The sequence below is a fragment of the Shimia sp. R10_1 genome, assembly GCF_017744095.1.
GTDB lineage: Bacteria > Pseudomonadota > Alphaproteobacteria > Rhodobacterales > Rhodobacteraceae > Shimia.
On record NZ_JAGHQX010000002.1, the window covers coordinates 456,530 to 513,059 of the forward strand.

Annotated in this window: 55 protein-coding genes (2 of these 55 cut by a window edge); 30 read left to right on the forward strand and 25 right to left on the reverse strand. The window is 57.8% G+C overall.

The window, feature by feature from the left end; genetic code table 11:
* A protein-coding gene (gene hemH / locus J7413_RS06600) for a ferrochelatase (RefSeq protein ID WP_209097262.1) crosses the window boundary here: on the forward strand, positions 1-736 show its 3' portion. Its footprint begins 317 nt before the window's first position; 736 of the gene's 1,053 nt are visible here — the last part of the coding sequence; the start codon falls outside the window, past its left edge; it ends in the stop codon at positions 734-736.
* A 135-nt stretch (positions 737-871) separates the two neighbouring features.
* Here the strand turns inward: hemH and J7413_RS06605 are convergent, their stop codons facing one another.
* Positions 872-1,057 (reverse strand): hypothetical protein, encoded by a 186-nt coding sequence (locus J7413_RS06605; RefSeq protein ID WP_209097263.1) that lies wholly within the window; start codon positions 1,055-1,057, stop codon positions 872-874.
* A gap of 146 nt (positions 1,058-1,203) precedes the next feature.
* A complete protein-coding gene (locus J7413_RS06610; protein ID WP_209097264.1) occupies positions 1,204-1,800 on the reverse strand; it encodes a L,D-transpeptidase in 597 nt (198 codons plus the stop codon).
* Between the two features lie 169 nt (positions 1,801-1,969).
* Here J7413_RS06610 and J7413_RS06615 point away from each other — a divergent pair, with 169 nt between their 5' ends.
* Positions 1,970-2,536 (forward strand): CAP domain-containing protein, encoded by a 567-nt coding sequence (locus J7413_RS06615; RefSeq protein ID WP_209097265.1) that lies wholly within the window; start codon positions 1,970-1,972, stop codon positions 2,534-2,536.
* Here the strand turns inward: J7413_RS06615 and J7413_RS06620 are convergent.
* From J7413_RS06620 to J7413_RS06630, 3 genes are all read right to left on the reverse strand, one after another.
* Complete coding sequence (locus J7413_RS06620; protein ID WP_209097266.1) at positions 2,522-3,016, reverse strand: L,D-transpeptidase family protein; 495 nt, start codon at positions 3,014-3,016, stop codon at positions 2,522-2,524. The two genes, J7413_RS06615 and J7413_RS06620, sit on opposite strands and share 15 nt — an antisense overlap.
* Before the next feature lie 91 nt (positions 3,017-3,107).
* Entirely contained in the window at positions 3,108-4,322 is a 1,215-nt protein-coding gene (locus J7413_RS06625) for a class I SAM-dependent RNA methyltransferase (RefSeq protein ID WP_209097267.1), read from the reverse strand.
* Between the two features lie 39 nt (positions 4,323-4,361).
* Positions 4,362-6,203: an ABC transporter ATP-binding protein gene (locus J7413_RS06630; RefSeq protein ID WP_209097268.1), complete on the reverse strand. Its 1,842-nt coding sequence runs from the start codon at positions 6,201-6,203 to the stop codon at positions 4,362-4,364.
* 50 nt (positions 6,204-6,253) lie between these two features.
* Here J7413_RS06630 and J7413_RS20645 point away from each other — a divergent pair, with 50 nt between their 5' ends.
* Positions 6,254-6,385 (forward strand): hypothetical protein, encoded by a 132-nt coding sequence (locus tag J7413_RS20645; protein WP_280636516.1) that lies wholly within the window; start codon positions 6,254-6,256, stop codon positions 6,383-6,385.
* A 107-nt stretch (positions 6,386-6,492) separates the two neighbouring features.
* Here J7413_RS20645 and J7413_RS06635 read toward each other — a convergent pair whose 3' ends face one another.
* From J7413_RS06635 to J7413_RS06645, 3 genes are read right to left on the reverse strand one after another with little or no spacing between them, the layout of a single operon-like run.
* The gene (locus tag J7413_RS06635; RefSeq protein ID WP_247743357.1) at positions 6,493-7,596 is read right to left on the reverse strand and encodes a CCA tRNA nucleotidyltransferase; all 1,104 of its coding nucleotides are present in this window, start codon (positions 7,594-7,596) and stop codon (positions 6,493-6,495) included.
* 50 nt (positions 7,597-7,646) lie between these two features.
* Complete coding sequence (locus tag J7413_RS06640) at positions 7,647-8,255, reverse strand: CoA pyrophosphatase (RefSeq protein ID WP_209097270.1); 609 nt, start codon at positions 8,253-8,255, stop codon at positions 7,647-7,649.
* Positions 8,239-9,243 (reverse strand): Hsp33 family molecular chaperone HslO, encoded by a 1,005-nt coding sequence (locus J7413_RS06645; protein WP_209097271.1) that lies wholly within the window; start codon positions 9,241-9,243, stop codon positions 8,239-8,241. Before J7413_RS06645 ends, J7413_RS06640 begins: the two co-directional genes overlap by 17 nt.
* Before the next feature lie 78 nt (positions 9,244-9,321).
* Here J7413_RS06645 and J7413_RS06650 point away from each other — a divergent pair, with 78 nt between their 5' ends.
* Positions 9,322-9,759, forward strand: coding sequence for an NUDIX hydrolase (locus J7413_RS06650; protein WP_209097272.1), 438 nt, complete (start codon positions 9,322-9,324; stop codon positions 9,757-9,759).
* Between the two features lie 15 nt (positions 9,760-9,774).
* Here J7413_RS06650 and J7413_RS06655 read toward each other — a convergent pair whose 3' ends face one another.
* Positions 9,775-11,043, reverse strand: a complete 1,269-nt coding sequence (locus J7413_RS06655; protein WP_247743358.1) for a SpoIIE family protein phosphatase — start codon at positions 11,041-11,043, stop codon at positions 9,775-9,777.
* A gap of 167 nt (positions 11,044-11,210) precedes the next feature.
* On the opposite strand from J7413_RS06655, the gene J7413_RS06660 reads away from it, so the two are divergent.
* On the forward strand, positions 11,211-11,534 hold the full coding sequence (locus tag J7413_RS06660) for an Hpt domain-containing protein (RefSeq protein ID WP_209097273.1): 324 nt from the start codon (positions 11,211-11,213) through the stop codon (positions 11,532-11,534).
* 125 nt (positions 11,535-11,659) lie between these two features.
* On the opposite strand, the gene ilvA is transcribed toward J7413_RS06660, so the two are convergent.
* The 5 genes from ilvA to J7413_RS06685 form a co-directional block, all read right to left on the reverse strand.
* Positions 11,660-12,898: a threonine ammonia-lyase IlvA gene (gene ilvA, locus J7413_RS06665; RefSeq protein WP_209097274.1), complete on the reverse strand. Its 1,239-nt coding sequence runs from the start codon at positions 12,896-12,898 to the stop codon at positions 11,660-11,662.
* Positions 12,899-12,964: 66 nt separating this feature from the next.
* Positions 12,965-13,714, reverse strand: a complete 750-nt coding sequence (locus J7413_RS06670; protein ID WP_209097275.1) for a hypothetical protein — start codon at positions 13,712-13,714, stop codon at positions 12,965-12,967.
* Between the two features lie 141 nt (positions 13,715-13,855).
* Positions 13,856-14,476 carry a hypothetical protein gene (locus J7413_RS06675; protein ID WP_209097276.1) on the reverse strand — a complete coding sequence of 207 codons (621 nt, stop codon included), beginning with the start codon at positions 14,474-14,476 and terminating at the stop codon, positions 13,856-13,858.
* Positions 14,477-14,609: 133 nt separating this feature from the next.
* Positions 14,610-16,439, reverse strand: a complete 1,830-nt coding sequence (locus J7413_RS06680) for a beta-N-acetylhexosaminidase (RefSeq protein ID WP_247743359.1) — start codon at positions 16,437-16,439, stop codon at positions 14,610-14,612.
* On the reverse strand, positions 16,408-17,163 hold the full coding sequence (locus tag J7413_RS06685; protein ID WP_209097277.1) for a GntR family transcriptional regulator: 756 nt from the start codon (positions 17,161-17,163) through the stop codon (positions 16,408-16,410). The genes J7413_RS06680 and J7413_RS06685 overlap by 32 nt, the downstream gene beginning before the upstream one ends.
* A 218-nt stretch (positions 17,164-17,381) precedes the next feature.
* Between J7413_RS06685 and J7413_RS06690 the strand changes: the two genes are divergently transcribed.
* The 11 genes from J7413_RS06690 to J7413_RS06740 all read left to right on the forward strand — a co-directional run bounded on the left by J7413_RS06690 (position 17,382) and on the right by J7413_RS06740 (position 28,747).
* On the forward strand, positions 17,382-18,314 hold the full coding sequence (locus J7413_RS06690) for a sugar ABC transporter permease (RefSeq protein WP_209097278.1): 933 nt from the start codon (positions 17,382-17,384) through the stop codon (positions 18,312-18,314).
* A gap of 1 nt (position 18,315) precedes the next feature.
* On the forward strand, positions 18,316-19,158 hold the full coding sequence (locus J7413_RS06695; RefSeq protein WP_209097279.1) for a carbohydrate ABC transporter permease: 843 nt from the start codon (positions 18,316-18,318) through the stop codon (positions 19,156-19,158).
* 20 nt (positions 19,159-19,178) lie between these two features.
* A complete protein-coding gene (locus tag J7413_RS06700) occupies positions 19,179-20,384 on the forward strand; it encodes a sugar ABC transporter substrate-binding protein (protein WP_209097280.1) in 1,206 nt (401 codons plus the stop codon).
* Between the two features lie 91 nt (positions 20,385-20,475).
* Entirely contained in the window at positions 20,476-21,573 is a 1,098-nt protein-coding gene (gene ugpC, locus J7413_RS06705) for a sn-glycerol-3-phosphate ABC transporter ATP-binding protein UgpC (protein WP_209097281.1), read from the forward strand.
* A gap of 9 nt (positions 21,574-21,582) precedes the next feature.
* Complete coding sequence (locus tag J7413_RS06710) at positions 21,583-22,719, forward strand: Gfo/Idh/MocA family oxidoreductase (protein ID WP_209097282.1); 1,137 nt, start codon at positions 21,583-21,585, stop codon at positions 22,717-22,719.
* The gene (locus tag J7413_RS06715) at positions 22,716-23,714 is read left to right on the forward strand and encodes an SIS domain-containing protein (RefSeq protein WP_247743360.1); all 999 of its coding nucleotides are present in this window, start codon (positions 22,716-22,718) and stop codon (positions 23,712-23,714) included. The genes J7413_RS06710 and J7413_RS06715 overlap by 4 nt, the downstream gene beginning before the upstream one ends.
* Positions 23,711-24,772: an SIS domain-containing protein gene (locus tag J7413_RS06720; protein ID WP_209097283.1), complete on the forward strand. Its 1,062-nt coding sequence runs from the start codon at positions 23,711-23,713 to the stop codon at positions 24,770-24,772. Before J7413_RS06715 ends, J7413_RS06720 begins: the two co-directional genes overlap by 4 nt.
* On the forward strand, positions 24,769-25,677 hold the full coding sequence (locus J7413_RS06725) for an ROK family protein (protein ID WP_209097284.1): 909 nt from the start codon (positions 24,769-24,771) through the stop codon (positions 25,675-25,677). Before J7413_RS06720 ends, J7413_RS06725 begins: the two co-directional genes overlap by 4 nt.
* Positions 25,667-26,896, forward strand: coding sequence for a class II D-tagatose-bisphosphate aldolase, non-catalytic subunit (locus tag J7413_RS06730; protein WP_209097285.1), 1,230 nt, complete (start codon positions 25,667-25,669; stop codon positions 26,894-26,896). Before J7413_RS06725 ends, J7413_RS06730 begins: the two co-directional genes overlap by 11 nt.
* A complete protein-coding gene (locus J7413_RS06735) occupies positions 26,893-28,032 on the forward strand; it encodes an N-acetylglucosamine-6-phosphate deacetylase (RefSeq protein WP_209097286.1) in 1,140 nt (379 codons plus the stop codon). Before J7413_RS06730 ends, J7413_RS06735 begins: the two co-directional genes overlap by 4 nt.
* Positions 28,019-28,747, forward strand: coding sequence for a copper homeostasis protein CutC (locus J7413_RS06740; protein WP_209097287.1), 729 nt, complete (start codon positions 28,019-28,021; stop codon positions 28,745-28,747). The genes J7413_RS06735 and J7413_RS06740 overlap by 14 nt, the downstream gene beginning before the upstream one ends.
* Here J7413_RS06740 and J7413_RS06745 read toward each other — a convergent pair.
* Positions 28,744-30,069, reverse strand: coding sequence for a GH1 family beta-glucosidase (locus tag J7413_RS06745; RefSeq protein WP_209097288.1), 1,326 nt, complete (start codon positions 30,067-30,069; stop codon positions 28,744-28,746). The genes J7413_RS06740 and J7413_RS06745 overlap by 4 nt on opposite strands.
* A 1-nt stretch (position 30,070) precedes the next feature.
* Positions 30,071-31,123: a substrate-binding domain-containing protein gene (locus J7413_RS06750; RefSeq protein ID WP_209097289.1), complete on the reverse strand. Its 1,053-nt coding sequence runs from the start codon at positions 31,121-31,123 to the stop codon at positions 30,071-30,073.
* A 203-nt stretch (positions 31,124-31,326) separates the two neighbouring features.
* Between J7413_RS06750 and J7413_RS06755 the strand changes: the two genes are divergently transcribed.
* From J7413_RS06755 to J7413_RS06790, 8 genes are all read left to right on the forward strand, one after another.
* Positions 31,327-32,685, forward strand: coding sequence for an ABC transporter substrate-binding protein (locus tag J7413_RS06755; RefSeq protein WP_209097290.1), 1,359 nt, complete (start codon positions 31,327-31,329; stop codon positions 32,683-32,685).
* A 68-nt stretch (positions 32,686-32,753) separates the two neighbouring features.
* Positions 32,754-33,980, forward strand: coding sequence for a sugar ABC transporter permease (locus J7413_RS06760; RefSeq protein WP_209097291.1), 1,227 nt, complete (start codon positions 32,754-32,756; stop codon positions 33,978-33,980).
* An 11-nt stretch (positions 33,981-33,991) separates the two neighbouring features.
* Positions 33,992-35,155 carry a carbohydrate ABC transporter permease gene (locus J7413_RS06765; protein ID WP_209097292.1) on the forward strand — a complete coding sequence of 388 codons (1,164 nt, stop codon included), beginning with the start codon at positions 33,992-33,994 and terminating at the stop codon, positions 35,153-35,155.
* 71 nt (positions 35,156-35,226) lie between these two features.
* Positions 35,227-36,903, forward strand: a complete 1,677-nt coding sequence (locus J7413_RS06770) for an alpha-glucosidase family protein (protein WP_209097293.1) — start codon at positions 35,227-35,229, stop codon at positions 36,901-36,903.
* Positions 36,896-38,017 (forward strand): sn-glycerol-3-phosphate ABC transporter ATP-binding protein UgpC, encoded by a 1,122-nt coding sequence (gene ugpC / locus J7413_RS06775; protein WP_209097294.1) that lies wholly within the window; start codon positions 36,896-36,898, stop codon positions 38,015-38,017. Before J7413_RS06770 ends, ugpC (J7413_RS06775) begins: the two co-directional genes overlap by 8 nt.
* Positions 38,018-38,287: 270 nt before the next feature.
* Complete coding sequence (locus J7413_RS06780; protein ID WP_209097295.1) at positions 38,288-39,193, forward strand: phosphate/phosphite/phosphonate ABC transporter substrate-binding protein; 906 nt, start codon at positions 38,288-38,290, stop codon at positions 39,191-39,193.
* Between the two features lies 1 nt (position 39,194).
* Positions 39,195-41,633 carry a response regulator gene (locus J7413_RS06785; protein ID WP_209097296.1) on the forward strand — a complete coding sequence of 813 codons (2,439 nt, stop codon included), beginning with the start codon at positions 39,195-39,197 and terminating at the stop codon, positions 41,631-41,633.
* 70 nt (positions 41,634-41,703) lie between these two features.
* Positions 41,704-42,951 (forward strand): FAD-binding oxidoreductase, encoded by a 1,248-nt coding sequence (locus J7413_RS06790; RefSeq protein ID WP_209097297.1) that lies wholly within the window; start codon positions 41,704-41,706, stop codon positions 42,949-42,951.
* Between the two features lie 41 nt (positions 42,952-42,992).
* Here the strand turns inward: J7413_RS06790 and J7413_RS06795 are convergent, their stop codons facing one another.
* From J7413_RS06795 to J7413_RS06805, 3 genes are all read right to left on the reverse strand, one after another.
* On the reverse strand, positions 42,993-44,483 hold the full coding sequence (locus J7413_RS06795; RefSeq protein ID WP_209097298.1) for a heme biosynthesis HemY N-terminal domain-containing protein: 1,491 nt from the start codon (positions 44,481-44,483) through the stop codon (positions 42,993-42,995).
* 10 nt (positions 44,484-44,493) lie between these two features.
* Positions 44,494-45,807, reverse strand: coding sequence for a mitofilin family membrane protein (locus J7413_RS06800; RefSeq protein WP_209097299.1), 1,314 nt, complete (start codon positions 45,805-45,807; stop codon positions 44,494-44,496).
* Positions 45,808-45,880: 73 nt separating this feature from the next.
* Positions 45,881-46,588: a uroporphyrinogen-III synthase gene (locus J7413_RS06805; RefSeq protein ID WP_209097300.1), complete on the reverse strand. Its 708-nt coding sequence runs from the start codon at positions 46,586-46,588 to the stop codon at positions 45,881-45,883.
* A gap of 81 nt (positions 46,589-46,669) precedes the next feature.
* On the opposite strand from J7413_RS06805, the gene tsaD reads away from it, so the two are divergent.
* From tsaD to J7413_RS06830, 5 genes are read left to right on the forward strand one after another with little or no spacing between them, the layout of a single operon-like run.
* Positions 46,670-47,767 (forward strand): tRNA (adenosine(37)-N6)-threonylcarbamoyltransferase complex transferase subunit TsaD, encoded by a 1,098-nt coding sequence (tsaD, locus tag J7413_RS06810; RefSeq protein WP_209097301.1) that lies wholly within the window; start codon positions 46,670-46,672, stop codon positions 47,765-47,767.
* Positions 47,764-48,717: an NAD(P)H-dependent glycerol-3-phosphate dehydrogenase gene (locus J7413_RS06815; RefSeq protein WP_209097302.1), complete on the forward strand. Its 954-nt coding sequence runs from the start codon at positions 47,764-47,766 to the stop codon at positions 48,715-48,717. The genes tsaD and J7413_RS06815 overlap by 4 nt, the downstream gene beginning before the upstream one ends.
* Before the next feature lie 2 nt (positions 48,718-48,719).
* Complete coding sequence (locus J7413_RS06820) at positions 48,720-48,995, forward strand: YciI family protein (RefSeq protein ID WP_209097303.1); 276 nt, start codon at positions 48,720-48,722, stop codon at positions 48,993-48,995.
* Complete coding sequence (locus J7413_RS06825; RefSeq protein WP_209097304.1) at positions 48,995-49,414, forward strand: EVE domain-containing protein; 420 nt, start codon at positions 48,995-48,997, stop codon at positions 49,412-49,414. The genes J7413_RS06820 and J7413_RS06825 overlap by 1 nt, the downstream gene beginning before the upstream one ends.
* A gap of 49 nt (positions 49,415-49,463) precedes the next feature.
* The gene (locus J7413_RS06830) at positions 49,464-49,859 is read left to right on the forward strand and encodes a DUF1761 domain-containing protein (RefSeq protein WP_209097305.1); all 396 of its coding nucleotides are present in this window, start codon (positions 49,464-49,466) and stop codon (positions 49,857-49,859) included.
* A gap of 312 nt (positions 49,860-50,171) precedes the next feature.
* Here the strand turns inward: J7413_RS06830 and J7413_RS06835 are convergent, their stop codons facing one another.
* From J7413_RS06835 to J7413_RS06860, 6 genes are all read right to left on the reverse strand, one after another.
* On the reverse strand, positions 50,172-50,513 hold the full coding sequence (locus J7413_RS06835) for a DUF2853 family protein (protein WP_209097306.1): 342 nt from the start codon (positions 50,511-50,513) through the stop codon (positions 50,172-50,174).
* A gap of 206 nt (positions 50,514-50,719) precedes the next feature.
* Positions 50,720-51,598: a glucose-1-phosphate thymidylyltransferase RfbA gene (gene rfbA / locus J7413_RS06840; protein WP_209097307.1), complete on the reverse strand. Its 879-nt coding sequence runs from the start codon at positions 51,596-51,598 to the stop codon at positions 50,720-50,722.
* A gap of 1 nt (position 51,599) precedes the next feature.
* Complete coding sequence (gene rfbD / locus J7413_RS06845) at positions 51,600-52,463, reverse strand: dTDP-4-dehydrorhamnose reductase (protein WP_209097308.1); 864 nt, start codon at positions 52,461-52,463, stop codon at positions 51,600-51,602.
* A complete protein-coding gene (gene rfbB, locus J7413_RS06850) occupies positions 52,460-53,542 on the reverse strand; it encodes a dTDP-glucose 4,6-dehydratase (protein WP_209097309.1) in 1,083 nt (360 codons plus the stop codon). Before rfbB ends, rfbD begins: the two co-directional genes overlap by 4 nt.
* 3 nt (positions 53,543-53,545) lie before the next feature.
* Positions 53,546-54,100 (reverse strand): dTDP-4-dehydrorhamnose 3,5-epimerase, encoded by a 555-nt coding sequence (gene rfbC, locus J7413_RS06855; protein ID WP_209097310.1) that lies wholly within the window; start codon positions 54,098-54,100, stop codon positions 53,546-53,548.
* 156 nt (positions 54,101-54,256) lie between these two features.
* Positions 54,257-55,423, reverse strand: coding sequence for a nucleotide sugar dehydrogenase (locus J7413_RS06860; RefSeq protein WP_209097311.1), 1,167 nt, complete (start codon positions 55,421-55,423; stop codon positions 54,257-54,259).
* Positions 55,424-55,702: 279 nt separating this feature from the next.
* Here J7413_RS06860 and J7413_RS06865 point away from each other — a divergent pair, with 279 nt between their 5' ends.
* A protein-coding gene (locus J7413_RS06865) for a GSCFA domain-containing protein (protein WP_209097312.1) crosses the window boundary here: on the forward strand, positions 55,703-56,530 show its 5' portion. The gene runs 246 nt beyond the window's last position; 828 of the gene's 1,074 nt are visible here — the first part of the coding sequence; it begins with the start codon at positions 55,703-55,705; its stop codon lies off the right edge, out of view.

Consider the following 56,530-nt stretch of genomic DNA (forward strand, 5'->3'; position numbering starts at 1 on the left):
GGAGACTATGAAAGACCGCCATGGCGAGGACGTGATGGTGGATTTCTGTATGCGCTACGGCAATCCCTCAACGATTTCAAAAGTACGCGAGATGGTGGCCGCAGGCTGCGAGCGCATTCTGTTCTTCCCACTCTATCCCCAATACGCGGGCGCAACGACTGCCACGGCAAACGATCAGTTCTTCCGCGCGCTGATGAAAGAAAAATGGCAGCCCGCGGCGCGCACGGTCTCCGCCTATTTTGAACACCCAGCCTATATTGAAGCCTTGGCACAATCGGTCGAAAAAGCCTACGCGGCTCAAGACAAACGACCAGAGTTGCTGGTTGTGTCATATCACGGCATGCCAAAGCGCTACTTGCAGGAGGGGGATCCCTACCATTGCCAATGCCAAAAAACCACGCGTCTGCTGAAAGAGCGTCTTGGCTGGCAGGACACTGATTTGCGGACCACTTTCCAATCACAGTTTGGCCCAGAGGATTGGTTGCGCCCCTACACGGTCGAAGAAGTTGCGCGTATCGCCAAGGAAGAAGGCAAGAAAAGCATCGCCGTGATTGCGCCAGCTTTCTCTGCTGACTGCATCGAAACGCTGGAAGAGATCAATGAAGAGATCAAAGAAAGCTTCGAGCACGCAGGGGGCGAAGAGTTTCTCTATATTCCGTGCCTGAACTCGGATGCCGGCCACATCAACGCGCTGTGCGAGATCATCGACGAAAACCTAGGTGGTTGGGTGCGATAGCACCCAATTGCGGACTAACCGATCTGCGCCAGATTCAGCCCCTGATCCAAATTTTGCGGATCAGGGACCTCAAATTCCAAAGAAAAAGGCGGGGCCAAAACCCCGCCTTTTTCAATTTCGACAAGCTTAAAAAGCTTAGCTGCCAGCAGCTACAGCTGCAGCAACAACTGCGAGCAGAAGCAGTGGAACCCAAACGCCAGTGCCGGAACCGTTTGCGACTTCTTCAATCACAACAGGCTCAACAACTGGGTCGGCCAGGCCGCCAGCCATTGCGGTGGTTGCAGCAGCAGTCAGAGCAGCAGCGATAACGAGTTTTTTCATAGTATCCTCCAGAATTCGCGTGTCACCAATAGGAATGGGCGATGACAAGCACCCAAGACTTACCTCGTAAGTCACCTCTAAACAGTAATTTTTCCGAATTGCAAACCGAAGATTACCTTAGACGCGACTCCTTCGAGCAAATGTCGTCAAATTAGCAACACCTGCGTTCCCACTTTCGTCAATGAAAACAGCTCCGCGATGTGCTCGTTGTAAAGACCGATACAACCATTGGACGATCTACGCCCAATTTTACGAGTGTCGTGGGTTCCGTGAATGCGATAATAGGTCCAACTCAAATAAAGCGCATGAGTCCCCAAGGGGTTATCTGGGCCAGGGCCCACAAAATCGGGCCATTCAGGATTGCGTTTTTTCATCGAGGGCGTCGGACGCCAGCTCGGTCCCTCGACTTTGCGCACAACTTTGGTACGCCCAAGGCGCGTCAACTCTTCGCTCAGAGGAACGGACGTGGGGTATAGCTTGTAGGTCGATTCGTCTTCTGACCAATAATGCAGCGCACGGGAGGTCACATCGACCAGCACTGCCCCATTGTTCAAATTGTCAAAGTAAGGCCGCCAATCCAAAGAGCGGAAGCTCGAGATATTGCGGACCACACGTTCATCGAGGTCGCGCTCTACCTCGGTTGTACTATCTTCGGTTTGCGCAAGTGCCGGGGTACTCAGAAACGCGGCGCTGCCTGCCAAAAACGTTCGCCGACCAAATTTATTCGACCGCTCTACAGTCATTATTTTTCTCCAGAAACCAATCTCACGGGCCTGTGAGATCATATGGCTGTAATGCCGCAGTCGCAAATCAATCAATCGTCAGGGTAGCAATGTCACGCCTATGTGGGTTTTCATGGACACGCTGTGCGGTTAGGAGTGCCGCAATTAACTAGGTGGGACAGAGATTAAGATGCGCGTTATTGCTCTTTTGCTGGCAGCAGCGGTGGGATTGGCCGCTTGCGGAACAAGTGGCGGCGGAAGCGCCAAACAGTACAGAATCGATTCGGGCAACACGTCTCGTGTGCAATTCAGGGTCCTGGACTCAGTGAATGCGCTACGTCAGGCCTCCGGTGCGCCAGCAGTTACACTTAACGCCCAGCTGAATGCAGCCGCGGCAACCCATGCGCGCGATATGTCCCGACAAAACCGGCCATGGCACTTTGGCTCTGATGGCTCTTCCCCTCTCGATCGCGTCGCACGCGTCGGCTACCCGGGCACGCTAAGCGGTGAAACCATCAGCGAGAGCTATGAATCCGAAGTGGAGACCCTCGCAGCATGGATGGAGCAGGACGATACACGTTCGGTCATCTTGGACCGTGCGGCTCGCGATATGGGATTTGCCTGGTTTCAGGAAGACAACGGAAAAATCTGGTGGACGCTTGTGATGGGTGAACCCACCACAGCTCAGTTTACCACGGTCGCTGACACGCAGACCTCCGAAGCAAGCGACACGAACCCCTTCTCATCGATAAATTGAGACCGGAGTTCCGGTTCTCACCATCGCGTAGACATCACGCATTTCAGCATCGGTCACCGCAACGCATCCAGCGGTCCAGTCTTCGACACCGTTCTGGAAGGCTTTCGGGCGGCCATGAATGAAAATATCACCGCCCGGCGATTTGCCGATGGACGCGGCATATGCACGGTCGGCTGCGTTGGGGTATGAGATGCCAAGCGAAAGATAGAAGCGGCTGTTGGGGTTGCGACGGTCAATGTAATAGTCGCCTTCAGGCGTCCGCCCGTCACCTTCGATCTGCTTGTGTCCGGTCGGTGAGAACCCGAGCCCAACCTCATAAGCCTGTAGCACCTGATCATGATGCATCAGATACATCCGGCGGCTTTCTTTATAAATCAAAACCCGCGTCACTTCTGGACCCGTATAGGTTTTGAATTTCTCGGCGCAGCCTGCCAGTCCGAATGCCAAAACAGCAATCATCAATGCGGAGATCCAACGCATTAACCAGTTCCTCTTTATATGTCTTCACTGCCTCTGAGCGTTTCTTAGCAGACCGGCTAGCCTTATGCCGCTCACGCCTGCGTGATACGCTTTATTTCCGAACAAATCTTGAAGCCAATTCCACGTGGGAAGACCAGCGAAATTGATCAACTGTTTGCACCCACTCAAGCGTATATCCCGCGTGCACCAGCACCGCGGCATCACGTGCAAATGTCACCGGGTTGCAGGAAACATAAGCGATTTCAGAGATTTGTGACTTGGCGAGTTCCGCCACCTGCGCCTCAGCTCCGGCGCGTGGAGGGTCAATGACTGCAAAGTCATAGCGCAAATCCTCAGCGATCACCGGATTGCGGAACAGATCGCGGGTCTCTGCTGTCACTTTTTTCAGCCCTTTGGCCATGCGCCATCCGACGTCCATGGCTTTGACCATGGATTTCTCACCTTCGATGCCATGCATCCTGTAGCTTTCTGCCAGCGGCAGGGTGAAGGTGCCACTGCCTGCAAACAGATCAATCCCAGTATCCCCCTGCGTGATGGCTGCGCGTACAGCGGACAGCAAAGCCTCCTCGCCCTCTTTGGTGGCTTGCAAGAATGCACCGGGAGGCGGAATAACCTGCGCCGTTCCAAAGGTTTGGTAAGGTGCAAACCGGGTCGCGATGACTTCGCCATCCCAGCTCAGACGGGCCAGTTTATGGCGCTCAGCCTCTTGGGCCATACGCGCGAGCAGTTGGCCATCCAGCGGCTTGCCGCCTTTCACAGACAGATCAAGCCCCGCGTCTGACAGGGTAACCGTAGCACTGAGTTCGCCTTTGCGCGATCCAGCGATTTGGGACAAAGCGCCCACAATGTCCAAGGCGGGCATCAGATCTGGGTGCAGAAGCTGGCAGTCGCTGATGTCGGCGATCACATCCGAGGCGCGGGCATGAAAGCCAACAAGCGCGCCTTTTTTGGTGCGGCGAGCTGAGATCACCGCGCGGCGGCGCGATCTGGCGGGGGAGGTCACGATCGGGCGTAAGTCAGTTTCCAAACCCTGCGCAGCCAACGCCTGACGCACCACATCGACTTTCCAATCGGCGACAAATTCATCCGCTGCGTGCTGCAACTGGCAGCCACCACAGGTCTTGAAATGCCGACACGGTGCCTTCACCCGCTGATCTGACGGAGTCAAAACACGCATATTTTTCAGTCGGTTGCCCTCAATCTCCCCTTCGACGGTTTCACCGGGCAGGGTAAGCGGGGCAAAGATTGGACCCTCGGCAATTCCATCGCCGTGCAGGCCCAGTCGCTGGATGTCGATCTGGCTCATGCCTGTCCCCCTAACGAGGGACAGGCGCGAGGTCAAATGTTACTCAGCCGCCTCATCGGCATTGAGAAAGCCGCCGGACTGACGCGCCCAGAAACCGGCATAAAGACCATTCTGCGCGAGAAGCTCTGCATGGCTGCCCTGCTCTACGATACGGCCTTGATCCATAACCAAAATTCGATCCATCTCGGCAATCGTGGACAGGCGGTGCGCGATGGCGATCACGGTTTTGCCCGCCATCATACCGTACAACGTGCGTTGAATGGCGGCCTCGACCTCACTGTCCAGAGCGCTGGTCGCTTCGTCCAAGAGCAGAATCGGCGCGTCCTTCAGGATCACCCGAGCCAGCGTGATCCGCTGACGCTGACCGCCGGAGAGTTTCACGCCACGCTCGCCCACATGAGCATCATAGCCTTTACGCCCCTCCGGATCCTCCAAATCCAGAATAAAATCATGGGCTTCGGCTTTTTTGGCGGCGGCGATCATCTCCGCCTCAGAGGCATTAGGACGACCGTATAACAGGTTGTCCCGAACAGACCGGTGCAGCAGCGAACTGTCCTGTTGCACCATACCGATGGCATCGCGCAGGCTGTTTTGCGTGACCTTGGAGATGTCCTGACCGTCGATCAAGATCCGACCGCTTTCCGCATCATAGAACCGTAGAAGAAGCTTCACCAAAGTCGATTTGCCCGCACCCGAACGGCCAATCAGGCCAACCTTTTCGCCCGGCGCAATGGACAGGGCGATCTGATCCAGCCCACCAGAGCCGCGACCGTAGTGGTGCGAAAGATGATCAATCTCGATCTGCCCTTGGCCAAAATCAAGCGAAGGTGCTGACTTTTCATCTACCAAATCAATGGGTTGGGCAATTGTCTCCATACCTTCAGCCACCACACCAAGTTGGCGGAAAAACGAGGTGAGCGCCCACATGATCCAGCCGGTCATCGCATTCAGGCGCAGGCTGAGCGCGGTGGCGGCGGCAACCGCCCCAACCGAAGCTTGTCCCAAAGACCAGAGCCAGATCGCCCAGCCGACAACGCTGACGATCAGCACACCATTGAGCACCACCAGCGCCACGTCCATGATGGTGAAAATCCGCATCTCCGCCTGAAAGGTTTCCCGTGAATATTCAATGGCTTCCTTGGCATATTCCAGCTCGCGCTGATTGTGGGCAAAAAGCTTGACCGAGTGGATGTTAGTATAAGCATCCACCACGCGGCCAGTGACTTTGGAGCGCGCATCAGAGGCGGCCTGAGAGGCCGGACCGACCCGTTTGACTGTCCATTTCACAAGGAAGCCATAGAGCACCAGCCAGCCGAGCATGGGCAGCACCAGACGGGGGTCTGCCTCGGCCAAAAGGATAGCAGCACCAATGACATAGGCGATGGAGAAGGTGATGGCATCAAAGACCTGAAACACCGCCTCGCCGGCGGCGGGTGGGGTCTGCATAATGCGGTTCGCGATGCGGCCGGCGAAGTCATTTTCAAACCAGCCAACCGATTGACGCAAAACATGTTTATGGGCCCGCCAGCGGATCAGTGTGCCAAAATTGGGCAGCACCGTGTTGTTCAACAACAGCACATCCAGCGCCTGAAGCGCGGGGCGCAGGAACAAAACGAAGAGCACCACGATGATAAACTCGGTGCCATGTTCAGCCCAAACGGTGGACGGATCGCCGGTCAGAAGGTCCACGACACGGCCCATATAGGCGATCAGACCGACCTCCACCGCCGCCACAATGATGGACATTATCGTCGCAAAAACAAAGACTTGGCGGAATGGTTGCGCATAGTCGCGCAGGAAGGGCCAAAGCTTGGTCGGCGGCGCGTCTACTTCATCGTAGTCGCAATAGGGGTCAACGAGAGTCTCGAAAAACTTGAACATGAGAAAGCCTGAAAAACAGATAGGAAAAATAAGTGCATAGATGAAATGACATGCCAAACCTGGCCGTCATTGCGGTCAGATTGGCTTATGAAAACCAGATCCCACGATACATCCTGCACTCCTTCTCATGGTTGAGTGCGGCGATGCTGCGCGAGCGTTGCGCCAAAGTCAACCGGCATTAACCAAGTTTTTGCAACGTCGGTATTGCGTCGGTATCCCAACGGTATCGCGGAGGTGGATTTTTTGTGGCGGCGCCAAAGGTAAGCACAAGGTGCGCTGGTGTTGCGGATCAGTCCAAACTGCCAAGCAAATCCGCCTTGGTGAGCGTGAACTGCGAATCGATCCAGCGCGTCTCGAGCTGTTTGAGCGTCTGGCCGAGTGCGGCGCCCTGAAATCGGCCGATCAGATCGGAAGGGCGGATCGGGCACTCTGCCTCTGCCCCGGCCACAACAGCGTCGAGCGCATCTGGCATGAGTGGCATTTCCAGCAGAGCGGCGCGTAAAAGCACGATCGAACGGCCCAAATCAGCACCATGGTGATAGCCCAGCGCATTGGGGCTTTCTGTGCTTTCCACGCCGTTGCGCAAGGTTTCGAGCTGACGCGCGCTTTTCTTGGAGAGGCGCAACGCGTCCACGACCTGTTGCCCACCCAAGGCCGCGAGGCGGCGCATGGGATCGGGGGACAGGCCCGCCAGAGCTTCCAGATGAACAAGCGGCGCAAGGGCACGATCATCGGAACCTTCGATCACAGCGGTGAGCGCACCAGTGCTGCGCATCGCCGCCACCGCGGGGGCCGGATCTGGCGCGCCCATAAGTTTCACCATCTCTGTGCCGATGCGCTCTTTGGACAGGCTGGCAATGCCCTCGATATTGGCAGCGATGGCGGCGAGCGCTTCTGGGTCCATGCCCTCGTCCGGGTCGCCGTAGTAAGCGTGAAAGCGGAAGTAGCGCAGGATGCGCAGGTAATCTTCGCGGATGCGCTCTTCGGCCACGTCGATAAACCGCAGACGGCGGGCCTCAAGATCCGCAAGACCGCCAAGTGGATCAACCACGGTGCCATCGGAGCGGGCATAAAGCGCATTCATGGTGAAGTCGCGGCGGTGGGCGTCATCCTCCACGTGATCGGAGAAGGCCACCACAGCGCGGCGGCCGTCGGTTTCCACATCGCGCCGGAAGGTGGTGATTTCATGGGGGATGCCACCCGACACCACGGTGATGGTGCCATGTTCGATCCCTGTGGGGATCGCCTTGAGCCCGGCGGCCTTGGCCAGCGCAATGACCTGCTCTGGTCGGGCGTCGGTGGAGATGTCGATGTCGTTCACCGGCGCGCCCAAAAGCGCGTTTCGTACACAGCCGCCCACAAAGAGCGCCTGATGATTATCAGTCTCTAACATAGCGCAAACCGCCTGTGTGGCGAGTGCTGTGAGCCAATCCCCCGTGACTTTCATAGGCGCTCCACCCGGTCTGCCAAGCCACGCAGAATGCGCGCGGTTGCGCCCCAGATGTAATAGGGACCAAAAGGAACAGTAAAGTAGTGGCGGCGCTTGCCCTGCCAGCGGCGGGACTGCACCGAAAACCGCGCCGGATCGGTGACATGGGCCAGCGGCACAGAGAAGACTTCCTCTACTTCGCCGGGCTCTGGGATCACCTCAAAAGCGTCTCTAACATGGCCCAAAACCGGTGTGACTGAGAAGCTTGTCACAGTTTCATGGGTGGGCAGCGTGCCGAGCACCTCGACGTTTTCAGGTGGCAGACCGATCTCTTCGCGCGCCTCTCGCAATGCAGCGGCAATCACATCCGCGTCGGATTCATCCTGTTTGCCGCCGGGAAAGGCGATCTGGCCCGGATGATGTTTGAGATGGCTCGCGCGTTTGGTGAGGATGACATGAGGAATGCCGGATTTGATCTCGATCGGGACCAGCACGCCGGCGGGGCGCAGCTTACGGCCCTTGGGCAAGATCACATCAGGATTGAGATCAAAATCAGAAGAGGCCGCGCTGTCCAGCGACAGCGCGGCCCGAACGTGTTCGAGTGGATCAGGCGCCAGCAGCATCAGCGCTGCGGTCCTTGGGTGGCATGCCCACGCTGGCCGGATCCATGTCGTAATGCGCGCCGCAGAACTGGCAATCGGCGGTCACGCGGCCTTCCGGCGTGGTCATCTTTTCGATGTCACGCGCGGAGTAGATCGACAGGGACTGGCGCACACGTTCCTCTGAGCAGGTGCAGCCAAATTTCACCGACTGCGCATCATAGACGCGCGGCTCTTCCTCGTGGAACAGACGCACCAACAGATCGGTTGGCGGCACGGAGGGCCCGATCATTTCCAGATCTTCCACCGTGTCGAGCAAGATGTTGGCGCGGTTCCAGTTCTCTGCGTCGTCTTCGTTGACCACATCTTTGGCCAGAAGATAGCCGCTTTCACCGCTGCCGCCTTCACCGGAGATCTCTGGGCTCGCCTTTGGCATATGCTGCAGCATGATGCCGCCCGCGCGCCAATGCTCGCCCACGCCCGGCTCGATGGATTTGCCAAACTTCAGGGAGAAGCGCGTTGCCAGCTGTTCTGACTGGGCAAAATAGGCCTCAGCAGAGGCCTGAAGCGACCCGCCAACAAGGCCGGAAATGCCCTGATAGGGCTTCATGCCATCCCCTTGATCGATCAGCACCGCGAAATAGCCATTGCCGAGCTGTTCAAACGGCGTGCCATCGGTCAGGCGCTCTTCGTCAAAGCTTGCGTAAGCGCGGATGCGGGCAATCTCACCCTCATTTTGGGGCGCGTAGTAATCGGTGGCGATCATGCGCACGGGGCCGTTGGTCTGCACCTGCAGCGACAGCTTCCAGCGCAGGCTGATGGTTTGCCCGATCAGCGCGGTTAGCAGGGCCATTTCGGCCACCAGCGCCTCGACCGTTTCCGGGTAGGCATGTTGTTTCAGCACGCCCGAGAGCACGCCGTCCAGGCGCGCAACACGCCCGCGAATATCAGATTTGTCCAACTGGAACGGCAGCACTGTGTCGTCCCAGGCAATTTTACTTGCAGCTTTCATGGGGTTTCCTTATCGGCCTTCCCTTGCCATACCGCGACTATATAGGGCCAGCAAGGGCAGGAAAAAGGGGTTTCACCGATGATACCACGATTTGGCACACCGCCACGCGCGGATATCTCCTATCGGTTGCGACCCGGGGCCTATGCGGTGCTGCTGCGGGGAGACCAGATGCTGGTGACGCATCAGAGCCGTCCGATCCCCGAGTTTCAGCTGCCCGGAGGCGGGATTGATCCCGGAGAAAGCCCACTGGTCGCGCTGAGCCGGGAGGTGTTTGAAGAGACCGGATACCGGATTGCCAAGCCCCGCAGGCTGGGGGCGTTTCGCCGCTTCACCTTTATGCCGGATTATGACCTTTGGGCGGAGAAACTCTGCACGGTGTATGTCGCCACACCCACGTTGCGGATCGGGCCACCGAGTGAACCGGGGCATGAGGCAGTGTGGATGCACGCCGCTGATGCAATCGCAAAGCTGGGCAATGACGGTGACCGCCACTTCGCCTCACTGCTGTTGGGCTGACGCGGGACGGCGGGGTTAACTGCCCTGATACTCCAGAAGAATACCGGACACATCATCGGGGAACCCCTTGCCACCGGAGAATTCATCCAGCTTCCAGACCAGCGCTTGCAGGGTGTTCTCCAGATCGTGATCCTTAAGATCGGCCATCATGGCCTCAAGCCCTTCTTCGCCCAGCATACCGGAACTGGTGTCAGGGCATTCAGTCACGCCATCTGACAACAGGAACAACCGGTCGCCCGGAGCCAGTTGAATGTCGAACTGCGAAAATTCCGCGCCGGGAATCAGGCCAACGGGCAGACCGCCAGGGCCTTCCTGTTCAATGGCACCATCCGCACGCTGCACCAAAGGATGCGGGTGACCGGCCTGCGCCATGATGACCTTGCCGGTTTTGAGATCCACATCCGCCAGCAGCATGGTGAAATAATGCTCTGTCTCCATCTCATCGAGAATGATCTCGTTCAAACGGGCAACAACCTCTGCCGGGGGCAGTGGCTGATGGGATCCGTCCGGCAACACCTGCATGGCGACATTATGCTCTGGTGAAGTGGCGGAAAGATGCCCAGCAAGACGCGCGGTGATCAGGGCAGAGCTGATTCCATGCCCAGAAACATCAATCGCATAAAGACCGATTCGCGTTTCGCTGATCTTGTAGTGCCCCACGAGATCACCGCCCACATGGCCAGACGACTGCAACAGCAAAGACACCGCCGCCCCGTCAAAGGTGCGGAACCGTTCCGGCACCAAGGACTGCTGAAGCTTTTTGGCGGCCAGCAAGTCATTGTCCAGACTGTCATAAAGACGACGCAACTCATCCAGCGTATCGGTGATGACCCGGTTTTTGTCTTTGAGCTCGCGCTGCATGCGCAGAATACGCTCCGCCGCGGAGATCCGTGCACGCAGCTCATAGCCGTTCACAGGTTTGGTCAGAAAATCATCCGCCCCTGCATCAAACCCTTGTGCCACCTCAGTTTTTTCGCTCTTGGAGGTCAGGAGAATGAAGTATCCATAGGTCTCTGTCTGCAGCTCACGAAAGGCCACACAAAACTCAAGGCCAGTCATTCCCGGCATCATCCAGTCAGACAGAATCAGATCCGGCGGATCGTTGCGGCAGATTTCCAGCGCTTCGGAGCCTGAAGCCGCTTCAATCACATCATAGCCATCCCGCTTGAGCGAGAGGCTGAGGATACGGCGCTGCACACGGCTGTCGTCCACCAACAGAACACGTTTGATGACCCCGACACCCGGGGCATTTTTCTCAGCAGATTGAACAGAGGTCGTCGACAAAACGCTGGGGCCTTTGCACAAATTATAAAGTTCGTTAGACAGACATCTATGCTTGCGCTGCTTAACATGCCGTCAAAACTAAAAATGAGATAGTTCAAAATTTACCGGTTAGGAATTGTTAATACTTTTTTGTCACTCTTACGGAAGGAATTGATGAGGAAATGCCCATGATTGACTGGGAACGTGTAGATGAGCTGCGCCAAGAGATTGGAGCAGAAGACTTCGATGAAGTTGTGGATCTCTTTCTCGATGAAGTCGAGGAAGTGATTGGTCGTCTGCAAGATGGACCTGACATGGCCAATCTTGAGGCGGATCTCCATTTCCTGAAAGGCGGCGCGCTGAACCTTGGGTTTCAGACATTTTCGCAACTGTGCCAAGCTGGGGAAGCGGCGGCGGCCGCTGGAAAAGGCGAGACCGTCGATCTGGCAGCGATCCTCACCGCGTTCGAAGACAGCAAAAACATCTTTGCGCAAACCCTGGCAGCAGCCTGAGCAATTCCTGACGCGTCACCGTCTGACAAGATGACCCTCCAAAAAAGCGCGGCGCCATACTCTCTGGCGCGGCGCTTTTTCATATGTGGCCCTACACCCGCACCCAACGCGCAGATCACGTGCTGCTAGAGCACGTATTGAGCAAGCGTTTCATCGTTGGTGATGTCTGTGAAGGTCATGCCAGCGGCCTTGATTCGTGCAAACAGCGCGTCAAAGTTCTCAGATCGCGTGGTTTCGATGCCAATGAGCACAGACCCGAAATTGCGCGCCGATTTCTTCAGATACTCAAAGCGCGCGATGTCGTCTTCGGGGCCAAGCGTTTCCAGAAAATCACGCAGCGCACCGGGACGCTGAGGCATGCGCAGAATGAAGTACTTCTTCACCCCTGAGAATCTTTGCGCGCGTTCTTTCACCTCTGGCAGGCGCTCAAAATCAAAGTTGCCGCCAGAGGTGACACAGACAACGGTTTTGCCACGGATCTGATCCGCGACATCGCTGAGCGCATCAACTGCCAAGGCCCCAGCTGGTTCCAGCACGATGCCTTCGACATTCAGCATTTCAATCATTGTCGCGCAGATCCGATCTTCGGGCGCGGCCAGCACATTTTCAGGGGCGAGTGTTGCCAGCCGTGCGAAGGTTTTGTCACCGATCCGCGCCACAGCTGCGCCATCCACAAACCCGTCAAGATTGGCGAGCGTGACCGGTTGACCGGCATCCAGCGCCGCCGCAAGGCTCATCCCACCCTCTGGCTCCACCAATGTGTAGTTGGTTTGATCGGCGAAATAGCTGTAAACGCCGGAGGACAGCCCACCACCGCCAACCGGCAGAATGATGTGGTCTGGCACTTGGCCAAGCTGCGCTTCGATCTCTACAGCGACGGTGGCCTGACCTTCGATCACATCTTCATCATCAAATGGGGACAGGAAGGCGGCACCGGCCTCTGCGCAATAGGTTTTGGCCGCCGCCAGCGTATCGTCGAAATAATCGCCCACGAGGCGGATCTCTACATTTTCGCCGCCAAACACTTTGGTTTTGAAAATCTTCTGCTGTGGCGTGGTGACCGGCATGAAAATCACGCCCTGCACATCAAAATGCTTGCACATATAGGCCATGCCCTGTGCGTGATTTCCGGCACTGGCGCAAACAAAGATGCGCTGATCCGGGTTGTCCACCCGACGCTTGCGCATGGCATTAAACGCGCCGCGCAGCTTGTAGGAGCGCACGGGCGTCAGGTCTTCGCGCTTGAGCCAGATGTTGGCGTCAAAGCGGGCGGAAAGGTGGGCATTCAGCTGCAGAGGCGTGGCGGGAAAAACGCTGCGCATGGCGGCTTCGGCAGTGCGGGCACAAATACGAAAATCGCTCATGTGCCCTCAGTGACTTAAGCCGCCCCGTTTGGCAAGGCCCAGTCGAGCCGGGCCCGCAGATCAGGGTCAGTCGATCGACCGACCCTCAACATAGTGACCATACAATGTGGTCAGGATGCTGATGTTGAGGAGGGACACAAAAATCGTGGTCGCCAAATTGAGCACAACGGACAGTGGAGGAGAGACAAGCGCGAGACCAGCCGCCGCGCTTTGCGTCAAAATCTGAAGCCCTGCCAGCAGCAAAATCATCAACAGCAGCGCACCCCAGGATTTCGTGGTGGCCTCAAACGCCTGACTGAAGGTCACAGGTTTGCCGACCGCCGCTGCGGGCAATGTGACTGACAAACGCATCAAGGCGAGCACCGCAATGAAATAGGCAGGAATGCCGATCAGAACGCCAAGCACCGGAGAAGCCTTCACAATCAACATCAGGACAAACCCGGCAGGCGCAACCACAAGAAGAGCCGCCAGCGAGAGTTTAAAGATTTGCCCCCAATAGGCAAAAATCTGGGCTTTGTGGAAGGGCGGAATCCAACCCTGCGGCATCTCTTCGAGCATGACAAACCGATGCCAGGCGACAACGCACCATGTGGCAAGCAGGGCCGTCACAACAAACACACCCAAAAACATAAGTATTCGAGTAAGCTGGGGCGTCGCCGCCATGCCTGCGTGGGACATACTGGTAAACATCAGGGCAACAAACAGCCCAAGCACCACAACACCAATCAGCGATAGCACCAGGAATATACGCGCGGCTTCCCGCCAGTTGCGCACGATCATGCCAATGGCATGTTTGAACAGTTTCCAGCCCTGCATTGTCTCACCTCTAAGTAGCTGAAACCTCAGCTACAGTCGCGCAAAAGCGATCTCAAGGCAGAAACGGCTGTAACCCGCTGCGCCACCCGGCATGATGCAAAATCTGCACAGGCCGGGCGCCCGGAGGGGTTGGTTTCGGCGTCAGGCCTGCAACATGTCTGTCTCTGCAGCTGCGGGCAGGCCCATGGCAACCAAAGTTGGCTCGTTCAGACGGGCCGGATTGATCCCACTGAGGGTGACCCCCTCGCCGCCTGGAAAGATCAGCACAGCATTGCCATAGGTATCAGCACGCACGGCGACGTCCCTGACAGTGATCGGCTTGCCATGCGCATCGGTGAGCTGAGACACATCAAGCTGGTCACGATCTGCGCCCTCGATGCGGAAATCTTCCACCAGCTGAAAATCATAGGCCTCGGCAAACGCGAAGGTTTCGCTGTCACACATCCATTCGACCAACGCCTCTGTCACCTCGGCGGGGGCGGGTTGGGTTGGATCTGCGCCCTGCTCCCAAGGTTCCACAAAACTCAGCACACGCCCGCGCGCTGTGGTTGGAAACCCTCGCGGGTTATCAGGCGCAAAATAGGTGGCGCCGTGATGTTCAAAAAACGCGCCCTCCACAATGCCCAAGGCAGTGTCATACACAACGCTGCCACGCCCGAGAGGCGGATTGTCCTCTGGACAGATCTCTATTTCGAAACCGGCCTCCGCAGGTGTCGGTGTTGTCAAAGTGTCAAAAAGCCAATGGGCCCTTACATGTGCCATCAGTCTTCCCCCAAAATAATCCCAAGGACAACTACGGCGCAGCAAAGTTAAGAAAGGCTAAATGAGCGCTGGCGAACTGGTTCGAGTTTTAGGCGCAGTTGCATCGATTTTTTGGAGCCCGCGACCAAAAGGCTCAGGCCACGCCCGCCTGTGTGTTCCAGATCTGTGCGCCCAGCGCGGATTGATAGACATGGGCCAGCTGGGTGAGCGCCTCTGTGGTCATGGTCTCGGTCTGCCACGCCTTGGCGCTCACCCCGAGCATGCGCGGCATGAGCATCGGCCAGATCTGCGCATCTTCTGTGGTGAACTCAGACCAGAAGGTGCCCTGTACCCCTTTGATGCGGTCTGCAAGGTTTGGGTCGGGCACCGGCTCCCAGGCGATGGTGTCCGCCAGAGAGACATAGGCCGCCCAATTGGCGCCCCAGTCATCAGGATCATCGGTATGCGCCATATCAAGGTAGACATGCTGTGCCGGGCTCATCACCACATCATAGCCTGCGCGGGCGGCGGCGAGGCCGGGCCCCTGCCCTGTCCAGCTGAACAGCAGTGCGCCATTGCCAATGCCGCCGTTGTTGCCCTTTGCGGCCTCTTCCCACGCACAGGGGCGGAAGCCGTGCGCGGTGGCTTTGGCAGCGAGCCGCGCAATGGTCCAGCCTTGCAGATCATCGGTGGTTTTCAGCCCTTCGCGGGCCATCAGATCACGGGCCAGCGGGCTGCCCATCCACGTGCCTTCCGGCAGTTCGTCACACCCCAGATGAACATGACCAAAGGGGAAGAGCGCGCCAACCTCCGCCATAATAGGCTCTAACACAGCCCAAGTCTGGTCAATTGCAGGGTTCACCACATTGCCTTTGTAGCCCTGAACGCTGGTTTCTGTGCCGCTGTCATCGGGATCGCGCAAATCCGGAAACACATGAGTGAGAGCGATGGCATGGGCGGGCACCTCGATCTCTGGCATCACCTCAATATTGAGCGCCTTAGCATGGGCGAGGATGGCGCGGGCGGTGTCTTTGGAATAGCTGCCCCCGGAGGTCAGCGCGCCGGCGAACAGGCCGGGCAGCAGATGGCCCTCACCACAGAAGGCGGTTTGCTGCCAAAGTTCCGGAAAACAGTCGATCTCCAGACGGAAGGCCTCATCATCGGCAAAATGCCAGTGAAAACGGTTCATCTTGAGCAAGGCCATCAGGTCGAGCAGCTCAAAGATGGTTTCGGGCGCATAGTAATGGCGTGCGGTGTCCAGATGTTGCCCCCGCCAACCAAAACGCGGCGCGTCTTTGAGGGTGCCACAGGGCAAAGGCCCCTGCTGCATGAGCGTCAGAAGCGTGATGCCCGCATAAAACACCCCGCCGTAATCCCCAGCGCGGATGGTGATACCTTGCGGCGTGATGTCGATTTCATAGGCATCCTCGGGAAGATCTACGAGGTCAACATGTGTCTCTATACAACCTTGATATTCCCATTTCTTACGATCCGCCAGATCGGCAACCGCCTGTAGCGCGGGATGTGCACATTGGATGCCATCCAGCGACAGCGTGCCGCCGGACGGTACCCAGCTTTGCGGCTGCGGCACCAGTGGCAGACCGGGGAACGGCCCCAGATCCGGCAGCGGTTGCGGGCGGCATCCCGAAGGTGGTTTGGGCAGAGGGATCGCCACGCCAGCCACCCGCAGAAAAGGTCCCAAAGGGAGCCAGGCGCGGTTGGCTGCGTGAAAGCCGCCGGCGTAGCGAATGGTCACTTCATACGGCGCATTGTCTGCCAAATCGGGAAGCTGAATTTCGGTGTAACTTCCCAGCTGTTTCGTCACTGTTCCGCCAGAAACCACCTCAAATGGGGCCATGCCGGAAAAGCAAAACACCGGAGCCGCCAGTGCGTGATCCGGTGTGAAAGTGCATAGGATTTCTTTGCCAATGAGGCGACTTTCATACTGCATATCAATCCAACCTGAGTTCTGAAACGAAGTCATAAATATCTGAGCGGTACAGGCCGCGCGTGAGCTCTATCGGGCGCCCCGAGGCGAGATAGCCCGTGCGCACGATCTGCAACACCGCGCTGCCTTCAGGCAGTTTCATGAGATCGGCGTCAGAGGGCGACAGGTTGAGTGCGGTCACTCGTTGGATGGCGCGGGTTGGCGCGCTGCCATCTTTGCGCAGCAGCGTATACAGCGAGGTTTCAATTTTTTCAGGGTCGCGCAAAATATCGCGCGGCAGGGAAGAGTATTCGAGCGCGATCGGCGTCCCCCCGGCGCTGCGCAGACGGTTGATGCGCGCAACCTTTTCATGGGCTGCAAGCCCCAACGTGACCATTTCATCGGGGTTTGGCGAAAACAGCCCACGCGAGAGCACTTCGCTGGTGGCCTGCATGCCGCGCGCGCGCATGGTTTCGGTGAAGGACACAAGAGAGGACAGGGATTGTTCCAGCCGCGGAGAGGGCATGGCCACAAAGGACCCAGCACCGCGGCGCTGTTCAATCAGCCCCTCCTCCACCAGCAGAGACACGGCCTTGCGCACGGTGACACGGCTGATGTCTGCGGTGTCTGCCAGATCCCGTTCCGGCGGGAGCTGATCGCCTGGTTGCAGACCACCACTGCGGATCTCTGCGGCGATGTGGCGGTAGAGCTGCTGATAACGTGGACCCCGCCCTGCGCGATGCCAGACAGTGGGATCATATAGCGACGTTTCGATATCCATCCGGGGGCCCTCGTGTGGTTTCAAAAACAATACCAATTCGCAAGACAGGCGCAAAAGGGCAGACTAAACACCTATCGAAATGCCTGTTTTTCATGGGTTATTCAAGGGAATTCTTTTTTGGTATTGTATTGGTAGTATTTTGGTTTGATTGAGTTAACATATTTGTCATGAACTGATTCGACTTCCTGCTGAGCCGAAGAACACCATGGGGGATATGGATGGCCGAACTCTCCGCACAGGCGCCACAAGACAGCGCCAGCCTGCGCAGCCGCACTTTGCCAGAGGGGCTCTTTGGCTGGCTGCTGGTTGGGCCCGCCATGCTCTTCATCGCGGTGATTGTGGCGTGGCCGCTCGCGGAAACCATTCGGCTTTCTTTCATGGACGCGGGCCTTGGCGGCGAAAGCTATGTCGGCCTTGAGAACTATCAGGATCTCGCCGACAGCCGCCGCTTTCATCAGACCATTGTGCGCACGTTTTACTGGATGTTCCTCAGTGTGGGACTGAAACTGATGCTCGGGCTGATTGGTGCGACCCTGCTGAACGCCGCGATACCGGGACGGGCGCTGTTTCGGGTGCTGGTCATGCCACCCTGGGTGATCCCGATTGCGATTGGCTGTATTGGCTGGTTGTGGCTCTATAACGGCTACTTTGGTGTTTTGTCCGGGGTTTTGATGAAGCTCGGCATCACCGACGGACCCTTTGAATTCCTTGCTTACAAAACTTCGGCTTTCTACTCTGCGGTTGTGACCGATGTCTGGGTGGGCACGCCCATGGTGACGCTGTTCTTTCTGGCGGCGATGCAGGGGGTGAGCCGGGATCTGTATGAGGCGGCTTGGGTGGATGGCGCCGGGCGCTGGTATCGCTTCCGCCGGATCACCATTCCGCAAATTTTCCCGGTGATCGTTTCTATGGCGCTGCTGTCGGCGATTTTCACCTTCAACAGCTTCGAGATCATCTGGATTTTGACCGAAGGCGGGCCGCGCGGGGCCACCACCACCATGATCGTGGACACCTATAAGGTTGCGATTGGCAATTACAAATTTGGCGAAGGCGCGGCACGGGCGGTCATCATCGTGATCCTGCTTGGCCTTTTCTCTCTCATCTATTTGTTCTTCCTGAACAAAGTGAACAAACGCTACGGGGTGAAGTGACATGATGGATCGCTACACAAAGCTGCAACTGGTGGGCATTTACGCCGCTCTGGCCGTGTTCCTCACCTTTATGCTGTTGCCGTTTTTTGAGATGTTCATGGCCAGCCTGCGCCCGCTCGAGCACCTGTTCCGCAGCCCGTATCAGTTCTGGTCGGATGACTTCAGCTTTCAAGCCTATCGCGACATGTGGGTCACGGTGCCGCTGCTGGGGCGCTATATCTTCAACTCGATTTTCATTGCCAGCTCTGTCACCTTGATCACCATGGTGTTTGTCGTGCCTGCGGCCTATGCCTATGCGCGGCTGAATTTTCCGTTCAAAAACATCAGCCTCGGTATTTTTCTCGGGGTGAATATGTTCACCGGTGCGGTGCTGCTCATTCCGCTTTATCGCGTGTTGCGCACCATGGGGCTGCTGAATTCCTACTGGGCGATGATCATTCCCGGCGTCGCCTTCCTGATCCCCACGGGTATCTGGCTGCTGCGCTCTTATCTGGAGAAGATCCCGCGCGAGCTGGAGGAAGCGGCCTTTGTCGATGGCGCCAGCCGTCTTTACACCCTGCGCCGGGTGGTGCTGCCGCTGGCGGTGCCCGGGCTGATCGTGGTGGGCGTGGCCGTGTTTATCGGCGCATACGCACAGCAATTTTTGTTCGCAATCACATTCAACCAGACCCGCGAGCTGCAGCCGCTGCCTGCCGGTCTTTACGAATTCATCGGGTATCAAACGGTGACCTGGAATGAGATGATGGCCGCTGCCTTGGTGGGCGTTCTGCCTGTCATGGTCATCTTCCTGTTCCTGCAAAAGTATCTCGTCGCCGGCCTCACCGCTGGCGCCGTGAAAGAATAAGCCAACAAGGGAGACTAATTATGAAAAGCGTAAAACTGACATTGGGCGCAGCCCTTTTGTCTGGCGTGGCCAGCACGGCCATGGCGGCAGACAAAGAAGTTCATTTCATCATGTGCGGCGGCGAAGTGCGCGCGGCAGACCAAGCGGTGGTTGATCAGTTTGAGGCCGATTACGAAGGCGTAAAAGTCAATCTGGAAGCGGTGCCATGGGGCACATGTCAGGACAAATCCCTGACGCTGGCCGCAGCAGGTGACCCGCCCTCCATCGCCTATATGGGCAGCCGGACCCTGCGCCAGCTGGCGAAGAACGATCTGATCGTTCCGGCAGAAATCGACCCGAGCACACCTTATCAGCCCGGCGTTCTGAACACTGTGACCGTGGAAGGCACCGCCTGGGGCTATCCGCATGCGTTCTCCACCAAGGCGCTCTATCTGAACTGTGACATCATCGAAGCCTCCGGTCAGGCCTGTGAAGCGCCGGCCACCTGGGACGCGATGTATGATCTTGCCAAAGGCGTGGTGGACAACACCGATGCGGCGGGCGTGGGCCTTGCGGGCAAAGACTTTGACAACACCATGCACCAGTTCCTGAACTACCTCTATTCCAATGGTGGTGCGGTGATTGACAGCGCGTCGGGTAAAAACATGCTCGACAGCAAAGAGACCCGCGAGACGCTGGAATTCTACGGCAAGCTGGTGGATGTGGCGCAGGACGGCCCGACCGCATGGGAACGTGACCAGCTGCGTGACCTGTTCAACGACGGCCAGATCGCCATGTATGTCTCTGGCCCATGGGGTCACAACCAGCACAACGAAGGCATCAACCAGAAGGTTGTGCCTGTGCCTGCTGGCCCCTCCGGCACCTCTGGCTCTATCCTGATCACCGACTCCATCGTGGTGTTCAAAGGGTCTGGCCATGAAGATCTGGCACAGGAGCTGGCCAAGCGCATCACCTCTGGTGACAGCCAGTATGATCTGGACAGCAGCTGGGGCCTGACCCCGATTTTGGACTACTCCAAGCTTGGCAAAGAAGATCTCTACTACGCAGATGGCATCTGGCCGACTTTCACAGCCTCCATCGCGACCGGTGGCCCGGAGCCGCTTGTGGAAGATTTCAAATCGCTGCAGTCGGTCTTCACCAACATGGTGCAGGGCATCATCCTGAAGGATGACACGGTCGACAACCTGGTGACAATCGCCGCCGAAGAGCTCGACGACGCGCTCTAAGCGGTCTCCCTGCTCCGGGCGCGCCGTCGATGGTGCGCCCGGGGTGTGATCCTCCTCACTTTCAAAAATTTTCAGACAGACGGACAGTGCCATGGCGACGCTCAACCTCAATGCAATCACCAAATCCTTTGGCACAGCCAAAGTGTTGCATGACATCAGCCTCGCCATTGAGGACAAGGAATTTGTGGTGTTTGTCGGCCCTTCAGGCTGTGGCAAATCCACGTTGCTGCGCATCATTGCCGGGCTGGAGGAAGCCACATCCGGCTCCATCGTGATTGGTGGCGAGGATGTGAGTCACGCCGCCCCGGTGGATCGCGGCATTTCCATGGTGTTCCAATCCTATGCGCTCTATCCGCATCTGACGGTTTATGAAAACATCGCCTTCCCGCTGCGGGTGCAGAAGATGGCGAAAGATCAATTGGATGCGCGTGTGCAACACGCCGCCAAAGTGCTCCAACTCACGGACAAACTGCAACTGAAGCCCGGACAGCTTTCGGGTGGTCAGCGCCAGCGGGTGGCCATTGGCCGTTCGATTGTGCGCGAACCGAAGGTGTTCCTGTTTGATGAGCCGCTCTCCAACCTTGACGCCGCACTTCGTGGGGATATGCGCGTCGAGCTGAGCCAGCTGCATCGTCAACTGGACGCCACCATGGTCTATGTGACCCATGATCAGGTCGAAGCCATGACAATGGCCGACCGGATTGTGGTGCTGAACGGCGGTCAGGTGGAACAATTTGGCACGCCTATGGAACTCTATCACCACCCGGCCACCAAATTTGTGGCAAGCTTCATCGGCCAGCCCAATATGAACTTTGTGCCCGCCAAGGTGCTGGACACAGGCGGCGCGCTGACTGTGGAGCTTGAAGGCGGCCATAAGATGTCGCTGCCGGTGGACACAACCGGTGTCAGCCTTGGGGATAGTGTAGAGGTTGGCATTCGTCCCGAACATGTGGCTTTGGGCCAGAATGGTCTCGATATTACGGTGAATGTGCTGGAACGTCTGGGCGGTGTGGCGATCACCTATGGCACCATTGGCAATGGCACGCGGTTCTGCGCCTCCCTGCCTGGTGACGCGCCAGTGCGTGAGGGGGAAATCCTCAAGCTCACGGTCGCGCCAGAAGACTGCCACGTGTTCCAAAGCAACGGTCAGGTGCTGCGCCGCAAATCCGCGCCGGCGCTGGTGGCCTGAGGATAAGTCATGCGTGTTGTCACAGCAGGGATCGGGCTTCGGGCGGGGCATGTGCTCTCCATCCTGAAAGAGGCCATGCCCGAGGTGGAATTTATTGGATTTTATGATCCACAGCCCACCCATCTGGAAATGATTGGCACCGATGTGCCGCGGTTTGACGATGTGGAGTCCATGCTCGCCGACACATCGCCAGACCTCTTCTTTGTCGGCTCACCGAACAGTTTCCATCTGGAGCATATCAAGGCGGGGCTGGCCGCCGGGGTGCGGATTTTCACGGAAAAGCCCGTGGTCACCACCAAAGAGGAGACCATGGAGCTGGCCGCGCTTTTGGCAGAGCACGGCACGGACCGTGTGATGGTGGGGCTGGTGCTGCGCTATTCGCAACATATGGTGGATCTGCGCCGGGTTCTGGATCAGATCGGGCCGATCACCTCGATTGAAGCGAGTGAACATATCGCGCCGTATCACGGGGCGTTTTTCATGCGGGATTGGCGGCGGATGGTGCGCTGGTCTGGCGGCTTCATGCTGGAAAAATGCTGTCACGATCTGGACATCTACAACATGGTGACCGGCTCAAGGCCCAGCCGCGTGGCGAGCTTTGGCGGGCGGCGATCTTTTGTGCCGGAATTTGCGCCCACGTCAAACGCCGAAAACGAGATCATGCACCGCAAGAAAAGCGTGTGGCAGAGCGTAGATGACCCGTTTCACAGCGATGGGGATATCATCGACCACCAGACGGCGATCCTGCACTATGAAAGCGGCGCGTCGATGAGTTTTCACACCAATATCAACGTGCCCGATGAGCACCGCCGCTTCTGTGTGATGGGCGCGCTGGGCATGATTGAGGGCGATTTTATGCGCGGCTTTGTGCGGGCCACGGCGCGGGATGGCAGCGTGATTGCCGATCACGATTACACCCAGATGGAGGCGGCGCGCGCCTCTGCCCACTACGGCGCGGATCACATGATGGTGGATGACATCGTGGCCTTTTTGAAAGGCGAGAGCGACAGCCTACCGGTGGGCGTGGTGGACGCGCTTGAGGCCGGGCTGGTGGCGATGGCGCTAGACGAGGCGCGCATCAACGGCAGCATGATTGATATGGGCCCGATCTGGGCGGAATTTGACAAGTTTGGATTGCGGAAATGACGATGAAAGCGGATGTTCCGGGCGCCTGGATGGCGCAGGAAAGTGGCGACGCGCTGGGTGTTTTTGCGCGGGCGGCGACACAGGCGGTGGCCCTGCCCGACATGGGGGATGTGCGGGCGTTTTACACCATTGCACGCGGCTCCTCTGATGCGGCGGCCAATATTCTCTCCTATGAGTTCATGCGGGTGCTGGGCGTGCCGGTCACATCGCTGCCCCCATCGGTGTTTTCGATCGGCGATGGTGTGCAGATGGCAGGCACCGCCGCGCTGGTGGTGAGCCAGTCTGGCGCGAGTGAGGATCTGGTGCGCAGTGCCAAAGGCGCAGGGGCACGGGGTGCCAAAGTGCTGGCGATCACCAACCAACCAAACAGCCCGGTGGAACAGGTTTCAGAAGTCACCGTCCCTATCAGCGCTGGCCCTGAAAACGCAGTACCCGCAACCAAAACCGTAGTGGGCTCTATCGCGGCTGGGATGGCACTTTTGGCTGGATTAGAGACAAAATATGACGCCAAGAGCTCTGCGCAAACACTGGCAGGCGCGCCCGCTGCCTTGCCAAATGCAGCGGCGATCCGCGCGGCTTTCCTGCGGGCGCGCAGCGTCTATGTGATCGGGCGGGATACCGGCTTTGGGGCAGCCCATGAGGTGGCGTTGAAGCTGAAGGAATGCTGCGCCGTTCACGCCGAAGCCTACTCCTCCTCCGAGGTTCTGCATGGCCCTCTGCAACTGGCCACCAACCCGCTCATGGTGCTGATCCTCGACACCGGGCGGGCCGACATTCAGGACAGCCTCGATCAGGCAGAAGCGCGGTTTCAGGCAGAAGGCTGTGACGTGCATCGCCTGCGGGTGAGCGCACTTTGTGAGGGGCCGCTGACCCCGGCGGCGGCGGCGGCTTATCTGCTCGCGCTGATCTACCCTGTGATCCTTGAAACTGCGCTGGCTTTGGGATTGAACCCAGATGCGCCGGAAACGCTCTCGAAAGTGACCCAAACCACATGACCGACTCTTTGAACAGCTGGGCCACCTGGCGCGAAATTCATCAACAACCTGCGGTTTGGCGCGCCTGGGGCGCGGCGTTTGACGTGGCTGGCTTGCGCGCCTGGATTGCCGATCAGAACGCGGACGAGGTGTGGTTCTGTGGCGCGGGCACCAGCGCCTATATCGGCGACATCATCGCCACCGCTGTGCCGGGCACCCGCTCTGTGCCCTCCACCGATCTGGTGGCCAATCCGCGCGCCTTTCTGACGGGCAACCGCCCGCTGGTGGTGAGCTTTGGCCGCTCAGGCAATTCCACCGAAAGCCTTGGCACGCTCGATGCGCTGGACGCTTTGGCGCCGGATGCGCCGCGTTTGCACATCACCTGCAACCCCGAGGGCGCACTGGCAACCCGCGCAGCGCCCGGCCCGCTGAAGGTGATCAACCTGCCCGAAGTGACCCATGATGCGGGCTTTGCCATGACCAGCAGCTTTTCCACCATGCTGCTGACCGCGCTGGCCCTGTTTGATGCGCCCTGTGATGTGCCTGCGCGCTTTGCTGCGCTGGCCGATCAGCTCGACGCCCTGTTGCCGCAGTTTGGCACGCCGCGCCCGGAGCGTGCGGTTTATGTCGGCTCTGGCCCGCTGACCTATGCGGCGCGGGAGGCAGCGCTGAAGGTGATGGAACTAACCGCCGGGCAGACACCTGCGCTGTGGGACAGCAGCCTTGGCTTCCGTCACGGCCCGAAATCCTTTGTGCGCGGCGAGACCGCGATCACCGTCTTCTCCAGCCCGCAATCGCCCACCCGCGCCTATGACACCGATCTGGTGGCCGAGCTGCGCGCGCAGTTCCCCGACGCGCGGGTGACAGAGATTGGCCCCGGCGGAGATATCGACATCGCCATGCCCTTTGGCACCGCCTGGGCGGCACCGCTGTGCATCGCTGCGGCGCAGATCGACGGCGTTAAATGGGCCGCAGATCTGGGTCTGAATGTGGATGATCCTTTCACCGGCCAAGGCACGCTCAGCCGTGTGGTGGCAGGGGTGACCCTGCATGGTGTTGGCGACGGAGCAGGCGCATGACAGTCGCCGGCATCGATCTGGGAGGCACCAAATGTGAGGTGCGCCTGTTTGATGAAGACTGGCGCGAAGTGACGCGCCACCGCGCGCCAACGCCAAAAACCTACAAAGAGCTGGTCACAACTGTGGTGGATCAGGTCCGATGGGCCGAAGCGGAAGCCGGGATGGCGCTGCCGGTGGGTGTGGGAGCGGCCGGGCTGGTGAACCCGAAAACCGGCCTCGCGCTGACCGCCAATCTGCCCGCCACCGACCATCCGTTTCCCGCCCATCTGAACACCGCTTTGGGACGCCCGATCACCTATGTGAATGACTGCCGCGCACTGGGGCTGTCAGAGGCGATTTTTGGCGCAGGGCGCGGCCACAACACCGTGATGTCCCTGATCATCGGCACAGGCATTGGTGGCGGAATTGTGGTGAATCAGTCTCTTTTACAGGGACCAACCCTGACGGGCGGTGAGTTTGGCCACATCGCTGCGCCCGCGCATATTGTGAGCCGTTACAGGCTGCCAATCCATCGCTGTGGCTGTGGCCGATTGGGCTGTATTGAAACCTATGTGGCGGGGCCCGGACTGACCGCGCTGGCGCAACATCTGAGCGGGCTCGCGCTCTCTCCGCCAGAAATAGCTGAACGTCGCAAAGGCGATATGGCGCGGGTCTGGAAAGTCTGGACCAACCTTGCCGCCGAGATGATCCACGGGCTGACCCTGACGGTGGACCCGGATGTGATCGTGCTGGGCGGTGGTCTGAGCCAGATCGACGGTGTGATCGAGGACATCTCAACCGCCGCGCAAGACGCACAGATCGGGGATTTCTTGGCCGCAAAGCTGGTACTGGCTGAGGGCGGCGACGCCAGCGGCGCACGAGGGGCTGCCTATGCAGCCTGGCAGGAGACACAACATGACGGATGAACTCCGCAAGATCATCACCCAGAACCGCAACGGAGCGCCCGTGGCCATTCCCTCGGTCTGCACCGCGCATCCCGATGTGTTGCGGGCCGCGCTCGCGCTTGCAGAGCGAAAGGATCAGCGGGTGGTGATTGAGGCCACCTCCAATCAAGTCAATCAGGACGGCGGCTACACTGGGATCACGCCGGAAGGTTTCATCCGCTATGTGCACGACATTGCCGATGATGCCGGCGTGGATCGCGGGCGCATCATCTTTGGCGGCGACCACCTCGGCCCGCAGGCCTGGCGCGCAATGCCGGCCAAGGCGGCGATGGAAAAGGCGCGCGTTCTGGTGCGTGATTATGTGAAAGCCGGGTTTGGCAAGATCCACCTTGATTGCTCCGAAGGTTGTGCGGGCGAAGCAGCGCAACTGAATGACGATCAAACCGCCAGCCGCTCTGCCGATCTGGCGCGGGTTTGTGCAGAAGCGGGCGAAGATCTGCTTTTTGTCGTTGGCACCGAAGTGCCCCCACCAGGTGGCGCGCGCATGGATGAGGACGGAGATATCCCCCCCACCAACGCAACTGACGCGGCCAAAACCCTCGCCATGCACATCGAGACCTTTGGCGATCTGGCCCCCGCGATCGGCGGATTGGTGGTGCAGCCCGGCGTGGAATTCAGCCCGACCGAAGTGCATCACATGCCGCTGGCGCGCGATCCGGGCTTTGTTGCCGCACTCGCAGACACGCCAAATGTCTGTCTTGAGGCGCATTCGACGGATTATCAGCACCCGGAGGTGTTTCATCGGCTTGCAGAGCTGGGCTTTGCGTTCCAAAAGGTCGGCCCGGCGCTGACCTTTGCCTACCGCGAGGCGCTTTATGCGCTGGACACTCTGCGCGGCTCCAAAGGCGCGCTGCAGGCGGCAATGGAAGAAGTGATGTTGGAAACACCAAAACACTGGCAGGGGCACTATCATGGGGCCGAGGATGCGCTGTATCAGCAGCGTCATTTCGGGCTGGCGGATCGTATCCGCTATTACTGGCCTCAGCCCAAGGCGGTTGCTGCTGTGAAGGCGCTGTTTGATGATCTGCCCGCTGTTTCGCCCGACGCAGCACTGCAAACCGCCTTTGATGAGGCCACGCTGACCCGTGCCGAGATGCTGGACGGTGCGCAAGCGCAGCGGCTGGTGGATGCGCAGATCGAATTGGCGCTGGAGCCCTATTTTCTTGAGGTGACATCATGAGCACGCAGTGGCTGGCCCCCGATCAGCTGTTTGACGGCAAGGACCTGCGCACAGGGATGGCTCTGCGGGTGGAAAACGGGAGTGTCGCCGAGATCGCAGAGGCCCCCGCTGGCGCGACCCCTGTGACAGGCACGCTGACGCCCGGCTATGTGGATTTGCAGGTCAATGGTGGTGGCGGCGTGCTGTTGAACACCAGCCCAACGCGGGAGGGCATCGCCACCATCGCCGCCGCGCACCGGCGGTTTGGCACGGTGGCGCTGTTGCCCACTGTGATCACAGATAGGCCAGAAGTGCTGGAAGAAGCCGCCAATGCAATCGTCGCCGCCAAAGGGCTGCCGGGCATTATTGGGTTGCACATTGAGGGGCCGCATATCTCTGAGCCACGCAAAGGCACCCATGATGGTGCCTATGTGCGCCCGCTGGATGCGCGCACAATGAATGTGGTGCAGCATCTGCGCGAAACGGATGTGCCTGTGATGATCACTTTGGCACCAGAGGCGGTCACGCTGGAGCAGATCACAGAATTGGCGAGTTGGGGTGCAATAGTCTCTGTTGGACATTCAGATGCCACCGCCGCGCAGGTGGAGGCCGCGATTGCCGCTGGGGTGCGCTGTGCCACCCATCTTTACAACGCGATGTCGCCGATGACGAGCCGAGAGCCAGGCGTTGTGGGCGCGGTGATCAACTCATCGCTTTATGCTGGGATCATCTGCGACGGATTTCATGTGGCTGACAGCATGGTGGGGCTGGCGCTGCGCGCGCGCCCAGTGCCGGATCGCATGATGCTGGTATCAGATTCCATGGCCACGGTTGGCGGGCCGGATCGGTTTGACCTTTATGGCCATGAGGTTGCGCTGCGCGACGGGCGTCTGATCAACCGCCAGGGCGGTTTGGCCGGTGCGCATATCACGCAGGCACAGGGCGTGCAGCGCCTGATTTCCAAGATTGGGCTTTCGCCAGAAGCGGCTTTGCGCATGGCGATCACCACCCCTGCGGCCTGCATGGGATTGCCTGCGCTCGCAAGCCCGCTCAACCGCCCTGTCGAAGATCTGATCCTGTTGGATGAAGACCACACCGTGACGGGCACGCTTGCAGAGGTTATCACTGCGCCAAAAGCCCCCGATGCAGCGGAATAGGCTCACATTCGAGGTCTGCATCGACACTCCTGCCGGGTTGAATGCCTGTGCCGGGTTGGTGGATCGGATCGAGCTGTGCAGCGCGCTGGATCTCGGTGGGCTCACACCCGATCCCGGGCTGATTGCACTGGCGGCGCAAAGTGGCCTTCCAAGCCACGCCATGATCCGGCCACGCGCCGGGGATTTCTGCTATGACGCAGCAGAAACAACAGCCATGTGTGCCAGCATCGCAGCGGTAAAAGAGGCGGGTTTGGCAGGGGTGGTCATCGGTGCACGCAAGGCGGATGCGCTGGATCTGAAAACGCTCACCACTTTGATGCGCGCCGCCGAAGGGCTGGAGGTCACACTGCATCGGGTGATCGACCTGCTGCCGGATCCCATCGCGGTGATGGAGCAGGCCATCACACTAGGCATAGACCGTATCCTGACATCCGGCGGAGCGCCCAAAGCGGTTGACGGATTGGCGCAGATTGCACGCCTCCACAGCGCGGCAAACGGGCGGATCGAGATCATGGTGGGCAGCGGCGTTTCAGTCTCTAACTTGGCTGAAACTGCAGAAATGACAGGCGTTACATCCTTTCACAGCTCCTGTGCGAAAGACATGCCTGTGGCCGCTGATTTGCAGCAATTTGGCTTTGCCAAAACCCAGCGCGTGACAGACCGTGCGACCGTGCAGGCCTTTCGCGCCGCGTTAGACCAACTCGCACAGACCTAGCTGCGCAAAGCCTGCGCCAATGCGTGATAAGAGGCTTTGGGCGTGCGCGCAAAACTCTCAAAATCCACATGGATCAGGCCAAAGCGCTTCTCATAGCCCAGCGCCCATTCGTAATTGTCCATCAAAGACCAGATATAGTAGCCCTTCAGAGGCACATCTGCGGCCAGCGCCTGTTTGACGGCATCGAGATGGACGTTCAGGTAGGATATTCTGTGTGGATCATCAACCGCGCCACCCGTGATCTGGTCAGGCGCTGACATGCCATTCTCTGTGACATAAATCGGCAGATCGCCGGTGTATTCCCGCGCCATGCGGATCAGGAAATCACGCAGCCCATCAGGATAGATCTCCCAGCCCATAGAGGTCAGCGGCAATTCACCAGTGTGCTCGCTGTAACTGGGCCATGGCGTCGCGGCCGGACCGATGAGGTTGCGGGTGTAATAGTTCAGCCCGCTCCAATCCACCGGCGTGGTGATGACGTCAAAATCATCCTGCCAACCTTTGGGCAGATGCGGGTCAAGCCCTTCGAGCACCAGATCGGGGTATTCCCCTTTGAACAGCCCGCCCAGAAAGAACCGGTTGTAAATCGCATCATAGCGCGCGGCGGCGGCGGCGGCCTCTGCACTGTCATCAACCGGCGCGGCCCACTCAAAATTGCACACCGCGCCGAGGTTTTTCATGCCATGGCCGCGCATCACCTGAATGGCCGTGCCGTGGGCCAGAAGCACATGGTGCATGGCGCGCGCGGTGGCGCGGATGTCGCGCAGCCCCGGCGCATGGGCGCCAACAAAATGGCTCAGCCAGCCAACACACCAAGGCTCGTTGATCGGCGCGACGGACCAGACACGATCCCCGATCCGACGCATGAGCGTGTCGGTATAGTCGCCAAACCAGCCCGCAATATCGCGATTGCGCCACCCGCCCAGATCGGCCAGGGCGGAGGGCAGCTCCCAGTGATAGAGCGTAAGTGCCGGATTGATGCCACGTGCAAGCAGCCCATCCACCAGACGGTCATAAAAATCGAGCCCTTCTTGATTGGGAGTGCCGCGCCCTTCCGGCAGCACACGCGCCCAGCTGGTGGAAAAACGATAGGTGTCCACACCCAGTCCGGCGATGAGGTCGAGATCTTCTTCCAGACGGTTGTAGTGATCACAGCCCAGCGCGCCATTTTCAGCCCGCACCACATTGCCCGGGGTGGCTGCGAAATCATCCCAATGGGTGCGCCCGGCGCCGCCGAAGCTGTGGCCCTCAATCTGGTAGCTTGAGGTCGCAACGCCAAACTGAAAGTCTTGCGGAAAGTCGGAGCGTTTGTGGGTGATCATGTCAGGCTTCCTGCTCTAATGCCTGCCGCAACGCAGGGGCAGGACCGGTGGATTGGCCCACCGTCAGCGTTGCCTCCAGCATCACCTGTGGCAGATCGGTGCCGGGATTGGTGATCATGTCAATCAGCGCATGCGCCACTTTGCGTCCGGCTTCGCGCACGGACGAGCGCACAGAGGTAAAGGCGGGAATATCGCCATCATTGCTAAAGTAGCTGAGCGCATCATCATGGATGACCACAGACACATCGCGGCCCATCGTCAGCCCAGCCTCTGAAAGTGCGCGACGCAGACCAATGGCCGGAATGATCGAGGACACCACAAAGGCGGTTGGTGGCTTCTCCATCGCCAGCGCTTTGCGGCAGGTTTCATAGCCGTAGTTTTCGGTCATCTCGTCATGAAACACCAAATCAGGTCGCAGAGGCGCATCACGCCCCTCTAACGCCGCCAGATAGCCCGCGCCCCGTCGGGTGGCAAAATCCATATCCGCCAATCCGTTCAGCAAAGCAATGCGGCGATGCCCGAGATCCAGCAAGAATTCCGTGGCCCGTTGAAAGGCACGCTTGTTGTTCACATCCACCCAGCTGTAACGCTCTCTCACTTCAGTAGAGCGACCATGCACCACGAAAGGCACGCCAAGCTCCTGCAACAGCGCGATGCGACGGTCATCCACCTTGGGGCCATGCACGATCAGCCCGTCCACAGCACCACGAGACACAAGTTTGCGATAGCTGGCTTCTTCGTCTTCGTCATTCACCACAGAGAGCAGCAGATCATATCCGTTGTCTGAATAGATCTCCCCCGCCCCGGCAATAAAATCGGCAAAGATCGGGTTCACCATCTCATGCTTTTTGGAAACGGGCAGCACGTGGCCGATGGTCATCGCCCGTCCGGTCGCCAATGTCTTGGCACGCGTGTTGGGCGCATAGTTATGGGCGCGCGCCGCCTCCAGCACTTTCTGGCGCGTTGATTCGCGTACCTCCGGGTAGCCATTGAGTGCGCGCGACACTGTGGTCTGCGACAGACCCAGTTTCTCTGAGAGCTCTTTCAGGTTCATGATTTTTGGCGATTATTCCTCAAAGCGCTTTGATTGCTGGCAAAAACACAGACCGTTTCTGACAACAGAACCAAAGGTATTCCTCCTGAAATCACTCATAAATCATATATTTCTCTGGCACAAGTCGGTGGATTTCTTGCGGATTGCAAAATTCAAAGCGCTTTGGTAACCTATCCACAGGAATGGAAACTGGGAGGACATCCATGACACCGAAACTTTATGCGAGCGCCGCTGCGCTGGCGCTGATGGCAAGCGCCGCATTGGCCGATGGCCACCTGAAATTTGCGCCGGGGGAGGGTGCATTCAGTTGGGACAGCTACAAGACATGGGCCGAAAACGCGCCGGATCTGAGCGGACAGACCGTGACGGTCGCCGGTCCATGGCTGCAGCCTGAAGATGAGGTGTTCCGTTCGGTGCTGGCGTATTTCACCCATGCGACGGGGGCAGAGGCGATCTACACCGGCTCTGACAGCTTTGAGCAGCAGATCGTGATTGATGCCGAAGCGGGCTCCGCCCCCAATATTGCCGTGTTCCCACAGCCCGGCCTTGCAGCAGATATGGCCGCGCGCGGCCTGCTTTCGCCGCTGCCTGCGAGCATGGCGCCTTGGACCGTTGAAAACTACGGCGCGGGCCAAAGCTGGGTTGATCTTGGCACCTATGCCGACAAAGACGGCGCGGATCAGCACTATGGCTTCTTTTACAATGTGAACGTGAAATCGCTGGTCTGGTACATCCCGGAGAACTTTGAGGACGCCGAATATGAGGTGCCGGAAACTATGGAAGATCTGCGCGCGCTGACCGAGCAGATCGTGGCCGATGGCGAAACCCCTTGGTGCATCGGTCTGGGATCCGGCGCGGCAACCGGCTGGCCCGCCACCGACTGGGTCGAAGACATCATGCTGCGCACCCAGCCAGCCGATGTTTATGACGCCTGGACCACCAACGACATTCCGTTCAACGACGAACGTGTGGTGGCGGCCATCGAAGAGTTCGGCTGGTTTGTGGGCGATGATGCCAAAGTCTCCGGTGGTGCGGGCGCTGTGGCCACCACCGACTTCCGCGACAGCCCGAAAGGCATGTTTGCCGCCCCGGCAGAGTGCTACATGCACCGTCAGGCTTCCTTCGTGCCGGCCTTCTTCCCGGAAGGCATTGAGTTTGGCGAAGATGTGGATTTCTTCTACTTCCCCTCTTACGCGGGCAAAGACCTCGGCAATCCGGTTCTGGGCGGCGGCACATTGATGGCGATCACCGATCCGTCTGATGCGACCAGCGCGCTGATGGAATTTTTCCAGCTGCCACTGGCGCATGAAGTCTTTGGCGCGCAGTCGGGCTTCCTGACACCGCTGAAAAGCGTGAATCCGGAGACCTACCTCAATGACGCGCTGCGCGGTCAGGCGGATATTCTGGTGAATGCGACCACCTTCCGCTTTGACGGCTCTGACCTGATGCCGGGTGGCGTGGGCGCGGGCTCCTTCTGGACCGGCATGGTCGATTTCACCAGCGGCAAGGACGCCGCCACTGTGGCGACCGAAATTCAGGACAGCTGGGACGCGCTGAAATAAGCGCGCTCTGACGCCAAACCCGTGTCGCCCCACATACGGGGCGGCACAGTTCAAAAAAGGGGTGCGCCATGTCTCCGGCCCTGCTTGGTCTTGTGACCATTGCGATTGGTGTGAGTGGCTGTCTTGGCTATTTCTACCTGTCCAATCTCTTTCTGGATAAAGTCCTGTTTCCGCCGGTGGGCCCCAATGCGGGGCGCAATATCAACCGCGCAAACATGATCCGCCCGTGGCTGTTTCTCGGCCCTGCGATCCTCGCGCTGGGGCTGTACCTCGGCTATCCGGTGATTGAGACGCTGCGGCTGTCTCTCACGGACCGCACGCAGGATGAGGCCTTTGTGGGCCTTGCCAACTACAGCCAGATGTTTGCCGAACCCAAATTCTGGGAGGCGATGCGCAACAACATGCTGTGGCTGATTGTGGTGCCTGCCGCCTCCACCGCCTTTGGCCTGTTGGCAGCGCAGCTGACCGACCGCATCAAATGGGGCAACATCGCCAAATCCCTGATCTTCATGCCGATGGCGATCTCTTTTGTGGGCGCGTCGGTGATCTTCAAACTGGTCTATGATGCGCGCCCTGCAGGCAACGAGCAGATTGGCATCTTGAACGCGGTCTGGTTGCAGTTTGAAGGTGGAATAGGCTCTTTTCTGATCCTGAAACTGATGCCTGCGGTGCTTCTGCTGAGCTTTGCCGCGATTGTGACTTATGTCGCCTATCTGCTGCTGCGCCCCCTGCTTGAAAGCGCGGGCACCGTGCTGATCAAAGCCCTGCGCGTGTTCGGCGCGGCTATTGGCCTGTGGTTTGCCTATACCGCGCTCAGCAATGCGGTGACAGTCTTTGTCACCGAACTGGAATATGGCGCGCCACAAACGTGGCTGACCCTGCCGTTTTACAACAACTTCTTCCTGATGGTGGTGCTGATCTGGATCCAGACCGGCTTTGCCATGGTGATCCTCTCCGCCGCGCTGCGTGGCATTCCGGAGGAAACCATCGAGGCCGCCATTCTGGATGGGGCCAACCCGTTTCAGATCTTCTTCAAGATCAAAGTGCCGCAGATCATGCCCACGATTGTCGTGGTCTGGACCACCATCACGCTGGTCGTGCTCAAGGTCTTTGACATCGTGTTTGCCATGACCAACGGCCAGTGGGAAACGCAGGTCTTGGCCAACTACATGTATGACAAGCTGTTCCGCGCCAATGACTGGGGCGTGGGCTCTGCCAGCGCCATCATCATCATGCTGCTCGTCTCCCCGATCCTGATCTGGAACGTGGTGCAGGCCCGCAAAGAACTGCGCTGAGGAGAGAGACCATGGACAATATCGCAGGACGCAAATCCGCTCTCAGCTGGGCCGTGAATATCTCGGTCGTGCTGCTTGTGGCGCTGTGGCTCTTCCCCACCGTTGGTTTGCTGGTGTCCTCCTTCCGCACCGCAGACCAGATCTCTGCCTCGGGATGGTGGAAATCCCTGTTTTCGGCAGAGCAGGTCGTGCAACTGCGCACCGGTGGGGCGGAGGCCGCAATGCAGGAGGGTGACCTCTGGGTGGTTGAGGGCAATCTGCTTGAGGAGGCTGAAGATGGCCCCGCACCGGGCATCACCATCACGCGCTTTGGCGTCTCCTCCAAAGCGGTGGACGCCTTTGCGGTGGGTGACACAGCGACGTTTTCCAAAGATGAGAAGACCTTCACCATGGACGCGGCGGGGACCTATCGCTTCACCTCCACTGAGAAGCTGCGCAAACGCGGCCAACGGGTGTTCATCACCGCGACCCTGCCGCCAGACTTTACGCTTGAGAACTATGATCAGGTGCTCTTTTCCGGCAACAGCAATGACAGCATGGCCAAAGCGTTTTTCAACACGCTGACAGTCACGATTCCGGCCACAATCATCCCAATCCTGATCGCCGCCTTCGCCGCCTATGCGCTGGCATGGATGGAGTTTCCGGGCCGTGTGCTGTTGATTGCGACGGTTGTGGGCCTCTTGGTGGTGCCCTTGCAGCTGGCGCTGATCCCGCTGTTGAAGCTGCACCTCAACATCGGCATCGGCAAAGGCTATCTTGGCGTCTGGCTGGCTCACACGGGGTTTGGCCTACCGCTCGCGATCTACCTACTGCGCAACTACATGGCAGGGCTGCCCAAAGACATCATCGAGAACGCCAAAGTGGATGGCGCCACGGATTTTCAGATCTTCACCAAGATCATCCTGCCCCTGTCTTTCCCTGCGTTGGCCTCTTTCGCGATCCTGCAATTCCTCTGGACTTGGAATGACCTGCTGGTGGCCAAAGTCTTCCTGATTGATGCCACCGGCAACACCACCGTGATGACCAATCAGATTGTCGAGCTGCTGGGCACCCGTGGCGGCAATTGGGAGATCCTCGCAACCGCAGCCTTTGTCTCCATCGTGGCACCGCTCTGCGTGTTCTTTGCCATGCAACGCTATCTCGTGCGCGGCCTGCTGGCCGGCTCCGTGAAATAACAAACAGACCCTAACACGGCAGAAATGCCGCCAATATCTAGGACGACCCGATGACATATCAGGACCCGAACATGACCCAAGACACCGCTCTCATCACAGACCCAGATTGGTGGCGCGGTGCGGTGATCTATCAGATTTATCCGCGCTCCTATCAGGACAGCAACGGCGACGGCATTGGCGATTTGGCTGGCATCATCCAGCGCCTGCCCCATGTGGCCAGCCTTGGTGTGGATGCCATCTGGCTCTCACCGTTCTTCACCTCACCGATGCTGGATTTTGGCTATGACGTCTCTGACTATCGCGATGTCGACCCGATGTTTGGCACGCTCGCGGATTTTGACGCGCTGATCGCCAAGGCCCATGAGCTGGGCATCAAGATCATCATCGATCTCGTACTCAGCCACACCTCCGATCAGCACCCGTGGTTTGTGGAAAGCCGCGCCGATCGCAGCAATGACAAAGCCGACTGGTATGTCTGGGCTGACGCAAAGCCGGATGGCACGCCGCCCAACAACTGGTTGTCGATCTTTGGTGGTCCGGCCTGGCAGTGGGACACCGCGCGGATGCAGTATTACCTGCACAACTTCCTCAAGGAACAGCCGGACCTCAACTTCCACAACGCGGAGGTGCGGCAAGAGCTTTTGGATGTGGCCCGCTTCTGGCTGGAGCGTGGGGTGGATGGCTTCCGTCTGGACACGGTGAACTTCTACTATTGTGACGCCCAGCTGCGCGACAACCCGCCCCTGCCCGAGGATCAGCGCAACGACAATATCGCGCCAGCGGTGAACCCCTATAACCATCAGGATCACCTGCACGACAAAAACCAGCCGGAAAACCTCGACTTCCTGCGCGATCTGCGGGATTTGCTAAATGAATATGACGCGATCACCACCGTGGGTGAGGTGGGAGATTCCCACCGCGGCAGCGAAATTCAGGCGGAATACACCGGCGGCGGGGACAAGTTGCATATGGCCTATGATTTTGCCCTGCTTGGCCATGTGCATCCCACCGGCACCCGCATCGCCGAAGTGATGGCAAAGGCGGAAAGCTTCTCTCAGGACAGCTGGGGCTGCTGGGCCTATTCCAACCATGACGTGGAACGCCACGGCTCCCGTTGGTCGCTGTCAGATGCGGCCCAGCGCACCTATGCGGCGCTTTTGATGTCGCTGCGCGGATCGGCCTGTATCTATCAAGGTGAAGAGCTGGGCCTGCCGGAGGCGGATGTGGCGTTTGACGATCTGCAAGATCCCTATGGCATCCGTTTCTGGCCAAAGTTCAAAGGGCGCGATGGCTGTCGCACGCCCATGGTGTGGAAATCTGACAATCAGAATGGCGGGTTCTCAGAGAGCAAGCCATGGCTGCCGGTGGCCTCTGAGCATCTGGCGCTGTCGGTTGATGCGCAGGAAGAGGCTTCCGGCTCCATGCTGAATTTCTACCGCCGCCTGATCGCCTTCCGCAAAACCGTGCCTGCGCTGGCCAAGGGGGATTTCACCCTGATCCACGCCGATGACACCCACATCCGGTTTGAGCGCAGCCACAATGGCACCCGCGCGATCTGTGCCTTCAACCTGTCTGAAAAAGACCAGAGCTTCGATCTGCCCAGCGGCGCCTGGAAAGTAGAGGCCAAAGCCCCCTTCACCGTCAGCCGTGATGGCAACAGCGTCACCTTGCCTGGATGGCAAGCGGTCTTTGCGGTCACATCAGGCTCTAACACAGCGCAAAACAGCGAGGAAAGCGGACATGGCTGATCTGGTTCTCAAAGATGTGGCCAAGTCTTATGGCCAGGTGAATGTATTGAGCAACATCGATCTGGAGATCGAGAAAGGCGAATTGATTGTCTTTGTCGGCCCATCGGGATGCGGCAAATCCACCTTGCTGAGGATGATTGCGGGGCTCGAACATATCACCGGTGGCACGCTGGAAATTGACGGCACATTGGTCAACGACGTGCCGCCCAGCCAGCGCGGCATCGCCATGGTGTTCCAATCCTACGCGCTTTATCCGCATCTCACCGTGCGCGAGAACATGTCTTTTGCGCTCAAGATCGCGAAGATGAGCACGGCGGAGATCAACGAGCGCGTGGAGAAGGCCGCCAAGACCCTGCAGCTGCACAATCTGCTGGATCGCTTGCCCAAAGAGCTCTCTGGTGGGCAACGCCAGCGTGTGGCCATTGGCCGCTCGATTGTGCGCGATCCAAAGGTCTATCTGTTTGATGAGCCGCTCTCCAACCTTGATGCCGCGCTGCGCGTGGCCACCCGCATTGAGATTGCACAGCTCAAGGAAAGCATGCCTGACAGCACCATGGTCTATGTGACCCACGATCAAGTGGAGGCGATGACGCTTGCCTCGCGCATTGTGGTGCTGGCCGGTGGCGGTATTGCGCAGGTTGGCACGCCGCTTGAGCTCTATGAGCGTCCGGAAAATGAGTTTGTCGCGCAGTTTATCGGCTCTCCAGCCATGAACCTGCTGCCCGGCAAAATCACCGGCACGGGCGAGACAACCACCGTGGCATTGGATGCAGGTGGCACCGCCACATCGACGGTGCCGTCGCGCGCTGAAGACATGGGGCGTGCCGTGAACATCGGCGTGCGCCCCGAAGACCTGATGACAACCGACGGCCCCGCAATCTTTACCGGTACGGTCAATATCACCGAAGCTCTGGGAGAGGTCACCCTGCTCTATTTTCAGCCACAAGGGGGTGCGGATCCGATCATTGGGAAACTGCAGGGCATTCACCCAGATCTCAAGGGTCAGCAAGTGGCCTTGACGGCGGATCCAAGCAAGGTTCATGTTTTCGCAGATACGCAATCCCTGCTGTATCGCGACCGTCCCATCAAAGAAATCGCAACGAAAGCGCATTGAACCGCAAACGGTTGCCATTACGGAACGTGAGCAACACAGCAAAACTGTGGTGCGGTGGACAATTTCATTGCAGACTTTGCCAATGAAACGCACCGATTTAGAATCACATCGGCACGACCTGTCTGAAACCGCTGTTAATTCGGGCCAAACCGCCCAAATTGGCTTGTTTTGCTGTGGCGCAGCAAAGGTTTCAACACTATCTTTACCTCTGCTACATACCCCTAAGCCATTGTGTTCATCCGGCTCTTTTTTGTCATGGGTCCTCTTGTCATGTCTCGTCTCGCCCGCCTGATATTACGTGTTGCCACCATGTTGGCATGTTTGGCGCCGATCAAACTGGTGGCTGAGACCCTGACAATTGGCACCATGAATCAGGGCATCCGCACCCAAATGAAAATCTATGAACCCTTTGCGGCGCATATCGAGAGAGAAATGCGGGGCACAGAGATCAAGAGTGTGCGCCTGATGGTGGTGCCAAACGCCGATCAGATGGCTGACGCGATCAGGCGCAATGAAGTGGATATTTTTATCGACAGCCCGCTCGTGGCGGGCAAAGTGGCCAGAATGTCCGGTGCGCAGCCATTTCTGCGCCGTCTGCAGCAAGGATCGCGCGCGCACTACTCCGTCATTATCGCCCGCAAAGACAGCGGCATATCAACAGTCGCAGATCTTGAGGGCAAAACGATTGCCTTCACGGAGCCCGACTCCTGTGTTGGCTATTTGCTGCCAGCCCATATCATCGTCAAAAATGGGCTTGGTCTCAGAGAAATTATGAGCCGTGAACAGCTGGCGCGACCTGGTGAGGTGAACTTCAGGTTTTCGTCACATGAAAAGAACACAATCTACCAAATTGCCACAGATCGTGTTGATGCCGCGGCGGTGAGCCTTGACTCCCTGCTGAGCTTGCGCGAAGCGCGGCCCGGAGAATATCGCATCGTGGCGAGCTCTTCTCAATTTCCGCGACAGGTTTTGCTGTATCGCGACAATATGGACGCCAATATTTTGTCCGATCTACGTGCCATACTGCTGGCCATGCCGGAAACTGAAGAAGGTCGAAACGTGCTGCGCAAGCTTGAAAATACAAGCGGATTTGAGGATTTTCCAAAGGGACCCAATCCGCTTTTTGCGCGGATCAATATGATTTTGGATGATCTGTCCGCTGCGGGGATCAAGTAAGGTGTCCGCGCCTAAGAATCCGCTTCTGCGACCTTTGTCAAAGACATGGCAATCGCTGACCTACGGCCTTGGCCGTCGGATGACGCTGTATTTTGGGATCATGATCGGCGCGTTTGTGACAACGCTGATTTACCTGAACACGCTGACGCAGCTGGAACTTGTGCGCACACGATTTGCCGAACGCTCTGATGCACTCGGCATTCTTATACAGGAAGTCACCCTGCCCTATCTCTTTGAGGGGCGTCCGGCAGAGCTGGACATCATCTATCAGGAATTGTTGCGCCAGCCAGACATTTTGAGCCTGAAGTTTGTCGATCCCAACGGATATCTTCTGGTGAACGGCGAAGAGGACGCGAATGCGCTGTTTCTGAGCCGCGTCGACGATCCGATCATTGCGGAGACCTCGGAATCAAAAGTCAAAAAAATCGTGTCAGAGAACAGCGTCATTCAGGTCGCGGTCCCCGTGATCTATGGGAACGTGAACTATGGCACCATTCGGTTTGATTTGGACGGCGCACCTGCCAACAATGAAGTGAGCCTGGTGCTGCGCCGCAACATGTTGTTTGGCGTGTTCTTTACCTTGACCGGTGTCTTGCTCAGCATCTGGGTGTCCCGACGGTTGACCGAACCTTTGGCGCGACTCAATAGCGCGACCAAACGCGCCGCAAAGGGCAACCTGAACCAATCCATTGTCATTCGCACGAATGATGAGGTGGAAGGACTCGCCAACAGCTTCAACTTGATGCTTGGCAATCTCCGGGCCTGGGTGCAGTCGCTTGAAGATACGCAGACCAAACTGGAGCTTTCCGGACGCGACTTGAATGCCAAGAACAAAGAGCTCCAAGTCGCTGCGGAGCAGGCCCAAGCCGCAGAGAAAGCAAAGTCGCAGTTTTTGGCGCGGATGAGCCACGAAATCCGCACCCCGATGAACGGTGTACTTGGCATGGCCGAACTGTTGGCGGACACGGATTTATCCAATGATCAGAAAGACCTGCTGGAATCGATACACAGTTCCGGCTCTACACTTCTGACCATCATCAACGACATTTTGGATTTCTCCAAGATTGACGGCAAGCATATGGTCCTGCGCGAAGAGGTCTTTCGTCCAAGCGAGGTCATTGAAAACACGGCGCAAATGCTCGCATTTCAAGCCGCTTCTGCGGGCGTGGACCTGATCACCCGCATCGAACCAACATTGCCAAAATCGCTGGTGGGTGACGATGCCCGCCTACAGCAGATTATTATCAACCTGGTTGGCAACGCCTTGAAGTTCACCGAAGAAGGCTATGTGCTGATCAACGCCACGCTGAAGACAGAGGATGGGCGCGACGTGATGCAGGTGGACGTTTGCGACACCGGTATTGGCATTCCCCAAAGTCAACTTGAAACGGTCTTTGATCAGTTCACGCAGGTGGATGGATCCTACAGTCGCCGCCATCAGGGCACGGGATTGGGCCTGGCCATCGCCAAGGGCTTTATCGAATTGTTGGGGGGGCGCATTTGGGCAAAGTCCGAGATTGGAACCGGCACCACTTTCAGCTTTACTGTCCCAATTGTCTCACCAGAGGCGCCACCTCCGCTGCAATCTGAAGACAGCGTCGATCTGGAAGGGCTCAAGGTTCTGGTGATGCAGTCCGAACCAACAGCCCTGTTTGTCGTGAAAGAAACCCTGAAGCAATGGGGTGCGGAGCCACATACGTTCGAGACAGCCAATGCGGCGCTTACGAGCCTAAGCGATGCAGCGCAATCAGATGCCCCCTACGATGTGATCATCACAGAAACCACCATGCCGGACATGGAACAGAGCAAGCTTTTCACAGAAATCAAAGCTGCACAGGGCCGCAAAACAGCACAGCTCATTGTGGTAAAACCGATCAACGAAGGGGTGTCGCCCGAAATCGAGGCGATCATGCAGGCGGATGCAGAACTCTTGAAACCTGTGAACACCCGCAAATTGCTGCTAGCGCTGCTGCCTGACGAAATGGAAGTCGAAGACACTGTCGCAACCTCATCTTTTGAACAGCCCCGCGTCGCGCCCAAACCCGTCGCACAAGAGCTTTCTAACGAGCCGGACCGCAAGACCATTCTGATTGTGGATGACAACAAAACCAACCGGAAGCTCATCGAAGTGTACCTCACCCGGTTGGGAGTCAGTCATTTTTCCGCAAACGATGGTGAGGAGGCGATCAACCGGTTCCAGAAACACAAACCGGATCTGGTGTTGATGGATGTGAGCATGCCCGTGATGAACGGGTTGGAAGCAACGCGCGAAATCCGTGCTCTGGAGGAGCTCAAAGGTGTTGCGCGCAGCCAGATTATCGGGCTGACGGCGCACTCTGCCCCAGAGGACCGCGAAGCCTGCCTCAACAGCGGTATGGATGCGCATATTGCAAAACCCATCAAGCTGCAGGAACTTAAGACAATCATCGCTGAACTTTGAAATCAGCGACAAACTGTTGAAAAGTCGCGCTTAACCCGGCAACACTTCCAAAGGTTGCAAGGGAATAAGCATGACACGCTCAAAACAGAACGTCGTTGTGGTCGGCGCAGGCATCAATGGCGCGGCCACCGCACTTTGGCTGCGCCGCGCAGGGTGTGAGGTCACGCTTGTTGACAAGGCATCGCCTGGCATGGGGGCGTCCTATGGCAACGCCTGCTTGCTTGCCAGCTGTGCCATTCTGCCCAATGCAACGCCGGGGATTGCAACGAAGGCTCCGGGCTATTTGCGTGACCCAGAGTTTCCCTTGTTCATGCAATGGGCGCATTTGCCCCGCCTGCTTCCTTGGCTTCTGAAATTCATCAGCCACTCCGATCACACCCGTGTGCGCAACATCACCCAGGCCCTAAACCATCTGATTGGCGACAGTGTGGAGCAGCACAAAGCGCTGGCCGCAGGCACCCCGGCGGAGCGCTGGATTCAGGAGACCGACTATCTGTTTGCCTACAAAGACCGCGCAGCCTTTGAGAAGGACAAATATGTCTGGGACATGCGGGCGGACATGGGGTTTGTCCCCGATTTGGTCGAGGGCGCCGCAGCGCAGGAAATTGAACCAATCCTGAGTTCAGAGATCCGTCTGCTCGCGGTCAACAAGGCGCATGGCTTTATCCTCAATCCCGCCTCCTACGTGCAGGCGCTGGTCGACACGTTCACAGAGATGGGTGGCCGGTTTGTGCAAACAGCGGTGCATGATTTTGAGATGACCGGCGGACAGGTCACAGGCGTGCTCACGGATCAGGGTCGGTTTGATTGTGACCGCGCGGTGCTCTCTTCTGGCATCTGGTCCAAATCTCTGGCGCGGAAGCTGGGGATTGCTGTGCCTTTGGAAGTGGAGCGTGGCTATCACGTCACTTACCGCAATCCATCTGTGCGCACCAATCATCCCGTGATGATCGCTGATGCAAAATTTGTGGCAACGCCAATGGATCAGGGCCTGCGCTGTGCCGGTATTGTGGAATTTGGCGGCCTGTCAGATCAAAAATCGAAAGCGCCGCTGGCGCTGCTGCGCCGCAAAGTGGCGGAGGTGTTTCCCGATCTGACAGCAGACAGCGAAGAAGAATGGCTGGGATTTCGTCCCACCTTGCCTGACAGCCTGCCGATGGTGGGCGAGATCGGCAGCAGTGGGGTCTATGCCGCCTTTGGGCACCAGCATATCGGTCTGACGGGTGGGGCAAAAACCGGGCGGCTGGTGGCAGATCTGATTTCTGGTCGCACACCCAATATCGACCTGGCCCCCTACCATCCCCAGCGGTTTGGGTAACAACGCCCGCGTGTCAACGGGCGCCGTATGCATTTAAAAGATCAGGCAGACGTGCGCGCGCTCTCGGGCTGTGCGCTCTCACTCTCAACGGGCGTGGTATCGACCACCTCTTCCTCCGCCTCGACGACCTCTTCATCCTCAGAAGATTTGTCCTCCAACGCACCAATAATAAGCGGCAGCATCGCGGCGCTCGATTGGCTCTGGCCTTCGACCTCCGGTGGTGCAACCCAAGCCAGCGTGTCAAAGCTGTGACAGCTTTCACAAGTGGGCGACCACTCAGCATGGATATGGCTGCAGTTGTCACACACCCATTGCGGCCCGCGTGGCGCGCTGAGGGCTTTGGCAAGGAAGCCTTTCACAACCGCGTCCCCAGCACCCTCGCCCCGCTCAACCGCCGCCATGATGGTCAGCGCACGTTGAGTTGGGTTGGTTTCGTAAAGATTGCCCAGCGCACGCCGGGCTGCCGGAAAATCCTCAGCCGCAATGTAGAGCTCAGCCAATAGCATCTTGCTCTCATCATGATCAGCTGTGTTTTTCACCAATGCACCAAAGCGTTTGATGCGCGCCTCTGGCGTCTCCTCCGGGGCAATTTCAGCAAAAGCGGCCGCCAGATCCGGATGCGGCTGTGTATCCCACGCCTTTTTCAGCAGGCGCGTGGCATAACGCGGTTTGCCTTTTTCGATATAACTGCGCGCGGCCAGAACTGCCGCCGGGATCAGATCAGGCGATAGGCGGTTGGCCTCAATTGCCTGTTCACGCGCCTCAATAGAGCTGTCCTCAGAAATCACCTCTTTGGCTTCCGACAGCGCCAGCACCGCATCGCGGCGGCGATGCACATCCCGCGGCAGGCTGCCGTGGCGCAGCTTCGCGTTCAGCGTCCCACGCGCGCCTGTCCAGTCTTTGCTTTCGGTCTGAAGGCGCAGCAAGGTGTCCTGCACCTCCTCATGGCGGGGCTTCAGCGCAAAGGCGTTTTCCGCCAGCTTCAGCGCCACATCGGTGTCTCCTGCGGCCAGCTTTTGCTTCATCAGGCCGCGCACACCCACAAACCGCGTGCTCTCGTCATTCAGCAGCTTCTTGTAGGTCTCTTCGGCCTTTTTGGTGTCGCCGTGCATCTCTGCGGCCTGCGCAACAATCAGGTTCGTAAGCTCAGGCTTCGCCAGAAGACGCTCGGCCCGGCGTGCTTTGTCCATCGCGGTGCGCCCTTCGCCTGACGCCAGTGCCATGACGCTGTCAGCCAGCGCTTTGTAGCCTTTTTGCTCGCGATTGCGGTCAAAATAACGGCTGATCGCGGTTTCATCCCCATTGAGGAACTTCAGAACCGCCACCAGCAAGCCCAAAAGCTTGATGCCAACCCAGACAGCCGCCACCAGAGCAGCCAACGCCAGCGCGGTCTGGAACGGGCCAAGGCTGTATTCCACCCCGCCCACGGTCAGCATCACGCCGCCTTCGCTTTCAAGCAGGTAAATCGAGCCAAAGGTCAGCCCGGTGACAATGGCAACAAACGCAATAATTTTGATCAGGGACCAGAGCATAAAATGACCTTCAGTTACTGTTTAGGGTTTGTGCCAGATCTTCGGCAGCTTGTGTGGCATCAGCCCGGGTCTGCGCCTGCGCAACCCAGTCTGCCATCACGGATTTCGGCCCCTCGGCCAATGTCGCTATCTCGCCCAGCGCGGCGGTGAGATCGCCGGCTTTCAGCGCGGCTTCAGCCCGGCTGAGAATGGCGTCGGTGTCGCTGCCTTCGCGGGCCTCAACCGAGCGTGCACCAAATTGGGTTTTGAAGAAATTGCCAAGCCGGTTGCCCTGCCCTTCGTCCACCTTATCTGCACGCGCTTTGGCCAGCGCCGCACGCGCGGCCTCAGGGTAGCTTTCAATCAGCGCGGCCAGCGTGACAAGGCCCTCATCGGCAAATTGCGCGAGCACGGGTGCAACCTCCTGCCCCGTTGCGGAGCGCAGATCCACCAGAGCGCCGCTGTAAGACGCGCCACTGTCCAGCGCGGCGACAATGCGGGCCACGGAAGAGCGCGCCAAAGCAGTTTTTGCGGAGAGATCCGCCCGGTCTTTCAACTCGGCAGCCTCGGCTTTCTGCGCAGCCACCAGCTCTTTGAGGTCTTTGACTTCCCGCTCATAGGCCGCAATCGCGGCAGCGCCCAAGCCTTCATTCAATGGGCGCTTTTCAATATCGGTCAGACGCGCCTCAAAAGTGGCGACAGCCTCGGCCAGCGTGCCCAACTCGTTGGTTTGGCTCTCCAGGGCGGCGCGCAGGGTTTCCAGCTCACCAGCGGCAGCTTGCGCGGCACTCTGTGCAGCACCTGCGGCGTCACCGCTGGCCCCGATCTCGCCATCTAGCTCTGCCAAAGTCGCACTCTGCGCTTCAAGCTGCGCGGTCAGCTCTGCAATTGCTGCCTTGGTGTCGCCACCCAGTCCCAGTTGATCGCCAAAATAGACGGCCCCACCAAACCCGATTGCGGCGGCCACAGCACCGCCCAAAACCATGGGTACAAAGCCCCCACGTTTTTGAGGCTCCTGCGTTGTGTCTGGTGCTGGCAAAGTTTCGACAGCATCCACGCTAGGGGCGATCTCGCCCGGCGTGTCCACGCCGTCTTCTGCGCCGTTTGCTTCTGTATCGCTTTCGTCATCTGCAGGCGCATCTTCGGTAGGCTCTGGATCCACCGCCGTTTCAGGCTCTGGCGCTTCAACCGGTTCTTCGATCGTGACCGGATCCTCGTCAGAGGCCTCCGCAACCTGCTCAGTCGCGTGTTCCTCCACGATCTCTGCGTCTTCGATCACCTGTTCCGCCTCTGTGGCGTCAACCTGATCCTTGTTTGGCTTGTCCGACTTATCCGTGGTCCCCACAGGTCACCCTTTCGAATCCGTTTTTTGCAAATGCAGCACCAATCTAGGCGAGGGCGGCGGCTCGCTCAATGCGTCACACTGCGTCCAACAGTCTCGTGATCGCATCTGCCATGGCATTCGCCTGTTTTTTCGCCGCCAAAACAACCTGTTCGCAAGGCAAATCGCCCAGCGCTTCTTGCGTGGCGGCACTGATCGCAACCACATGTATCGGAGCCGCCATGCCCTCCAGCGTGCGCAACTGACGGCTGAACACAGCCGCCGCATTCGGCGAAAACAAAGGCACTATGAGGGGGTTTTCACGCATCAGAAGCGATTTTGCAGCCTCGGTGAGATCAACGGGCACCTGATCATACACCACCGTCTCCTGCGTTTTGATCCCTGCAGCGGTCAGACGCGCGGCCAGGTCACCGCGCGACAGCGCCCCTCTGAAATGCACAAGCGGGCCGCGTGGGGCATCGGCCAAAATTCGCGCATAGAGCGCTTCGGCATCCCCATCCGCCGCTACTGCCTGCCAGCCCTTAGCAACCGCAGCCTCAGCCGTGGCCGCGCCAACACACCATGCCGGCAGATCCTGCGCCGGCGCCATCGCCACCCCATTGCGCGAACTGAACACAGCCCCGGTGAGACCTGTGAAATCCACCTCTGCACCGGTTGGCACAATCTCTACAATTGCGGATATCTCAATCGGGGCCGTCACCCCATGCGCACGCAGGCGCTGTGCAAACCGCGCGGCATCTGCCTGCGGGCGGGTCAGCAAAATCGTTGCGGGCCTGTGCGCCATAGATGCCACCGGGATTGTTTGAGCCACAGGGAGGTGTTACCTGCCACAGAACCGACGCGCAACGGCAAGGACCAAGCCGCCATGACAGAAACGCTCACCATTCTTGGCATTGAAAGCAGCTGTGATGACACAGCCGCCGCGATCCTGCGCCAGCCTGCGGGCGGGCCTGCAGAAATCCTTGCTTCTGTGGTGCATGGGCAAACCGACCTGCATGCGCCTTATGGCGGCGTGGTGCCTGAGCTTGCAGCGCGCGCGCATGCGGAGAAAGTGGATGTCTGTATCGCGCAGGCGCTGGATGCCTCAGGCGTGACGCTGAAGGAGCTGGATGCCATTGCCGTCACCGCTGGGCCGGGGCTGATTGGCGGAGTGATTTCCGGTGTGATGTGTGCCAAAGGGCTGTCAGCCAGTCTTGGCATTCCGCTTGTTGGCGTGAACCATCTTGCCGGGCACGCCCTGACCCCGCGCCTGACCGATCAGGTGGCCTTTCCTTATCTCATGCTTCTGGTGTCGGGCGGGCATTGTCAGTTTCTGATTGCCCATGGCCCTGAGAAATTTTCCCGCTTGGGCGGCACCATTGATGACGCCCCCGGCGAGGCTTTTGACAAAACCGCGCGTCTGCTGGGCCTGGCGCAGCCCGGTGGTCCGGCAGTGCAGGCAGAGGCCGAAAAAGGCGACGCCAAGCGCTTCCGCTTCCCGCGTCCGCTGCTGGATCGTCCCGGATGTGACATGTCCTTTTCTGGTCTGAAAACCGCACTTTTGCGCCAACGCGACGCGATTATCGCGGAAAAAGGCGGGCTGACCGTGCAGGACCGTGCCGACCTTTGCGCAGGCTTTCAGGCCGCCGTGGTCGACGTGCTGGCCGAAAAAACCCGCCGCGCACTGGAGAGCTATCTGGCAGAAAATCCTTCTGAGCCGCTTTTGGCTGTGGCCGGTGGCGTGGCGGCAAATACAGCCATTCGGGCAAGATTAGAGACTGTTTGTGCCGATCTTGGTGTGACCTTCACCGCCCCGCCGCTGGCGCTTTGTACCGACAATGCCGCCATGATCGCTTATGCCGGTCTGGAGCGCTATCAAGCGGGCAATCAGGATGATATGTCCCTCGCCGCACGCCCACGCTGGCCGCTGGATCAGTCGGCACCGGCGTTGCTGGGCTCAGGCAAAAAAGGGGCTAAGGCATGATCTCTGTTCTCGGCGCTGGCGCATTTGGCACCGCGCTTGCCGTGGCTTTTGCCAAAGGCGGCACCAATGTCACCCTTTGGGCACGCGATGCCGAAGCTGCCAAGGCGATGCAAGAGACGCGCGAAAATCCCCGTCTGCCGGGCGTGACGTTGGCTGAAACAGTCTCTGTTACAGCTGAATTTGCGGAAACGCTCTGTGATACAGTCCTGCTGGCGGTTCCCATGCAAAAACTACGCGGCGTGCTGACAACCCATCCAGAGCTCTCTGGCCGCACCCTTGTGGCCTGTTGCAAAGGGGTGGAGCTGGGCACCGAGCTTGGCCCAGTGGCGGTGATCCGCGATGTGCTGCCCAATGCCACGCCTGCGATCCTCACCGGTCCCAGTTTTGCCGCCGACATCGCGCGCGGGCTGCCCACAGCGCTGACGCTGGCGACGCCGGATGAAAACACCGGAAAAACGCTGCAACAGAGACTGATATCGCCCAACCTGCGGATTTACCGCACCACAGACACCGTGGGCGCTGAGCTGGGCGGTGCACTCAAAAACGTGATCGCCATTGCCTGTGGCATCGCCATGGGCGCGGGACTAGGCGACAGCGCCCGTGCCGCGCTGATGACCCGTGGCTATGCGGAAATGGTGCGGATGGCACGTGCGCTGGGTGCGCAGGGAGACACGCTGGCCGGGCTGTCCGGTTTTGGGGATCTCACCCTGACTTGCTCATCGGAGCAATCGCGCAACTACAGTTTTGGTCTGTCTCTGGGCCGCGGCGACAGCTTTGATGCGTCCGTGACCGTCGAAGGCGCCGCCACCGCCCGCGCCGCGCTCGCCCGGGCAAACACCCTGAACATAGACATGCCCATCACCGCAGCCGTGGTCGCAATCCTCGATGGGGGCTTGCAAATCCCCGACGCCATGGAAATGTTGCTCTCAAGACCACCCAAGGAGGAATAAACATGCTGATCGCCCTCATCGCCAAAGACAAAGCTGGCGCATTGGACATCCGCAAGGCCAACCGTGACGCTCACCTGGCCTATCTGAAAAGCTCTGGCGATACGATCATGATGGCGGGCCCGTTTCTGGACGACGCTGGCGACATGTGCGGCTCGCTCATCATCCTGAACGTTGCGGATATGGCAGAAGCCGAAGCCTGGGCCGCGGCAGATCCCTATAAAGCGGCGGGCCTGTTTGAAAGCGTGACCCTGCAAGCCTGGAACAAGGTGCTGGGCTGATGCGCTATTGGCTGTTCAAATCGGAGCCCTCCACCTGGAGCTGGGCGCAACAGGTCGCCAAAGGCGAGGTTGGCGAAGAGTGGGACGGCGTGCGCAACTATCAGGCGCGTAATTTCATGCGAGAAATGGCCGTGGGCGACCGTGGCTTTTTCTATCACTCCCAGAAAGAGAAATCCGTGGTCGGGATCATCGAGGTCTGCGCTGCCGCGCACCAAGACAGCACCACAGATGACGAGCGCTGGGAATGTGTGGACATCAAGGCCATTGCCCCGGTGCCCAAACCGGTGACGCTTGCCATGATCAAGGACGATCCGCGCCTCACCGAAATGGCGCTGGTGAAAAGCTCCCGCCTGTCCGTGCAGCCTGTCACCGCCGAAGAATGGGCCATCGTTTGTGAGATGGGTGGCGTCAAACCCTGATTTTTCAGGCATACTCCTGCTCATAGATCTTTGAGCGGAGGAGAATGTCATGGGTTTTGTCGCCGTGATCGCCGCCACTGTGGCGTCGTATGTCTTTGGATCAGTCTGGTACATGGTGCTAGCCAAGCCTTGGATGGCCGCCGCCGAGGTCAAGCTTGGGGCAAACGGCCGACCGGCCAATGCTAGCAAACCAACCCCTTATATCGCTGCGTTTGTGTGCACCTTTGTCGTTGCAGGTATGATGCGTCATGTGTTTGCCCTGTCTGGCATTACCGACATCGGCGCAGGGCTGATGAGCGGGCTCGGCATTGGCTTGTTTCTTGCAACACCTTGGATTGTCACCAACTATGGCTTCGCTGGGCGCCCGCCTGTGCTCATGCTGATTGATGGCGGGTATGCCACGATCGGCTGCATGATCATAGGGCTGGTTTTGACCCTACTCTAAACACCAAGTGCAAAAAGGCACGGCCGACTTGGCCATGCCGATTTAGCAGGTATCAGACTGCAGAAAATTAAACATAGGGGGCCTGCTTCCACTCGACCAGACCCCCTATGCCCCCCGCGTGCTCCCATACCACCACACGCGTCTGTTATATCTTAGGGTCCGGCCTTCCTGGCCCGACATACAAGGCATAGCCCAAACCGAATGAGTGTTTCAAATATCAAGTAGCGACAATCCGAGGAGATCCGTTTGGGATTTTGAAACCCTTTTGGCACAGAGCCCGCAATCGGGATCTGTACCCCCTCGGCAATGCGCCTAGAGATACTGTGACTCTTTGCCGAAATGCTTGGTCAGCATGTAGTAGACAACGGCGCGGTATTTGTTGCGCTCAGACACGCCATAGGTCTCAAAAACCGCATCGATCGCTTCCTGCAGCTCCGGCCCGTCAGAAAGACCCAATTTCTTGATAAGAAAGTTGTTTTTGACGAGCGCAACCTCTTCGGGCTGCGTGCTCGCTACAGTTGCGCCGTCTGCATTGTAAATCGCCGGGCCACACCCGATGGTCACCTTTGTCAGCAAATCCATATCCGGTGTCATTCCGCATTTCTGCTTCAGATCATCCGCATATTTGGCAATCAAGTCTTCGCGTTTTCCCATGCCACACACCTTCATTTTTCTTAAAATTGGCCAAAATTATCCGTCTGGGATCAAAACAATCGGGCATCAAACTAACGATTCACCCCCCAATCACAAAGGCAAAACAGCGCAAAAGCCATCGCGCCAGGCGTTCTGTCCCTTTGCAAACGCGCGCCCTAGGAGGTGCACCAATGGCCATGGAACGACATGAGCTTATAAGCAAAGGATCAGGTTTCAGCCAGAATCTTAGCCAAATAGGCCCCATAAGCGCTTTTTTCAAAAAGTTTGGCCCGTTCAGCGAGCTGATCTACGGAAATCCAGCCACGATCAAAAGCGATCTCTTCCAGACAACCGGTCTGCAAGCCCTGGCGGTTTTCCAAAGTGCGCACAAAATTGCTCGCATCCAGCAAGGAGGCATGGGTGCCGGTATCCAGCCAGGCATAGCCGCGCCCCATGGTTTCCACGTGCAGCTTTCCTTCGGACAAATAGGTCTGCAATAGATCGGTGATCTCAAGCTCCCCGCGTGCCGACGGCTTAACACCCCGCGCCCGCTCCGGCGCTTCATGATCGAGGAAGTAGAGCCCGGTCACCGCGTAATTGGACGAAGGGTTAACCGGCTTTTCAACAATCTCTCGTGCCTGACCGTCATCTCCAAAATACACCACACCATATCGTTCGGGATCGACAACGTGATAACCAAACACTGTACTTCCTTCAGGCCGGCTATCTGCTGCTTTAAGAACTTTAGGCAAACCTTGTCCGAAGAAAATATTGTCTCCCAACACCAATGCGGAAGGGGCGCCGCTCAAAAAGTCTTCGGCAAGTATAAATGCCTGCGCCAATCCATCTGGAGATGGCTGCATAACATAAGTCAAAGAAACACCCCAAGCACTTCCATCGCCTAACAGACGCTGAAACTGATCCTGATCCTGCGGTGTTGTGATGATGCAAATTTCCCGGATCCCTGCCAACATCAACACCGAAATCGGATAGTAAATCATGGGTTTATCATAGACAGGCAGCAGTTGTTTAGAGACCGCCATCGTTATTGGATGCAAGCGAGATCCGGTTCCGCCTGCCAAAATAATACCTTTGCGTTTCTTCATTTTAGTAGTCCAGTTTTTTCAATACGTCATTAAGGTCAGACCGCCAGTCAGACCGTTCAATTCCGAATGTTGCCAGCGTCAGATTGTTATCCAACCGGGAGTTTTTTGGGCGCCTAGCCACAGATGAGTAATCCTCGCTAGTTATGTCTTCCACCGAGCAGGAGACTGATGCTTGGGCAAAAATCTCCCTGGCAAAATCAGCCCAGCTCACATCAGGTTTACTTGATAGGTGATAGGTGCCACTTTTCTCCGGCTTACAAAGTAACTCTTTTGCAATTTTTAGGCAGCTCTCGGCAATGTACGAAGCACTTGTTGGGCCGCCAACCTGATCCGCAACCACACTGAGTGTTTTTTGCTCCGAAGCAAGCCGAAGCATGGTTTTTACGAAATTGTCACCGTAAACTGAAAATGCCCAAGAAGTGCGCAAAATACAATGTGTACCCGCGACCGACCTTATTGCGATTTCGCCGTTAAGCTTCGATCGTCCATATGCGCTCAGTGGATTTGTTACTTGGTCTACTCGATTCGGCTTTTCACCGGCTCCGTCAAACACATAATCAGTCGAAATATGAATAAAAGGGATACCACGATCTGCACAAACTTCCGCTATCAGACCTGGCGCTAACCCGTTGACAACGTTTGCCAAATCTTCATTTTCTTCGGCGTTATCAACAGCAGTATATGCGGCCGCATTTATCACAACATCAGCGTCGGATCGAAGCACACACTGCTTACAAGTCTCTGGCTTGGTAAATTCTGCTTCAGAGCGTGCTAATGCTTCAACGGACACATCATCACGCTTATAGGCGGCCTCAATCAATGCTCGGGCAATTTGACCAGTTTTTCCAAAAACCAGAACCTTCATGATTTTTTGGAATCGCTTCGCGCACTCTGATCCGCATCTGCGCCAATGCGTTCGCCGACCCGATGCCGGTTGAGCAGAGGCCGCCACCAACTTTCGCTCTCAAGGTACCAGTGCACCGTTTTGCGCAGACCTTCCTCCACCGTGACCGACGGACGCCAGCCCAGCTCTTCGCGAATGCGGGTTGGGTCAATCGCATAGCGCGCATCATGGCCGGGGCGATCGGTCACAAAGGTGATCAGATCGGCATAGGGCCCACTCTCCCGCGGACGCAGCTGATCAAGGATCCCACAAAGCGTCTGCACCAGTTGCAGGTTGCTACGCTCGTTTTCGCCACCAATGTTGTAGGTCCGCCCAACAACGCCCCGTTCCACCACCGTGAGCAGCGCATCCGCGTGGTCTTCCACATAAAGCCAGTCCCGCACATTGGACCCGTCGCCGTAAATCGGCAGCGGCTTTCCTGCGAGAGCGTTCAGGATCACAACGGGGATGAGCTTCTCCGGGAAGTGATACGGCCCGTAGTTGTTGGAACAATTGGTCAGCAGAACCGGCAGCCCGTAGGTCTCCGCCCAGGCCCGCACCAGATGGTCTGAGGCCGCTTTTGAGGCGGAATAGGGACTACGCGGATCATAAGCGGTGTCTTCAGTGAACTGCACATTCGGGTCCGCAGGTAGACTGCCATAGACCTCATCCGTTGAGATGTGGTGGAACCGAAACGCTTCCGGTTTGCCCATCTCAATCCAATACTGGCGCGCCGCTTCGAGCATGTTGAATGTGCCGGTGATATTGGTCTCGATAAAATCTCCGGGGCCGTCGATTGAACGGTCGACATGGGACTCTGCGGCCAGGTGCATCACCACATCTGGCTGATGCGCCGCAAACACGCGATTGAGTGCCGCACGATCCCGAATATCCACATGCTCAAAACAATAACGAGGATTTTCAGCAACAGAAGCGACATTCTCAAGACAGGCCGCATAGGTGAGCGTATCGACGTTCACAACATCATGCCCAGCCCTGATCGCCTGACGCACCACAGCTGAGCCAATGAAGCCTGCGCCCCCTGTGACCAAAATCTTCATACTCTACCTTTCCCAAGTAAATGGACTCTCAAAGTTTTTTAGTGTGGGTGCCACTTGATCCTTCTGAGATACGACCACCTTGCGGTCAATGCCCCAATTCACTCGACAGCTATCCCAATGCACCGCCCCCTCGAACTTAGGAGCGTAGTAATTAGTACACTTGTAAATCACCTCCGTCATCGGCGCGCGGGTGATGAACCCGTGCAGGAACCCTTTGGGCACCAGCAGCTGTCTGCCGTTTTGCGCGCTCAGCTCCACGGCAACATGCTGCCCGTAAGTGGGCGAGCCTTTGCGGATATCGACCGCCACATCCAACAGCTCCCCCTGCCCACAGCGCACAAGCTTGTCCTGTGCATGGGGCGGCGCCTGAAAATGCAAACCGCGAACCGTGCCCACTTCGGCAGACATCGAATGGTTATCTTGCACAAATTCCAGATCAATACCATGTTCCAGCATGCGCTGCTTGTTCCAGCTTTCAGAGAAAAAGCCGCGCGCGTCGCCAAAACGCGCGGGCGTCAAGATCAACACCCCGTCCAGCGCTGTTGTCTCTATCTGCATGTGTTCTCCACAAAACTGCCCTGCACATCCCAACGCAATTAAAGCACCTTAGGCCGAGAAACCCGACAGGTTTTAGGCTCTGGTGTGAAAACCGTAGGACATGTTGCCTGTTCATGACAGGTCAGCGGACGCAGTTGCCCGCCGTGCAGGGGGCGCTCAATCCGCCCCAAAAAGATCGCGTGTGAAGACTTTGTCTTCCACATCAGCAAGATCGTCTGTCATGCGGTTGGCCACAATCACATCCGCTTCGGCCTTAAACGCCCCCAGATCCCGCACCACACGCGAACGGAAGAATTCATTTTCCTCCAGCACGGGTTCATAGACAATCACCTCAACACCCTTGGCCTTCAGCCGCTTCATAATCCCCTGCACAGAGCTTTGGCGGAAGTTATCAGAGCCAGCCTTCATCACCAGACGATAGATGCCCACAACCCTCGGCCCCTTCATCAGGATCTGATCAGAAAGGTAATCTTTGCGCGTGCGGTTGGCATCCACAATGGCGCGGATCAGGTTTTGGGGCACATGGTTGTAATTTGCCAAAAGCTGTTTGGTGTCTTTGGGCAGGCAATAGCCGCCATAGCCAAAGGAGGGATTGTTGTAGTGATCCCCAATGCGCGGATCGAGGCTGATACCCTCGATGATCTGGCGCGAGTCCATGCCACCGGCAATTGCATAGCTGTCCAGCTCATTAAAAAACGCAACCCGCATCGCAAGGTAGGTGTTGGCAAACAGCTTGATCGCCTCCGCCTCTTGCGGATCCGTGAAACGCACTTCCACATCTTTGCTGACAGCGCCTTCGAGAAGAAGATCGGCAAACACACGTGCGCGCTCAGACCTTTCACCCACAATGATACGGCTCGGATGCAGGTTGTCATGAAGCGCTTTGCCTTCGCGCAAAAACTCTGGTGAGAAAATAACCTGTTCGGTCTCAAACCGCGCGCGAATGTCAGTCACAAAGCCCACAGGGATGGTGGATTTGATCACAATCGTCGCAGCGCTGTTCACCGCGATCACCTGTTGAATGACGGCTTCAACGCTGGAGGTGTCAAAGTAGTTGGTCTTTGGGTCGTAGTTTGTGGGCGTGGCCACAATCACAAAAGCAGCGTCGCGGTAGGCGGCTTCGGCATCGGTGGTGGCGGTCAGAGTCAAATCTCGCGCGGTCAGAAACTCTTCCAGATCCGCATCCACGATGGGGCACTTGCGTGCGTTCACCATCTGCACACGCGCTTCAGAAACGTCGACGGCGACAACCTCATGGTTCTGGGAGAGCAACGCCGCATTTGACAAACCAACGTAGCCTAAGCCTGCAACGGCAACTTTCATTTTAGTTCCAGTAAGTTTAAGTTATGAAGTCTTTAAGAACGGGATATTAGAGCTACATCGCGCTGTCAAATTAGGCTTCGTCGCATATTAAGTTATGTGTCTCTAACGGCAGGTTACAAACAAGTAAAAACCAAAAGGCCGTAAAGTCGCGAGAACCCTAGCAAAATCACCACCTCTCATTTTAGACAGAATTCTCTGACAGCTAATTTACAAATGTCAATCTGCTTTGTAGGGATTAACTGAGCGATCTTTCGAGGACAGCCGTGCAAGGAGCCATCTATGAACTCGCCGTATAGCAATCTACCTAAGCACGCTTTTTGGAGTTCCGGCGTGGCGGAGCGTGCTCCTTTAGACCCTGGAACGCTTTATTCCCCAGACATAATGATCGACCGAAAGGCGCGAGTTGTGACAGCTGGCTCCTGTTTTGCGCAACATGTTGGCAGATCTCTTCGCGAAGCAGGGATGAATGTATTAGACGCTGAACCTATCGACAGTGCTGTCTCCGACACTACGGCTAATCAATACGGCTACAGGTTATATTCTGCCCGATACGGAAATATATATACTGTCAGGCAAATGCTTCAGCTATTGCGGGAAGCGTTTGGTTCATGGCAGCCGGAAAATATAGTTTGGGAAAAAGATGACCGTTTCTTTGATGCACTTAGACCAAGTGTCGAACCACTAGGGCTACCTACAAGAGAAGATGTTTTAGATCATAGAGCAGAACACCTAAAAGCTGTTCGAGAAGTATTTTCGAACTTCGATGTCTTTATTTTCACTTTGGGACTAACGGAAGCTTGGGTTTCCAAAGGAAATGGGACGACTTACCCCACCTGCCCTGGCACGATTGCAGGCACGTTTGATTCAAGTATATTTCAGTTTCACAATTTTAAGTACTTAGAAATAAAGAACGATTTTCTCAAGGTTCGGCGGCTAATCAAGACTCGCGTCCCTCATGCAAAGTTTGTCTTAACTGTCTCACCGGTGCCATTAACTGCAACCGCGTCAAGAAGACATGTCGAGGTAGCTACAATTTACTCCAAGTCAGTGCTTAGAGCGGTTGCAGGTGAGTTATCGGACCGTCTCAAAGACGTAGAGTACTTCCCC

Excerpts from the sequence above, each read along its gene's own strand:
- J7413_RS06755 (WP_209097290.1), top strand. The coding sequence starts at position 31,327 with ATGACACCGAAACTTTATGCGAGCGCCGCTGCGCTGGCGCTGATGGCA.
- J7413_RS06815 (WP_209097302.1), top strand. The coding sequence starts at position 47,764 with ATGATCTCTGTTCTCGGCGCTGGCGCATTTGGCACCGCGCTTGCCGTG.
- J7413_RS20645 (WP_280636516.1), top strand. The coding sequence starts at position 6,254 with ATGCCAAACCTGGCCGTCATTGCGGTCAGATTGGCTTATGAAAACCAG.
- J7413_RS06790 (WP_209097297.1), top strand. The coding sequence starts at position 41,704 with ATGACACGCTCAAAACAGAACGTCGTTGTGGTCGGCGCAGGCATCAAT.
- J7413_RS06730 (WP_209097285.1), top strand. The coding sequence starts at position 25,667 with ATGACGGATGAACTCCGCAAGATCATCACCCAGAACCGCAACGGAGCG.
- J7413_RS06700 (WP_209097280.1), top strand. The coding sequence starts at position 19,179 with ATGAAAAGCGTAAAACTGACATTGGGCGCAGCCCTTTTGTCTGGCGTG.
- rfbB (WP_209097309.1), bottom strand. The coding sequence starts at position 53,542 with ATGAAGATTTTGGTCACAGGGGGCGCAGGCTTCATTGGCTCAGCTGTG.
- J7413_RS06745 (WP_209097288.1), bottom strand. The coding sequence starts at position 30,069 with ATGATCACCCACAAACGCTCCGACTTTCCGCAAGACTTTCAGTTTGGC.
- J7413_RS06825 (WP_209097304.1), top strand. The coding sequence starts at position 48,995 with ATGCGCTATTGGCTGTTCAAATCGGAGCCCTCCACCTGGAGCTGGGCG.
- J7413_RS06735 (WP_209097286.1), top strand. The coding sequence starts at position 26,893 with ATGAGCACGCAGTGGCTGGCCCCCGATCAGCTGTTTGACGGCAAGGAC.
- J7413_RS06620 (WP_209097266.1), bottom strand. The coding sequence starts at position 3,016 with ATGCGTTGGATCTCCGCATTGATGATTGCTGTTTTGGCATTCGGACTG.
- J7413_RS06695 (WP_209097279.1), top strand. The coding sequence starts at position 18,316 with ATGATGGATCGCTACACAAAGCTGCAACTGGTGGGCATTTACGCCGCT.
- J7413_RS06650 (WP_209097272.1), top strand. The coding sequence starts at position 9,322 with ATGATACCACGATTTGGCACACCGCCACGCGCGGATATCTCCTATCGG.
- J7413_RS06645 (WP_209097271.1), bottom strand. The coding sequence starts at position 9,243 with ATGAAAGCTGCAAGTAAAATTGCCTGGGACGACACAGTGCTGCCGTTC.
- J7413_RS06835 (WP_209097306.1), bottom strand. The coding sequence starts at position 50,513 with ATGGGAAAACGCGAAGACTTGATTGCCAAATATGCGGATGATCTGAAG.
- J7413_RS06715 (WP_247743360.1), top strand. The coding sequence starts at position 22,716 with ATGACGATGAAAGCGGATGTTCCGGGCGCCTGGATGGCGCAGGAAAGT.
- J7413_RS06795 (WP_209097298.1), bottom strand. The coding sequence starts at position 44,483 with ATGCTCTGGTCCCTGATCAAAATTATTGCGTTTGTTGCCATTGTCACC.
- J7413_RS06635 (WP_247743357.1), bottom strand. The coding sequence starts at position 7,596 with ATGTTAGAGACTGATAATCATCAGGCGCTCTTTGTGGGCGGCTGTGTA.
- J7413_RS06860 (WP_209097311.1), bottom strand. The coding sequence starts at position 55,423 with ATGAAAGTTGCCGTTGCAGGCTTAGGCTACGTTGGTTTGTCAAATGCG.
- J7413_RS06690 (WP_209097278.1), top strand. The coding sequence starts at position 17,382 with ATGGCCGAACTCTCCGCACAGGCGCCACAAGACAGCGCCAGCCTGCGC.
- J7413_RS06830 (WP_209097305.1), top strand. The coding sequence starts at position 49,464 with ATGGGTTTTGTCGCCGTGATCGCCGCCACTGTGGCGTCGTATGTCTTT.
- ugpC (WP_209097294.1), top strand. The coding sequence starts at position 36,896 with ATGGCTGATCTGGTTCTCAAAGATGTGGCCAAGTCTTATGGCCAGGTG.
- rfbA (WP_209097307.1), bottom strand. The coding sequence starts at position 51,598 with ATGAAGAAACGCAAAGGTATTATTTTGGCAGGCGGAACCGGATCTCGC.
- J7413_RS06780 (WP_209097295.1), top strand. The coding sequence starts at position 38,288 with ATGTCTCGTCTCGCCCGCCTGATATTACGTGTTGCCACCATGTTGGCA.
- J7413_RS06605 (WP_209097263.1), bottom strand. The coding sequence starts at position 1,057 with ATGAAAAAACTCGTTATCGCTGCTGCTCTGACTGCTGCTGCAACCACC.
- J7413_RS06770 (WP_209097293.1), top strand. The coding sequence starts at position 35,227 with ATGACCCAAGACACCGCTCTCATCACAGACCCAGATTGGTGGCGCGGT.
- J7413_RS06675 (WP_209097276.1), bottom strand. The coding sequence starts at position 14,476 with ATGGCACATGTAAGGGCCCATTGGCTTTTTGACACTTTGACAACACCG.
- tsaD (WP_209097301.1), top strand. The coding sequence starts at position 46,670 with ATGACAGAAACGCTCACCATTCTTGGCATTGAAAGCAGCTGTGATGAC.
- J7413_RS06750 (WP_209097289.1), bottom strand. The coding sequence starts at position 31,123 with ATGAACCTGAAAGAGCTCTCAGAGAAACTGGGTCTGTCGCAGACCACA.
- ilvA (WP_209097274.1), bottom strand. The coding sequence starts at position 12,898 with ATGAGCGATTTTCGTATTTGTGCCCGCACTGCCGAAGCCGCCATGCGC.
- J7413_RS06725 (WP_209097284.1), top strand. The coding sequence starts at position 24,769 with ATGACAGTCGCCGGCATCGATCTGGGAGGCACCAAATGTGAGGTGCGC.
- J7413_RS06760 (WP_209097291.1), top strand. The coding sequence starts at position 32,754 with ATGTCTCCGGCCCTGCTTGGTCTTGTGACCATTGCGATTGGTGTGAGT.
- J7413_RS06820 (WP_209097303.1), top strand. The coding sequence starts at position 48,720 with ATGCTGATCGCCCTCATCGCCAAAGACAAAGCTGGCGCATTGGACATC.
- J7413_RS06625 (WP_209097267.1), bottom strand. The coding sequence starts at position 4,322 with ATGAGCCAGATCGACATCCAGCGACTGGGCCTGCACGGCGATGGAATT.
- J7413_RS06720 (WP_209097283.1), top strand. The coding sequence starts at position 23,711 with ATGACCGACTCTTTGAACAGCTGGGCCACCTGGCGCGAAATTCATCAA.
- ugpC (WP_209097281.1), top strand. The coding sequence starts at position 20,476 with ATGGCGACGCTCAACCTCAATGCAATCACCAAATCCTTTGGCACAGCC.
- rfbD (WP_209097308.1), bottom strand. The coding sequence starts at position 52,463 with ATGAAGGTTCTGGTTTTTGGAAAAACTGGTCAAATTGCCCGAGCATTG.
- J7413_RS06660 (WP_209097273.1), top strand. The coding sequence starts at position 11,211 with ATGATTGACTGGGAACGTGTAGATGAGCTGCGCCAAGAGATTGGAGCA.
- J7413_RS06680 (WP_247743359.1), bottom strand. The coding sequence starts at position 16,439 with ATGACTTCGTTTCAGAACTCAGGTTGGATTGATATGCAGTATGAAAGT.
- rfbC (WP_209097310.1), bottom strand. The coding sequence starts at position 54,100 with ATGCAGATAGAGACAACAGCGCTGGACGGGGTGTTGATCTTGACGCCC.
- J7413_RS06685 (WP_209097277.1), bottom strand. The coding sequence starts at position 17,163 with ATGGATATCGAAACGTCGCTATATGATCCCACTGTCTGGCATCGCGCA.
- J7413_RS06670 (WP_209097275.1), bottom strand. The coding sequence starts at position 13,714 with ATGCAGGGCTGGAAACTGTTCAAACATGCCATTGGCATGATCGTGCGC.
- J7413_RS06765 (WP_209097292.1), top strand. The coding sequence starts at position 33,992 with ATGGACAATATCGCAGGACGCAAATCCGCTCTCAGCTGGGCCGTGAAT.
- J7413_RS06710 (WP_209097282.1), top strand. The coding sequence starts at position 21,583 with ATGCGTGTTGTCACAGCAGGGATCGGGCTTCGGGCGGGGCATGTGCTC.
- J7413_RS06630 (WP_209097268.1), bottom strand. The coding sequence starts at position 6,203 with ATGTTCAAGTTTTTCGAGACTCTCGTTGACCCCTATTGCGACTACGAT.
- J7413_RS06640 (WP_209097270.1), bottom strand. The coding sequence starts at position 8,255 with ATGCTGCTGGCGCCTGATCCACTCGAACACGTTCGGGCCGCGCTGTCG.
- J7413_RS06615 (WP_209097265.1), top strand. The coding sequence starts at position 1,970 with ATGCGCGTTATTGCTCTTTTGCTGGCAGCAGCGGTGGGATTGGCCGCT.
- J7413_RS06805 (WP_209097300.1), bottom strand. The coding sequence starts at position 46,588 with ATGGCGCACAGGCCCGCAACGATTTTGCTGACCCGCCCGCAGGCAGAT.
- J7413_RS06740 (WP_209097287.1), top strand. The coding sequence starts at position 28,019 with ATGCAGCGGAATAGGCTCACATTCGAGGTCTGCATCGACACTCCTGCC.
- J7413_RS06610 (WP_209097264.1), bottom strand. The coding sequence starts at position 1,800 with ATGACTGTAGAGCGGTCGAATAAATTTGGTCGGCGAACGTTTTTGGCA.